Genomic DNA, 57,322 nt, shown 5'->3' with positions numbered 1-57,322 from the left:
CTAGGTCGTGTTGACAAAAGGGATTCCCAAACGGGTGGGGTTCTGATTCAAGGCTGCTCTTTGGGGAGTAGTCATGGGCCGTGGGGATTTGTCGGACGCGGAATGGGAACTGATCGGGACGCTTCTGCCATCTGAGCGCGGGCGCTGGGCGCGGCCAGCGGGCGATAACCGACGGTTTCTCAATGGGATGCTTCATGTACTGCGGGTGGGTTGCCCCTGGCGTGACATGCACGAGCGCTACGGCAAGTGGAACTCAGTCTATGTCCGGTTCCGGCGCTGGGCGGAGCAAGGCGTCTGGGATGCGCTACTGCAAACGCTGGTCGATCTGGGACTGACCGACGACTGGCAGCACATGATCGACAGCACCACCGTTCGCGGCCATGTCTCGGCAGCGGGCGGAAACGTATGGCTCGCCCCGTCGGCAAGCGGTTTGTGTCTGATGATCTGGTCAGTCTGCGAAAACGTATCCGGCCTTTCAGCATGGTGCCGTTGGCCAAGATGGAGATCCGCGCGTCCTGGTCCTCATAAAGGGGCCGGCATCGAGTGCCATTTTACGCCGTAGGGTTCCGGGACACCGGTCGACTGTCAGGCCATCTATCACTCACCTCCCGCAGACATCATCCGGCCGGTGCACGCCGCATCAGCCGATCTCGCTCACGCCGCTTGCGCGATTGGTTCGTAGGTGCGTTCGTGACGCAGCAGCGCCCAGACGATGCGCGCCATCTTGGCCGCCAGCGCCACGACGACGGTGTTGGGGTGGGAGCGCGAGAGCAAGCCCCGCAGCCAGGCGCCGAGCCGCGTATCGCTCTTGCTCATCGTCGGCAGCGACGATCGGGCGCCCTGGATCAGGTTCTTGCGCAGATAGCGGCTCCCGCGCTTGGTGATACCGAGCAGCCGCGGCTTGCCCCCGGTGGTCGCCTGCCGCGGTACCAACCCCAGCCAGGCGGCAAGATCCCGACCACGGCCGAAAGTTCTGGCGTCTCCGACTGCTGCCACCAGCGCGGTCGCGTTGAGTGCACCAATACCGGGAATCGTCAGCAGCCGCCGCATGCGCTCATCCGAACGAGCAGCCTCGGTGAACTCGGCATCGAGATCTGCAATTCGCTTATCGAGAGCAATCCAGCGCAGACGCATATCGCTGACGAGCCGGTGAATGCGAGGACCGAGCACTGGCTCATCGCCTTCCAGCATCTCACCAAGGCGGACGGCAAGCTTTGCGCGCCCTTGCGGAACGATATAGCCGCGTTCGAGGAGAAGACTTCTGATCTGGTTCATCAGCGAGGTACGGTCACCGACGAGCTGATCACGAATGCGGTGCAACGTCTGCATGTCTAGTTGCTCCTCGCTCTTCAGCTCCACAAAGCGCATCGTCGGGCGTGTCGCCGCTTCCGCGATCGCCTCGGCATCGCGATCGTCGTTCTTCTGCGCCTTGACGTAAGGACGGACATATTCCGGCGACATCAACCGCACTGCATGGCCCTGTCGTGCCAGCGCCCGGCCCATGTGATGAGCGCCGCAGCAAGCTTCCATCGCCATGACGCAGGCCGGCAGGCTCGCCGCATAGGTGATGACTGTCTCGCGCCGCATCCGTCGTCGCACAACGACCTTGCCCGTCGCATCCAGCCCGACCACGCTGCAGCTGTTCTTGCCCAGATCAATCCCGAGAACCGATATGTCCATGACCCTTGCTCCTTTCGCAAACGGCCTGCTGCCGTAAGGCAACAACGCTCAGTTAAGGGGCGAGCCATCCATAAAGGGGGGCTGCCGCGCAGGCTTTTGGTCGATCACGCGGCGGCTTTACGAGCAAGGTCCACGCCCGCTGTGACAATCAGGGACTGCCTGTCGGCTTCATCCTGACCGGCGGCGAGGCATCGGACTATAACGCCGCCGAACCCCTCATGGCCCTGCCATTGCCCAAGCCCAAGGCACTGCTCGCCGATAAAGGCTATGACGGCGACAGGTTCCGGGAGAGCCTGCTCATGCGCGGCATTCTGCCGATCATCCCGCCACGCTCCAACCGCAAGAACCCAGATCATCCAGACTATCGGCGCTACCGGGACCGCAATCGTGTCGAACGCATGTTCGGCAAACTCAAGCAACAGCGCCGCATCGCCACCCGCTACGACAAGACCGTCCTGTCGTTCGAGAGCTTCCTCAACCTTGCCGCTGCGCGCCTATGGCTGAAGTCTTTTGTCAACGCAGCCTAGCCTAAAAGGAGCCCAACCGGATCGCCCGCAACCATAGCCATTCGTCATTGCCCGTGGCTATCGGAAGATTTGCTGCGAAAGCACAAGAGTGGAGCGGGCTTTGCCCTGATTGAGCCATTTGGGCGTCGATGGTCGATGCGCCGGGCTCACAATCAGGAGTGTGTCCCATGATCAAGTCGATCCCGCTGAACAAACTCGTTCAGTCCCCCCGCAATGTCCGCCGTCACAGTGATCCAGCTGCCGATGCCGAGCTCAAAGCCAGCATCGCAGCCCATGGACTATTGCAGAATCTCATTGTCCGGCCCGGCGCCAAGGGCAAGTTTGAAGTCGAAGCTGGCGAGCGCCGCCGCCGCGCGATGCTGGCGCTCGCGGACGGAAAGCTCCTCGCCCGCGATCACGAAGTCACGTGCCTCGTGCTCGAAGACAGTGCCGAAGCTGCAGTCGAGACCAGCCTCGCGGAGAACTTCCACCGCCTCGCCATGAACCCGGCCGACGAAGCCCAGGCCTTTGCCGCGCTCGTGGCAGGCGGTGCGACGGTCGAAGATGTCGCGCGCCGCTTCGGTCTGACCGTCCGCTTTGTCGAGGGCCGCCTGCGTCTCGCGACGCTTGCGCCCGTCGTGTTCGAGGCACTAGCCTCCGGCCAAATCACCCTCGACATCGCCAAAGCCTTCGGCGCGACCTCAGACCAGGACATCCAGGCCCGGGTGTTCGAGCAGCTTTCCTCGGCCTACTATGCGCCCAATCCCGACAGCATCCGGCGCATGGTCCTCTCCGGCACAGTCCGGGGCAGCGATCCACGAGCGCGCCTTGTCGGCCGCGATGCCTACATTGCCGCCGGCGGCCGGATCGAACGCGAGCTGTTCGACAACGACGACAGCGAATCCTGGGTCGATGTTGCGCTGCTCGAAAGCCTCGCCGCGACAAAGATGGAAGAGCAGGCCAAGGCCCTCGCTGCCGAGCAAGGGCTCGCCTGGGTCAAGCCCACGCTCGATCCATATGCCAGCCACGATCTGGTCGAAGGGCTGGTCCGGCTTCCTGCCGAACCGGCGCCATTGACCGAAGCGGAAGTGGCAAGGCTCGACGAACTCGATGCCTCCTATGACGAGCACGCGGCAATCCTTGAAGACGAGGACAGTGCCGAAGAGGCTGTGGCAGCGGCCGAGGCGGCCATCGATGCCATCGAACGCGAATGCCAGGAAATCCGAGCTCGCCCGCCTGTCATCGCGGCTGACCTCAAGGCCGAAGCAGGGATGATCCTGGTGCTATCGCGCGATGGCACGCCGGTTCTCCAGCCGGTGTTCTACGGCGAGCGTCAGGCTGAACCCACCGAAGCCGACGACGGGATCGAAGTCGTTGCAGGCGAAAAAGGTTCGGACAGGCGCCGGACCACCTTGTCGAAACGTCTGGTCGACGAACTCGCGATGCAGCGCCGCGATGTTCTGGCACTTCACGTTGCATCCGATCCCGGGCTGGCGCTCGACATCATGGTCTTCACCCTCGCCGATGCCGATACCAACGACTGGCGGTCGCGCTCTTCGACCACGCTGCGCGCGCCTGTTCCAGCAGGCCCGATCATCGGATTCGAAGCCAAGGATGCGCCGGCGAGCAGCGCGCTTGCCGAGCTCAGGTCTGGTCTCGACGAAAGCTGGCGCGCCGGGCCTGATGCAACGTCCCGCTTCGATCTGTTTCGGGCGCTGCCCGATGAAAGCCGAGCCCCATGGCTGGGCTATGTCGTAGCCCGGTCGCTCGAGGCAAGCCTCAACATGACGGGCGAGCGTCAGCTGCCATTCCAGGATCACCTCGGCAGCCTGATCGGCATCGACATGGCGCAGTGGTGGCGCCCGACAGCGGCCAATTACTTCGATCGGGTGTCGAAGCAGGTGATCCTCGATGCGCTGACCGATGTCGGCGGTCTCGAACTCTCCTCGCGCTTTGCCTCGGTCAAGAAGGGCGACCTCGCGCTGAGCGCCGAACGCGTCTTTGCGGGCACCTACATCACTGAGGTCGAGGTTCGCGAGAAGGCGCTCGCCTGGGTGCCTGAGGTCATGCGCTTCTCCTCCGCTGCGCCGGACGCTGGCGAAGCTGAGATCGACTCCGCTGGAGCGGAGCAGGGCGGTGACGACGAACATCAGTCTCCCCGCGAGCTGGCCGCCTGACCTCCTCCTGACAGGCTAGGTCACTCGCAACTCGAGAAGCGGTCCTTCGGCTTATGCCGGAGGGCCGCTTCTCTTTTGGAGGCAGAGCAGAGGGGGCTCGGGAACCTGTGGCACTGACCGGCGAACCCCTCGCCGATTGTCCGGATGCCTCAATCAGGAGAACAATCGTGGCCTATCGCAAGGGGCAGGGCGGCGGCTTGTCGCCCGCCACCCGCATCACCCAGGAAATCATCGCCCGTCTGGAAGCAGGCACGAAGCCGTGGATCAAGCCATGGCGCGGTGTCCCGGTCTCCCGGCCCCTGCGGGCCTGCGGAATTCCGTACCGCGGTATGAACGTATTCTGGCTGTGGATGGTCGCCGACATGTGCGGCTACGCTTCGCCGTTCTGGATGACGTACAACCAAGCCAAGTCTCTTGGCGCTCAGGTCCGCAAGGGCGAGAAGTCGACCATCGCGATCTTCTACAAGAGCTACACCAAAGAGGTGGAAGCCCCCGATACCGGCGAAAAGACCGACGAGGCCCGCCGGGTGCTCAAAGCCTATCCAGTCTTCAATGCCGATCAGGTCGAAGGTCTGCCCGAGCGCTTTCATCCGGCCGCGACGTTGGAACTGGTCGAGCCTGAAGGGCGCGCGTCCGACCTCGACGCCTTCTTCGCTGCCATCCCCGTCAATTTGCGTCACCAGGGCTGCGAAGCCTATTACGAACCTACCGCCGATCGCGTCACGATGCCGCCGACGAGCCTGTTTTCCGGCTTTGACCACTACTATGCCACGCTCGCCCACGAGCTGTCGCACTGGACCGGCCATGTCAGCCGCCTGGGACGCGACCTCAAGAACCGCTTCGGCACGGCGGCCTATGCCGCCGAAGAACTGGTAGCCGAACTATCGAGCGCCATGCTCGGCGCTGAGCTGGGCCTGCCCGTCACACATCTCGACAGCCACGCGAGCTACATCGAGCATTGGCTCAAGCTTCTGAAGGATGACGATCGCGCCATCCTGACCGCTGCCGCCAAGGCTGAGGAGGCGTCGACCCTGCTGCTGAAGCTTGGCGGAAGGGTCATGCCCGAACAGTTTGACGACGCGTCAGACGACGCGGCGCTTGCGGCCTGAGGGAGGATGCCATGGGCCGATCAGTCAGCTATCCCAGCGGCGCAATCGTCGCCTTCACAGTGCTTGAGGTCGAAGCCGAGGACGACTGGGAATTCGAATACGATTGGCTGCGCGACGACCTGCGCGAGCGGGCCGGCCGAGCCTTCCTGTCGCTGATCCCGCATGACGGCTGGCGCGGCCGGGAGGACCGGATCCTCATGCGCAATGCCTATGCGGATTTCGGCGTATCGGTCTATGGCGGGCTGGTTGCCGTCTGGATCGTCGAACGCGATGATGGGGCCTATTGGGACGCCGATTGGCGCACGGCCCGCTCACCGCGGGCACAGCGCTGGCTGTCCCAGATCGCATCCCGTTTCGATGCCTTGTTTGGCGACTACGATTGCCTCGGGCACATGTCGAACGGCGAGGGAGTATACACCAAGCGCGCAGCTTGAGGCCTGCGAGTTGGATCGTCGCGGCGCTGGGTTGCCATCCCTGACTGAGCTTTGCCCGCCACTCATGGTCTGTCGCCATGCGAGAGAGGCCCTGGGCCAGCCGCCAGTCTTGCGCAACCCGGCTTGGGCGGGCCCGTGTTGTCCTTGGCCCTTCGGGCTCAAGGCCTGCCCGCGCCAGCCCGCCAAGCCGGGTTTCCCCTGACGGGTGCGCAAATCCTGCCTGAAGCTGGCCCTGACGGGCTCTCGCTGGCGCAGCCAAGAACGGGTGCGTCGGCCTCACGCCAGTCAGGAGGACTTCCCCATGCACACGTCATTTGCCGATCAACTCGCCGGGCTCGATCTCGCCGGCTTCTCAATTGGACCTGCACCCCTATCGACCAGCGATTTCCCGGTCCGCGAAGCGGTCGTCCAAACCCTCGCAGCGGTGTGGTCCGATCTTTTCGCGATGCTGTCCGGAACCGCTCTTGAAGCCGATGCCGAGGATCTTGGCTGGGCCTTCGTCAACATCTTTCACCGCTCGGCGGAACGCAAATCGACTTCCCTCGACCGGGCGACCGACGAGGTCCGCGCGCTGATTGCTACGGCCGATGGCTCCGAGGTTCACACACATGAACTCGAGACCCAGGTCGAGCGGGCGCAATGCGCCGAGAGCGCGATGCTGGCGCTTGAAGAGATGCGCGAGGTCGCCGCAGCCCTGTACCTCAACGAGTTCGGCTCCTCCTGGAAGCCGGTCTCCAGTTCGCGCTTCAATCACAGTGCCATGCTGACTTCCGCACTCGTCGAAGGGCGCGACTTTCTGCGTGCCCGCGCCGAAGCCAAACGCCGTGCAGCGGTGCCCGAAGGAACCCCGGTCGTGTTCGCCGGAGGGCGTACCCGTCATGCTACCGAAGACGATGCGCTGACCTTCGGCAACAATGTCTGGGCTACGCTCGACAAGGTCCGCGACCGCGTGCCGGACATGGTGCTCATTCACGGCGGCGACACCAAGGGCGTCGACCGTCTGGCATCGAGCTGGGCTGAACGTCGAGGCATCCCGCAGGTGACGTTCTCGCTCGATATGCGGCTGGGCGCCCGTGCTGGCTTCAAGCGCAACGAGCGGATGCTCTCCCTCGATCCGCGCTACGTTATCGCCTTTCCGGGCAATGGCGTGCTCGAGCGGCTCGTCATCGATGCCAAGGCTCGGCGGATCACCGTCGTAGATCGCCGCGGGCCCCTCGGCACCAATCCGAAGAACACTTCGGCTAGGAACGACTGAGACCCTGTCGGTCTTCGCGCCAGCGCCGGATCGGCGCTGGCGTCGTCCGTCAGAGGAAAGGGGCGCGCCTGTCGTTTGGAGCCAGCGAATGGTCGTTGGTTCCGTGCCACAGGAGGCGTTCCATGATCGATATCGAGGCCGTGATGGCCGACTTTGCTGTTCGCCAAGCCGAGCGGCAAATGCAGGTTGCAGAAGAGATTCAGCAGTTCAAGACCGTCATTCTCCAGCGCTTGCAGGAAGCCGGCATCGCCCGCGTCGAGATCCGCTTTGACGGTTGCAGCGACAGCGGTGCCGTCGAGGAATGTGTCTGCCTCGATGCAGCCGGTGCGGCGATCGAGTGCCCTGATGTTAAGCTGCCGGAAGGCGAAGCACATCCGGCCGATGGTTCAGGTTCCGAGCAGCTGCAGTCGCTTGGGCAAGCTCTCGAGCAGCTAACCTATCTGGCGCTCGAACGTCATCATCCTGGCTGGGAGATCAACGACGGTGCCTGCGGCGAACTGGTGATCGATGTGGCTGAAGCAACCTTCGTGCTCGACTGCAGCCTGCGCTTCACCGCGACCGATGATCACTCGACCGAGCTCTAGGAGACCTGGCATGGCTCACTGCTACTACCACGCCCTCTCGTCGGTCCGGAAATGGGGCGGTACCGTCGATGACTATCTCCCGCTGCATCAGTGGTTCGACGAGTCCAAGGCAATCCTGGCAGACCCCCGGCATCGCGCGCTGCGGCACCATGCCGAGGGGATATTCATGCTGGAGGCGATCTTCGGCGAGACCCTCGTCAATGCTGATGGCCGGACGGTTCCGGTGCGCCTGGTCGGCGAGCAGCACGTGCGCGAAGACCTGGACTGGATCCCCTCCTTTGCGGACTGGGCGCGCCTGATCACGCTGCAGGCCTGGATGCTGCGAGGCAACCCTCTGGACGGCGCTGAAGGGGTGACGATCGATATGCCTGCCCCCGGGGCGAAGCAGCTGGGTCCAGGAGCACGCCATCTGCCGGAGGCACGGTCAGTACCGTGATCTAGGAAGGTGTTCTCCGGTGGAGAGCTGGCGGGGGAGTGATCCGACCAAGACACGTAGGAAACAAGGCAGGGCAACCCTGATCAAGCATTCCGGCTCCACCCGGCTTCGATACAAACCTGTCCCTGAATCACCCCCCGTCGAGACGCGCAACCCGGATCAGGTCCGGCCGAGTTGCCGGGCTGTGCCCGGCTGCCCGCACCACCCGGACCAGTTCCGGGTTCCCCTCCGGTGCGCTTCGCCGCGGGGCGCTTCTGCTCGGGTTTGCAGCCGGGATGGACCCGGAATGCTCGATCAGGAGAAAGCCCATGACCAATCTCGTTATTCTCGTTGGCCGCATCGCTCGCGACCCCGAGACCCGCACCACCCAGGGTGGAACCAGCATCACCTCGATCTCGGTCGTGACCGACCGTCCCGCCCGCAAGGATGGCAAGACCTACAAGGACGAAAACGGCTACACCGCCAAGGACAGCGAATTCCACCGGATCACCTGCTTCAACGGCCTCGGCCAGAACGTCGCCAAGTATTGCACCAAGGGCCAACTCGTGACGGTCGAAGGGCGCATCCACTACACCCAGTGGGAGGATCAGAGCGGCACCAAGCGCTACGGTTGCGAGATCATCGCCGACAAGGTCGACTTCCTCACCAAGGGTCGCTCTGGCAGCAACGAGGGCGCGCCGGACATCGACGAGGACTGAATGGCCTCACCCTGCAACAAGGCCCCGGTGGCAGACGCCATCGGGGCCTTTTCTTTTGTACGCCGGCGATGCGGCGGCGCGGGGCATCGAACCCCTTGCCGCCGCTGGTTGGGGCTACGCAGGGGCGATCCGCTTCAGCGTTTCCTCGATCCCGAGCGCCATTGATGCGCGGACAATCTGGCGCAGCTGGGCCGGTTCGATTGTCTCGGCGCCGCACTCGATCAGAATGTGGCCGAGGACAGTCGCAGCCTCGTCGCGAAGCTTTGCTTCCTTGGCCGCCAGTTCGTCGCGCTGTTCCCGGAGCTTCTTCAAGGCATCGACCGGATTGTTCTTGCGGGGCATGTCAGTCCTTTCCGCCCCCTTGTTTTGTGGTCCCTCGATAGCTCCTTTGCCACCGCGCCCAGGGTGTAGGAAATGAGAAAAGCGGCGCCCGACTACAGCCACCCCCTGCAACCGAGAGGGTAGCGAGGCTGGCTCACGGAATGCCCAGCATGATGTCCGTCCACATGCCGCCTCAAGGACGGCAGGGCCCCACCATTTTGCCGGAGAAGGGATGAATCCCTCCCCCGACAAAATCGTTTCCCCCACCGCCGCTGACGCGGCCGCGCCGACGCGCGGTCCCTGACCCGTCATGCGCACGAACATCGCACTTCCTTCTGTCGTTCGAGACAACCTCAGGAGGATCTTTATGGCTTATTCTGCACCTTGCGCTGCTTCATCCCGCAGCTACTTCGAGGCCCTGGAACTCGCCGAACGCCGGGCACTGCACAGCTACTTCAATCAGCACATCGTGGCAGACGACGAGCTCGGATATATCGCGCTCGATGAAGGCGACTACTGCGCCCTGCCGGCACACCTGGCGACGCGTGTCGTCCACACCATTCACGGGTCGATGCTGGATGAATTCTGACGCCGAAAAGGGTGGGAGCCGAGAGCGGTTCCTGCCCTTTTATTTTGCTCGCCGTTGATTCGATCGCGCTCGGGATCAGTTACGACGAGCGGAGTGCGGGCATCGGCGCCCGCACGCGCTTTGGCTCCGCGCTATCGAGGCCATTCAATCCCTCCAGCATGTCCGGCGAAGTGACCGGATCACCCACTCGCAGCTTGGTAGACTAAGCACACCGTACGCAGTGACACTGCCGGATTTAGTATAGGCATATCAGTGTGATACGCTGAGGTTTCGGGCTGGTGTCAAACCAATTTGAACGTGATGCGTGCCTTGGATTCGCGATTTATGGGCAAATTGAGGCCGCCTAACTCTCTGACATAGCGCCAGTTTATCGCAATTGACGCGCCAATGTTCCTGATTTATTCTCATCGCTGTCTTCCGCAAGATCGAACCAGGTTCGTAAGGGTCAATTGGACCCCAGAACATGGATCGGCATCTCAGTCTTCAGACATACGTACCCCGCCCACTTGCTGACTGGATCAAGGGCAAAGCCCGGGACCAGCAGGTCTCCGTCAGCATCGTCATTCGCGATCAGCTGGTCGATGCCTGGCAGCGTGAAAACGAAGCGCGAAAGCGGCCTGGCGCCCTCGACCCGGTACGGCAAAACCTGTTCATCACGGTAGCCCTCGAAGCGCTCCTGGCCAGCCATACTGATGGCTCGTTGCGGCAGCGAACACACGAGGCCTACAATCGCAGGCTCGCCCGGCTCGGGCTCAGCGCCTCCGCACCCGAGGGAGGCAGTGATGAAGCGTAATCTCCTCAACTTCACGCGCGGCAGCCAGCTCCTCGGCCACTTCGGCTTCATGTTTGCGGCCGGACTCAAAGGGCCGCTCTTGGTGACTTTCATTGTCGCCGCCTGGCTCTCCTATTGGGAGGTGACCACGGCGCTTACCGACCACCAAATCTACCTGGCATGGATGCATCTCTATGCTTCGGGCTACGCCTTCATGGAGTTCGATCCCGGCAAGCTGGTGGAGCTGAAACTGGCCGGTGGCGGCACCCTCCGCCTGCCATTCAATGTCGTTCGCGACTTTCCTCCAATGCGTGAGGCCGTAGCTGCGCTCGGCACCGCCATTCGGCGCGGCATGGGCCTTTCTGCGCTCATCCTCGTCCCTGCCTTTATCGCCTTTTGGTGGTTCGCTGAACGGTTCGGCGGCAAATCAAAGGAGCGCAAGCACGAGCGCGGCGCGATGCTTGTCACCCTTGACGAGCTCGAGGCAGAAATCGACCGGCACAACAGCACAGAACGGGCTCACGAGCTGCAAGCCGCGCTCGGCTGGAAATGGCGGCTGGCAGCCGCTGCAGCGACCGAAGAGGCAGGCTTTTACAGCCCGGCTCATCTCGCCGGCGTGTCCTGGCCATGGCGCCTTGAGCAGAGCCATACGATGCTGATCGGCACAACCGGCACCGGCAAGACCGTGGCCCTGAGCCAGCTCCTCGCCGAGGCCCGGGCGCGTGGGCAACGCGCGGTGGTTTTCGATCTCACCGGAGCGTTCATTGAGGCCTTTTACGACCCCGAGCGCGACATCATCCTGAACCCGCTCGATGCCCGCTGTCCTACCTGGAGCGTGTTCCATGACTGCACCAGCGAGGGCGAATTCCACGCCGCCGCCGAAGCGCTCGTTCCACACGATGGTGGCGGCTCAGAGCAATTCTGGGTGCTCGCAGCCCGCATGCTCTTCGTCGAGATGTGCCTGCATCTCCAGCGCACCGGGCAGGCCACCAACCACGCGCTCGCGACCCGGCTAATGACCGCCGATCTTGCGCAGGTCCACAAGCTCATGCGCGGCACCATGGCCGACCCGCTGACCGCTCCCGAAGCGGCGCGCATGGCGGAGTCGATCCGGGCCGTGTTCAACGCCAATGCCAAGGCGCTCAAGTTGCTGCCCAACAATAGCCCGCGCTTCTCGGTGCGGGACTGGACCCGAGGCATATCCGCTCCGGGATCGATCCTGTTCCTGTCCGCGCGCTACGTCGACATGTCGATCTGTTCGCAGCTGCTCACCTTGTGGCTCGACACCGCGATGAACACGCTGATGACCATGGAGCGCACACCGGATCTCAGAATCTGGTTCCTGGTCGACGAACTGGGAGCATTGCACCGGCTGCCAGCGCTGGAAAAAGGGCTCCAGACCGCACGCAATTTCGGAGGAGCGATCGTCACGGGCGTCCATGCCTTTGCCAAGCTCAAGGAGGTCTACGGCGAGAACATGGCGATGACCTTGTCGTCGCTGGCTCGAAGCAAGCTCATCCTTGCAACCGCGGACCGGGAGACGGCGACCTGGTGTTCCGACTTTATCGGACATCGGCAGGTGCGCGACATGGAGGAAGGGTACAGCTACGGCTACAACAATGCTCGCGACGCCGTCAGCCTGACCCCCCGGCGTCAGATCGAACCACTGCTCCTTCCGGACCAGTTCATGAACCTGCCGCGGCTCTCCGGCTACCTCAAGTTCCCGGACGGATTCCCGGCCGCTCCGGTGACCCTGGTGCCGCGCCGTTTACCCCGGTTGGCAGAAGGGTTCATTGCGCGAGCATCCGAACCTGGCCCCCAGCCGACTGCCCGGGATGAGGGAGCCGCAGCGGGCACCTCTTCGCCTGCATCGCGATCCAAACCCGCCGAAGGTGCGCCGGCCGCGAATGACGATGGTGCCGGCAAGCCGGTCGCTCCCCGGCAGTTGAAGCTCGACCTGAAGGGCGTGAGGCCCACGCCCGACGAGGCAAGCCAGAAGGGCGACGAACAGCCCCGAGCCACGCTTTCCCATGAGGTGCGGGGAGCGCTTGATGAGAGCAAGGGTGAGGCAGCCACCGAAGCCACCGCGGCGGGCGGAACAGCTGCGACACTGCCTCCAGGACCGCTTCTCTCTGGCAGGAGTGAAGCTACCGACGGGGCGCAGCCATCCCCTGATGAGAAGGCACCCATACCAGGAGACAAGCCCGGTTCGGGCGATCTCAAGCCGCAGCCGATCGAGCGGCCGAACGAGCGACAACATCCTCGCGAACGGGCCGAGCGGGACTTGCTCGAAGGCGGCATCGAGAGCGGCGAACAGGACTTCTACGAACCCGATCTTTAAGGGCCGCAAAGCAAGGGGGCACCTTGCTGGAAGGATCTGGATCCATGCTTTCGGTTGCCAATGTCAGGTCAGCCTCCGGCGCGGCCAGCTACTTTGCTGCCGACAACTACTACGCGAGCGCGGACGCCGACCGATCTGGTCAATGGGTGGGATCAGGCGCCGCGGCGCTGGGCCTTTCCGGAGAAGTTGATGCCGCGGTCTTCGACAAGCTCCTCAAAGGTGAACTCCCCGACGGAACCAGGGTCGGCCACGAAAACCAGCACCGTGCCGGGACCGACCTCACTTTCTCGCTACCCAAGAGTTGGTCGGTTCTCGCGCTCGTTGGCGGCGACAAGCGGATTATCGAAGCCTATCGCGAAGCGGTAATCGAGACGCTTCGATGGGCCGAAACGAACGCGGCCGAAACGCGCCTCGTCGAAAACGGGAAGGTGCGCACGGTTCAGACCGGCAACCTCACGGTGGCGCTGTTTCAGCACGATACGAACCGGAACCAGGAGCCCAATCTCCACTTCCATGCCGTAGTCGCGAACGCCACGAAAGGTGCCGATGGCAAATGGCGAACATTGAAGAACGACCGGCTCTGGTCGCTCAACACGCTCCTCAACAGCATGACGATGGCGCGCTTCCGTCTCTCGGTTGAAAAGCTCGGCTATGCGGTAGGGCCCGTTGGTAAGCATGGCAATTTCGAGGCTGCCGGCTTTACACGCGAGCAGGTAATGGCCTTTTCCACGCGGCGCCAGGAAGTGCTCGACGCGCGGCGGGGCCCCGGGCTTGAAGCTGGCAAGATTGCTGCCCTCGACACCCGCAGCGCCAAGCAGGCCGTCGCCGACAGGGGCGCACTTTTGTCGGGCTGGCAAGGCCATGCCCAGGCCGCAGGCCTCGACCTGCCGGCGATGGTTGAACAGGCGCAGACCCTCGCAAATCCAGCATCTCGCACGCCCGCATCCGGCACCAGCCTGATCGAGCGCGGCAAGGCGTGGCTTCGGGACTTTGCCGAGCGAATCAAGGGCAATCCTGCCGATCCGCTAATCCCGGCTCACGTGCTCAAGCAGGACCGCGAAACCGTTGCCGCCGCCCAGGCAACGGCCTCTGCCGTGCGCCACCTCTCGCAGCGCGAAGCAGCCTTTCCGCGTGAGGCGCTGTACAAAGCAGCGCTGGACTTTGGGCTACCCACAACGATCGCGGCCATCGAAACGCGGGTCAATGCGCTGGTCCGTTCGGGCGATCTCGTTCCAGGGTCAGGAGAGCATAAAGGCTGGCTAACCTCCCGCGATGCCCTCGCTAGTGAGCATCGCATTCTCGCTGCGGTCGAAGCCGGGAGGGACGCTGTTGCGCCCCTTCTCCACAGCAATGACGCCGGCGCACGGGTCAAGGCTGTTGCTGCCATCAATCACGGTATCGACCTCAACGCGGGCCAGGAAGGGGCTGCGCGCCTGATCCTGGCATCGACCCACCGCACCATCGCCATCCAGGGTGTAGCAGGTGCCGGTAAGAGCAGTGTCCTGAAGCCCGTGGCGCAGATCCTCGGTGAGGAAGGCAAGGAGATAATCGGGCTCGCGGTTCAGAACACGTTGGTGCAGATGCTAGAGCGCGATACCGGCATCACCTCGATGACTTTGGCTCGGCTGCTCAAGAGCTGGGCGCCACTGCTGGAAGACCCAGGCAATGCCGGTCTTCAGGCTGAAGCGAAGGATGCGCTCTGCGACCGGGTGCTAGTCCTCGACGAAGCGTCGATGGTCTCGAACCACGACAAGGAACGCCTCGTGACACTGGCCAACCTTGCCGGCGTCCGGCGGCTTGTTCTTATTGGCGACACGCGCCAGCTCGGTGCGGTCGATGCGGGCAAACCCTTCGATCTCGTCCAGAAGGCGGGCATCGCGCGCGCAGACATGACAACCAACCTGCGCGGCCGGGACCCGCAGCTGCGTCTCGCCCAGGCCGCTGCTCAATCGGGCGACGTCCATACCGCCCTCGGTCATCTCAAAGGCTCGACGATTGAGGCAACGGGCGACAGCGCGCTGGTCGCTGCCGAGCAATGGTTAGCGCTGGCACCACAGGACCGCGATAGGACCGCGATCTATGCCTCTGGCCGGCTCTTGCGCAGCGCGGTCAATGACGCTGTGCAACGCGGGCTCAAGGCCAATGGCGAGCTCGGCAAGACCCCGCTGGACCTGACCGTGCTCTCGCGGGTCAATGCGACCAGAGAGGAACTCCGATACCTTTCGGCCTACCGCCCAGGCATGGTTCTCGACGTTCGCAGCCCAGACAAGCAGCAGGGTCTCCCGCGCGGGGAATACAAGGTCGAGAGCATCGACGACAAATCTCGCGAGGTCCGGCTCCGCGATGCCAAGGGCAGAATGCGAACTCTTCGCCCGAGCCGCATCCGCCCTGGCGAAAAGGACGATCGGCTCGCGCTGTTCGAGGAGAAGCGCCTTTCGATCCATGACGGCGATCGGATTCGCTGGACCGAGAACGATCATCGGCGGGGCCTGTTCAATGCCGACCAGGCGCGGATTGAAGCGGTCGAGGGCGCGCGGGTCACGCTGGTGACGTCATCCGGCCTGCGCCATGAACTCGAGCGAGGGGACCCGATGCTGAGGCGGCTTGACCTCGCCTACGCGCTCAATGCCCATATGGCCCAGGGTCTCACTTCGGATCGCGGGATTGCGGTGATGGATAGCCGTGAGCGCAACCTTGCCAACCAGCAGACCTTCCTCGTGACCGTGACACGCCTGCGCGATCACCTGACCCTCGTGGTCGACAGTGCGGAAAAGCTTGGGAAGGCTGTGGCCCACAACACCGGCGAAAAGACTTCGGCGTTGGAGGCAACCGAGCGGCTCCGGGAGGCAGCCGCGAAGGGTCTGGCTGCTGGCGCCTCGACCAAGGACGATCATTCGAAGAAGCCGCCCGAACTGACCAAGGAGCGCACCAAGCCCTTCGAGATCGGCATCTGACTTCTTCGCTTTAGAGCCTGGACGGCGGGGCGTTCTCCAGGCAACCTGGTGTCTATCGACTTGGGCTACGGGCAGGACTGTGAAGGGCGTTTTCGAGATCAGCGGCAATTCGCGGTACGACGACGCGATCACCGAGCGGTATCACTTTCCGAGCAATTATCTGTCGGTTGCGCGAGAGCTCGCGAGCGACTGGATTGTTTACCGCGAAACGCGGGTCTCTGGCGGGCGAATGGCCTATATCGCCGCGGCCTTCGTCGAACGCATCGATGCCGATCCGAGCGATCCCAGCCACTTCTACGCACGGGTCCGTGACTATCTCGAGTTCGATCAGCCTGTCCCCTACCGCGACGGCAGCGGCCGGTTTGCCGAGCGGTTTCTGCGCGAGATGGCAAAGCCGGGCGATGCCGGACGGAGCCTGCGCGGCAAGTCGGTCCGCAAGCTAGAGAACGAGGATTTCGTGGCCATCGTCAATGCTGGCCTTGCCGAAACTCTCGATCCCGAAAACCGGATCCGGTTGGAGCTCGATGCCCCACGCATCGATCCGGAGACCAATCTGCTCCTGCACGATCACTTCGCGGAGCGCCGGGTCGAGCAGATGCTCGTCAACCGCAAGATCCGGGACGCAAACTTCCGCAATCACGTTCTCGACGCTTACGACAATATCTGTGCGGTCACCGGGCTCAGGATCGTCAATGGCGGCGGCAAGGCAGAAGCCCAGGCAGCGCACATCTGGTCGGTCGCCGATGGCGGTCCTGACATCATCCAGAACGGGGTAGCCTTGTCAGCAACAGCTCATTGGCTGTTCGACCGCCACCTCATCACCTTCGACGACAACCTCTGCCTGCTCGTGTCACACAACAAGGTGCCGTCCGAGCTTCTGCAGCTGTTTCCGCCGGCCGGTCAGCAAATCCGGTTGCCGCGTGATCGATCACTGCATCCAAGGGCAGACTTCGTGGCCCGCCACCGAGAGCGATTTGCAGGGATCTGATCGCGGCCGATCAGACAGAACGACCGAACCAGATGACCCGACCGACCACATGGATCGACGCGCGCTCAACGTCGGTCCAGGTCGGGTAGGCGGCATTGTCGCTCGAGATCGTGATCTGCCGTCCGCCTGGCTGGATCGTCACACGTTTCACCACCAGCGCATCGTCGACGCGCAGCACATAGATGCCATCACGCAGGCGAGATCCCTGATCCGAGGAGTCGACCAGGACCTCGTCGCCGTCACGCAGCGTGGGCTCCATCGACTCCCCATGGACGTGGATGATTGACAGGCTGGGGCCTTTCGCCCGGGTCAGCTTCCCCAGCCATCGTTCGTCAAAGCCAAACCGGGTGTGGGCCGTCTCGCTTTCCGCGATCGCACCAAAGCCGGCCGAGGCATCGACGTTCAGAATTGGCACTTCGACCAGGCCATCGCGCACCGGAAGCGCTGGCCCACCGAGCACCTGCTCGTCGACCCCGAAAAACTGGGCAAGGATACGCCGGTCCTCGTCATCCAGCTTGCGCGGCGAACCACGCTTGATGAACTGCTGAATATAAGCGGGGTTGCGATTGAGCAGCCGCGAAACCGCGGAATAACCGACGTTTCTCTGCCGGATCAGGCGATCCAGCTCTTCCCTGACATTCTCCATCTGCGTCGCCTTTCAAGGGGCGGTCCAGGTGAGGTGTAGGAATTCATCCTAGACTCGATGGGATCTTCCTAATAAGAACATATCAAGAACACAAGCTTAATCTGATTCGAGGTAGGCCATGAAGCTGCTGGATCGCATCGAACGTCATCTCAAGGACACCCACATGTCGGCTACCCGCTTCGGGCGAAGGGCAGTGGGAGATCCGCGCTTTGTTCTGGACTTGCGATTGGGACGCCGGCCACGGCGGCGGACGCTCGATAGGGTTGAGGAATACCTGAAGGCATTCGATGGATAGATTTCGCTGGTCGCCCCCTACTTGCCGCAGATTTCGACGTACCCAATCAACTCTGCAGAATAGCTTCCATCACCGGTCGCCAGCCCCTTGTGCTTAAGTTCGCGTTGCAATGTGGGCTCGACCACATTTGCGAAGAGCTCAAGCCGTTCTTCAGCGGTCAGGAATGGTTGGGCTACTGGTGATTGTAGATACAAGACCGACTGCCTTTCAATAGCAGGCACCCGTGTGCCGTCTGGCTGCACCGCAATCGTCTGAACAGTAGTGCGCCGCTCGCCAGTCCCAACTGCCGACTCAACAATCCAGAATGACAGGAGTGTGTGGCTGACATCGTCACTGGACACGGAAATTCCCAATTGCTCCGGCGGCAAACCTCTCCAACGGCCCAGCTCTTCTTGTACCAACGGGTGGTCCAAACCGAGCAATTCGATGCCTTCCTGGCTCGTGGCTACATCACGATCGAGCGTGAAGCGCGCCTTGCGTAACCCATCAACGGCCGTGAGATCGTATGTCTGTTCATCCACCTTCGTGAGCCGCTGATGTCTGTCTGGAAGGGAGGAAGACATGAACTGGATGATCCTCCCCATGCCGGTCGAGACGTCAGAAAGTGGCTGATATTCGTCGAGGCTGAATCCATCCAGATCCTGGAACAGATCAAATACGACCTCCCGAGCCTCTCGAGCATTTGATAGTGCTGCCTCGAGCTCGACAGTTGTTCGCTGCAGGCTGGGGTCCGACAGGGCCTCCTGATACACACGGTCATAGTTCAATCGTTCGGAGAGTTGCCCCAAAATCTGGGCTCTTAGATCCTCGGCGACATTGCCCTGATCATCGACCTTGCCCAGTGTTCTGGCGATCTCGGTGAGCTTATCGTCCAAGAGCAGGAATATCCGCCCCTCGATCGTGTCGGAAAGAACCAGATTATAGACCTGCGCAGTATGTGCTTGGCCGTAGCGATGGATGCGCCCGATCCGCTGCTCCATATCCATCGGGTTCCAAGGGAGGTCGAAATTGAACAGGACACGGGCAAATTGGAGATTGATCCCTTCACGCCCGGCGGCAGTGCAGACCAGAACACGGGGTCCGTCCTTCATACGGAAGCGGCGCTCAGCCGCTGTCTTGGCGCCATGATCGCCACCGCGAAGCACAACGACGCCTTGGCCCGGATAGACCTGCTCGATCTCACGGGCGATCAAGTCGACAGTGCCAAGGTAGGTCGCAAAGATGACCACCTTCTCGCCAGGATTCTGGCGCCACAGCGTTCCTAGCCCATCCAACAGTTTCTGGACCTTCGTCTCGCGTGGTTGCGGGAACGCGTCGAGGAGGTCGCCGATGCGCAGCCGCTCTTCCGGCAGGTGAAGATCCACGACGGAGGAGGCGATATCCTCGACGTGTGACGCAACGAACTCGCTGCCATAAGGATCAGAAGCCATTTCTAAGGCGTCGTCGTCGAGCTTTCTCGCCAGTCGGTACTTGAGGTCGGCCATCACCCGATCGACCTCGCTGCGCCCAATCGGGTCGCGGCCCAGGTTCCACTCGAGATGGATCAGTTCGCGGGCCTCATCGTAAAGGCGCTCGCGACCCTCGATATCAAGCTCGCGGTCCCGGAGGAGGGCTTCCTTGAGGGTCAGCATCAGCAAACGTCGCTTCAGAGTCCGACGGACGGCGGCGAAGCTCGAAGCAGCGATTTTCTGGAAAATCGCCATCAAGAACCCCAGGGCTCGCCCCTGGCTTCCCTGGCGCTTGGCCAGATCGAATCCGTCCTCCAGATATTCCCGCAACTTCTCGTAAAAGCGGCGCTCTTCTTCCTGCATCAGGAAGGACTCGGTGTGGACCCAGCGCCTGGCGAACAGCGGCTCACCGTCGGGCTTGCAGGCGTCCGCCTTGGTCCGGCGGTACATCACTGTATTTAGCCGGTGCCTATGCTCGACCATCTCCTCTGGACCGCCAAACAGCGTCGGATTTAGCAGCTGGATGAGCATCCAGAATTGGAAGTGGTTGCCTTGATGCGGGGTCGCGGAGAGGAGAAGGAGGTCCCGGGTGTGGCCCTTCAGAGCCTCCGCCAGTTTGTAGTTTTCGGTCTTTCTGACTTTGCCGCCTGTTCGATAGGCCGTCAGGTGGTGGGCTTCGTCGAATACCACTAGATCCCAACGTGGGGCTTCAAGAAGGCGCTTGATCCGGTTCGGCCGCTTCAATGTGTCGATGCTGGCAATCAACAGGTCGTGCTTGGCGAATGCGTTGGTCTTGCGGTCTGTGATGTCGCCCTCAGAACCGAAAACCTCAAAGTCGAGATTAAAGATCTCGTTGAGTTCACGATGCCAATTGTTCACCAATCCGGCCGGCACCACCATCAGCGCGCGGTTGAGTTCGCCGCGGCTGGCAAGTTCTCGGAGGACCAGCGCGGTCTCAATCGTTTTGCCCAGGCCCACCTCGTCAGCAATCAGAAACCTGCGGGGTGAAGCCGTCGCAATCCGGTGTGTTAGGACCACCTGGTGCGGCAAAAGGTCGATGCGGGCCGACGTCAGCGCTGATGCGCTTTCCATCAGCGGTAGGACGTGCGCCTCGTAGGAGAGCCAAGCTTTGCGCGCCCGATCGTCGGTGCCTTCAACCGACCGAAGAATACGCTCGGTGCGAGAGAGCTCGAGCCGTACCGCAGTAACTGGCACGCGGCGTTCGCCGACACTGAAAAACGCGCGAAGGTAGCCGTCACGAGCAGGGTCAAGGACAACGCCTTGGCCAAATTCTGGATGGGTAATCCGTTCGCCGGGCTGCAATTGGGGTGCTGGAACCACGCGTTTGCCTCAGGTAATTCGCAGATGGAAAAGGCCTGCGGGCTTGGCACCTTCACGCAACAGGATTTCCTGCGGGTACTCGTTGGCTTCACCCCACAGAATTCGACCGAAGGCCAATAGGCTATCGGTATGGGGGGCAGCGCAGCGCCATTCAACGGAGTCTGTGGCAGGGTGAACTTTGATGCGTCCATGGCCGGAAGGCAGCCAGAAGATCAGCGCTGCTTCACTCTCATAATGCGCTTGAAACGAGAGGATCGCATCCTTGACTGTTTCGCCTAACCACGCCTCGGCGTCACTGGGTGCCAGCAAATCAAGGCTGCCTTCCAGACCTGCTACAACCAGGGTGTTGTTCTGGTTGCTCGGAAGGTCTTCCGGCCAATTGCCTGCCGATTGCAGGAACTGACGCAGACTCCAGACCTCGTTTGCCAAACAGATCTGATTACGCGCCTCTTCATCCCAGATCCAACTGGTGCCACGCCGCTGCCAGACGGTGTCGAGTGTATGCTTCATAGATCATACTCCTCGAACAACGAGCCCTGCTGGGGCTTAGTTGCCTGAGACGCAGCCCAGGAATTGTAGATAGTGACCGCTCGCGATGCTGCGTTGCGGTTGGCCTGGTCCGGACCATTCCGTTGCAGCCACTCCAACAGCGGCTTCAGGGCTACGTGGGGTTTGAAGTTTTCGTTTTGCAATGTGTCGGATGCTTTGATGCCGCTGCCATCAAAGCAGGAGCCGATCAGCACCAGGGCTTGATCCAAGTCTGATGTCAGGCGACGCTTGTGCTTCCCAGACCAGTCACGGGCAAAATCGAGCGGGTTGACGCGTGTGAAAACCTTGCTCTTTTCGAAGCACCAGCCACGCTGTTCGAATTCATCAGGTGTCGTGATAGAGCCTTTGAGGAATTTCTGTAGCTGATCTCGTTTCATTTCGGCGGCGGTGCCGAACGTGCGTAGGAACTGGCGCGTGATCGGCTCCGCGTTGACGGGGGGCGGTTCTTTGCCCTTGTCGGCGTCCTCATCAATGAGCTGGTTGATGCCGACCAGCGCATCCTTGACGGTGATCGGCCTCCCTTCATCGACATAGACTTTGCCATAGTGACGAGAGAAATACTCAAGCGCCTTTCCGCGGCGGATCACTTGGATGTCTGCGGCAGGCAAGCCTTCCTTGGCGTGGTTTTCCAGCATCGCCTGCAACTGGCGCACGTCGGCCATGACTTCACGCCGCATGCGACCCCAGCTCACTGGGGTCGGCTCCTCGGTGCGCTTGCGACAAACGTGGATGATGTCGTACTCAATGGTTTTCGAGCCAAACTCCCCATCGCCTTTTGTCTCATCGGACCTAATTGGGTAGGTAGCCTCGAGATAATAACCGGCGTCGAAAAGGGACTCGAGCACGGCAACCCATGGTTCATCTTCGCTGTGGTGGAAAGTGAACGCGAGAATTCCGCTTGGCTTCAGGACCCGATGTGCTTCCCGCCAGCACTGCGTGAGCAGCCGCTTGTAGAACCCGTCTGGATCTTCGGGTTCGCGGGCACGATTGGCAACTGCCTCGAGAGACTTGGGTGTGTACTCGGCATTGAAATATGCTGGATATTTATCTTTTAGAGCAAGGCGGAGCCAGACGTAGAAGAAATCAGACAGCTCTGAATAATGGAGCAAACCACCAAATGGGGGATCCGTAATGACCAGATCCAGACTCGCATCTGGCACTTGTTCCAATTCAGTTGACGAGCCACAGAATGGCGCAGCTTCGCGCACGGGATCGGACGGGTAGACTTTGACACTCTTGCCAGAAACTTCGCTGGCGAGGTCAGGATCGCGCCGCTTAAGACCCTCCGCGCTCACGGCTTCCCATGGATGCAGGGCCCATTCGCGAGCTTCTAAAATCCCCTCGGAGCTTGAGGCCCAGTTACCTCGGCCCAGTGAAGGGAATACACAGTTTTCAATAACAGTCGATTTGGGGTGGTAATTATTATTGGAAAACATCGGCTCTGGGGTGTCACGCTGGGGATTCCAAAAACTAAAAAGGCACTGGTTTCTGAGGTATTGCTGAAAAGCTCCTAAAACGTATTCTCTTGATTCCCAGCTATAAGTACCGACAGTCGCGATCGATTTCAGCAATTGGCTATGCACGAGCAGCTGACGCGGATTGAACATCGTCCACCAATGGGTAAACCCGTGATTTGGCACGCCACCCTGTAAATGGTGAGTCATGAAGCCGTAAGGCAGTTCTGACCTAGGCCAATATGCTGCCAGGTCGGCATCCTTGCGCGTATCCCACTCAGCCAACGCTGCGTCATATTGCGCTGCATGTGCGTGATCAAAAGGCGCAAAAAACCGACCACTATATGGGGCGCCATTTTGGTCACGCTTGGGGGCATAACCTTGAACGGCATAGCCGGCCATGGGCCCCGTCTTACCTGAAGCCTTAATGGTATCGAGAACGTCTTGGACTGTACCGCATGCGCCGCATGCGTAATGCGATTTCTTGGGCACCGTGCCGATATCGGGTGCGAATGTCACGTCAGTCTCGGGGCAAGTTACCTCGTCAGGGAGTTCGCCCCGCACTTCCAAAAGGCGAATTTTTGCCGCCCGCTCCTGATTCCATCTGACCGAAGACGTCACATCGTCTTTAGCTGATCCACCAAAGGGATGTCCGCTGTGATCTTGCTTGGAGCTACCGGCGAGCCATTCGGGGTGAACGAGCAGCGTCAATTCGATCTTTTTGTTTGTACCTTTGCCCAGATTAATCAGTTCGGTTGCCCCACATTCGGGGCATACCACTCCCTTTTTCCGGTCAAGAACAGAGAACGGATGCTCGGATGGCGCAACGTAGAGCGGCACGTCTGGAGCCATACGCGCTGCATTTTCTTCAACGTGGAAATCCGTGCCACACTTCCGGCAGGTATGTTCCCAGTGTTTCACGCTAATTGTCTTTACCGCCATGATCGGGCTGGTCATGATTGGCGTACGATGGCCACAGCCGGTCACCTGACACGGGCCATGCTTTGACCAGAAGGTGTAAATCACCTCCGGGCCTTCATAGCTATATTCCGGCCGCTGTTCAGGGGTCAGCGTTAGAGGATCAAAATCAGCCGGCATCACGCGCTTTGTCGGAAGGTGGGTCCACTTGCCCTTCTCACCTTCTGGTCCATCGCAATAATAGTACGGCATGATCTGAGGCTTCACTTCGGCCTCAATGTCCGCCAGCAAGCGCCTGACCTCATCGAGGTCAACATTGGCCAGCTCTTGCTTCACCACAAACCAGGCAACAGGATTCAGGTCATTCCCGATCATCTGCATGCCAAGGCGTGAGCCTTCGACCAAGGTGGTCCCACCACCCATAAAGATGTCAGCCACCTTCAGGTTTTTGAAAGCGCCTTTCTTCTGGTGATTGGCGTAATAATTGTCCCACACCAGCTTCGCAGCGTGTGAAGGGTCTTCAGGAGCTTTTGTGGCAGCCGCGATCAGCATCGAACGGAAGACGCTCGACCGACGCCGGGCCCACCATTTTGACATTTGGTAGATCGGTTTTCCCGCGTTGCCCTCAATGACAGCTACTTGATTGACCGGCAGGATCGGGAAATCGACTTCCAGACAGGTTTTTGGACGGTTGGGGTCATTGAAATCAACAGTTTCAAGTGCAACCGCCTTGCCCGTACCGACTGCCTTCGCAACTTCCTGCGCCAACAATTCTTTTTTCGATGCCATTTGGCGCAATCCTTACTTTGTAATCTCGATGAAGGGCGAGAGCACCTCAAGCAGCGAGAGGCCGCCGTGTGTCAAAGTGGGGTAGCCGCCCTGACTCTTCCACTTCCAGCGGCCCACCGCGAGAAGGTGTTCGCCGTGTGGGCTTTGGATCTGAAGCGCGACTGGAGGAACGAAGGGGCCAGTTTCGCCGCATCCCTTTGAACTTCGCCTGCTGGCAAACGTCGACTTCAGAAACTGACCAACTTCCCCCTCTGCATCAGGGAAGTAGCCGGTCGCTGCATAGCCATGGTCTGACGTGATGACCAACCGACGACCCGTGGCCAGACGTTCAACGAATGCCCAGAAATCGTCGCTGTTGAGCTGATCGGTGGCATCACGGATCAGTGTATCAAGTCCCTGGCCGGCAACAGCACCATCATGGACTTTGCTGTCCGGCCAATGGTGCCAGAAAACCCAGTTTTTTGAGCCGTCGATCAAGCCTTCACAGTCTTTCCAAGGCATGTCGACGCATTCGGTGGCGGTTGGCTGGAGCCTATGCGAAAGCCCGCCGCCGTTGTTTTGCAGCTGACTTCGGCTTCCGAACCCAAGGGCCTTCGCAAATTCATTGGTTTCGCCGGGCAGTTCGGAGGCATTCGCGGAGACCTCGTGCAGAGTGAAGCCTCGCTCTTTGGCGCCTTGGAGCAACCAGGGCAGTTCGCGAAGTGAGAGGCCATCCAATATCAGCACCGCTTTCGCGCTGTATGGCTCTGACCACCAGCGCGCGAGGCGATCTGAGTTACGCTCCACAGTAGAGCCGAAGCTTCGCCAAAGGTCCCAAGCGCTGGATGACAGGAAGTGATCGAGCACACCGATCTCCCGATCGCGCTTGATGACTTCGCTCGGTGCATTGCCAACCGCCAATGGCTTTGAGGCGATCTCGACAGTCTTATCGATGATGACGCGCCACGCATCTTTGTCGGAACCTTTGGCCAAGCTCCCGAGAACCGCTGCATCTAGCGCCATCAATCGTCCTCCTTCTCGAGGCTGATCTCGAATGTCATGCCATCGGGCAGCTTCTTAAGCAGCTCCTTGAGTTGGGCACCGTTGGCTGCCGACACTTTTATCGCCACCTCGGCAACCTTGGTGGCCGGGCCGATACCCCAACCTTCAAGTTTGCCAATCAGATTGAGCGGTGAGGTGGCGGGATTGTTGAGAGGAATTCGAGGTTTAGCGCCGGGGGTTGCCGGGGTGCCGCCGAAGACACCTCCTGGAGTTGGTTGCGTCTCACCACCTGCGCCGGTGCCGCCACCAAATGGATTGGGCGGCGTCGGTGTGGCGCCACCGAACAAACCGCCAGCATCACCACCGCCCGGTGGCGTTGGTGTAACGGGCGTACTGCCACCCGTTGTTGGCACTGCCGAAGGTGCCATGAGGAACACCTCGTCGAGCTGGCGACCGGTGTAAGATAGCTTGGGACGCAGGCGCTTCCACGCTGTGTCTTCATCTTCGCCCGGCTGTGTTTGCAGATACTCCATGCCGCGCAGATTGATGGCGATCTTGCCCTTTGCGCATAGACGAAGGATGCGTTCCTTCATGGCCGTTTCGCCGAGCCACGGGATGCAATCCTGACCTGCAGGCCGGGGTTCCTGCAATTCACGAAGCAGTTTGCCTACGGCCGAATTGTCGGCCGCAGCCTCCAGGACGAGATCTTCGAAATCTTCAGGGACGAACAGATCGTTGATCAAAGCCTCTTCAATGCCCTCAGGTATCTGGGCTCCTTGCTTTTTCAGGCTCTCGACGTTGAACGAGCATTGGCTCGGATCCGCAAAATTCCAACGATGCAGAACAGCGAAGCGATCGAAGCGCTTTTTCAGCAAGTCGCGCAGCGCGCCTTGGTATTCGGCTTGCAACTTTTTGTATTCGGGGCTCTGGCCGCTCCATTCCTGCGCCTTCATTTCGGCCCGTGCTAAAATTAGGAGGTCGCGATCCTGATAAGCGTTCAGCGAGCCGGAGCGCGGGAGCAGAAATCGGATTGTGTTGCGCCGCTTCTGCAGGTGATCCTTTAACCAACGCCCCAGCGCCGGAGCAATATTGTCGGGCTCTTCAGGAAGCACCAATATCGGTAGGCGGTCATCCCATCGATCCGGCTGCTCCGCTTCATCGAGAGTCGACCACGGATCGGTCTGCCACGACTTCGGTAGTGCGATAACGCGGAAGAGCTTGGCAACCTCGTCCGTGCCGCCAATTACATAGCGCACTTGTTTGGACAGCTGGGCTTGATCGGACCCGTCGGTGAACAGCTTGTCGTTCCGTGCACAGGCCATCAATTTGGCGCGAGGGTTCTCCTCCTCGCGGAAAACAAGTCGAGGACCGTCTTGGTGGATGTTAAAGCTGTTCTCGACGATGGTCGACAGTTCCACCTGAAACGCGTTGTCATCGACCGCCTTATCGCGCGTGATATCGACCTGCAGCGTTGAAGGCTCCGCACCGGCCAAATTGCCAACCGCAATGGATCGCAGCCACAATGCCCCGACAATCTCTTGCAGGTGGGGAGCAAGGCCGGCGTGGTTGGTGACAGCTTCAGTCACGGAAATGATGTTCTGCTGGGCCTTCGCCCGAAGGGTCCGGTGATGCTCATTGGAAACCGAATCCAGCAGAGCTCCGATGCCGGAGGCGTCGTCATCTAGGCGGAAATCTGCGGCCGTGAGAACTGGCGAAGCTTCCCCGCGGCTCTTGTAAAGATTTGCCAAAATCCGGATCATATCGCGCGTTTCTTGCGCATCGGTTGCAATCAGGACTTGCTCTTCAAGCAGCCGCAAGAGGTGGGGTGCGAATGGCCAGGCCTCAGTGAATTCATTGCGCTTGCGATCTTGTTCGGACGGAGGGACATCCTGCAACCGGAAAAATTCTACCACATGCTGTGCAACCAGCGCTTCAATCGTTCCATTTGCAATCTGCAAGCGGTTGTCGAAAAGGCGATGCAAGAGCATTCGCCGTCGATCTTGCTGGATTCGTTCGGCATTGCCTCCAGCCTTAAAGTCGATGGCTACTGGGTTAACGCGATGCACCTGCTGGTATGCGTCGCTGCCGCCGTTGCGGACGGAGATCACGAGAACCAGAAGATCAGGCCTATCCTTGGCAATCTCGGACAAAATCTGAATGAAATTGAATGCCCAATTCTTCCAGGGGTATTGCTTGGTGTTAGTGAGCCCGTCGTACCAAGTCTGGAATTCGTCCAGAAGCAGCATCGTCGGTGCGGCTTCGAGCATCTCCATAATCAGCTTGTCTGAAGGAATATCGGTCTTTGCCGCACCCATGCCTTCCCACTTGCCCTTGATGTACGTCCCATGAGGATGGCGATCAAACAGCAGATCCCACAAAAACTTGTACCGTTGGCGGTGAAGGCTTTCGCCAATCACCTGCATCCCGTTGCGCAACGCGATGTTGGCAATCTTTGGATCGCTCAGTGTGGTTGCCCACGAGTTTAGCCAGGCGCCAGTAGACGCGGCATCATTCACAGCGTGAAAAAGCGCTGCCATCAAGTGCGATTTACCAAGCCCGCGCTCACCGATAACGACTACCGGGCGCCCTTGGCCAGGCCCAACAGCTTCAATGCCCTTCAGCAAATCGTGTGTTGGATATGTGATGTTGAGGAATTCCTGCGCAGCGATTTGGGTCGCGCCAGTATTGGAATCGTTCGAGAGTTCGATCGCGGTGCCTTTGAGGCGCTTGCTCCGGAATTCTTCTCTTAGCGTCAGGCCCAACATGTTCAGTCTTTCTCCCCGTGCGGCTGGCCGCCACGATCAGTTTGCGCCTTCGCCTGGTCATTCATCCACTGAATGAGGTCAGAGCGTTGGAAGCGCCAAGATCCTCCAACCTTAAACGAAGGGATTTGCCCCTCCGTCGCGAGCCGATAAATCGTTCGTTCTGTGACCTTTAGAAACTCGGCCACTTCCCGAACGGTCAGAATTTCCTCGGGCATCTTTTAACCCCGCGCGTTACCCTAAGGTAAAATATTCAAAAATATTCAATATGGCTAGGTGTTACGCGTCAGAGGCTAACATGAGGTTGTCGGATTGGGGCATCAGGGCAGCGCTGCAAAATCGGACCTCCGGTAAGGATGCACCATGTCGGCCAAAGCCGGAGGGTTGAGGACCTCGACGCTGTCGCCCCAAGCGTAGAGATGCCAACTCATTTCGAGGTGCCCTGAAGCCGTGAAGCGCACCAGCATAGATCCATCATCTAGGCGCTCAACCGCTTGGCTCGGGTGGAACTGGAACCTTGCCGCTCGATCAGCCGCTTCGGGCGCAAACTTCCAGATTACCTCACCGTACTCGGCCTCGTGATGATATGATCCAAAGGCACGGGTCGCGTATTCTCCGAGGTCGAATTCATCTGGATAGGCGAAGACCTTCGCCTGCACCTGCGCCTCCATGATGTCTTCGACCCGGTAGTGGCGATAGCGCCCGTCACGCTTGGCCGTATCGATGCCGACGAGATAACGGCGAGAGCCCAAGAGCAGGCCGAGCGGCTCGATTGTTCGCCAACTTGGCTTCGTATCACCTCTGCCTTGGTACTGAATTCTCAGCTCGAACGGTCCCTTTATTGCCTCCGAAATAGCGAGATCGACTGCCTCGTTCAGCGATGGGCGTGGGCCAGGTCTGGCAGCAAAGCCCATGGCTTCGAGCAGAGCTTCCTCATCGGTCGCCAGACGAAGCGTACGGTCGCTGGGAATCAGAGCACGGACTTTGCGCTCAAGGCTACGCAGCTGGACAGCCTCGCCGTTCATGTCCACCCGCTCGAGTTCGCTGATCGCCGACCTGAGGCTTACAAGCTCTTCTGCTGATGGGGTGAGGAGTGGCGCGACCGCCCGAGACGGCAGGCGCCAATAGTGCCGGCCATCGTCACCCACATAGTGTTCGGTCGCAGGAAACGCCTCTTCGAGAGCCGCGATCATGCGCTGTGCCGTCCGCCGGACACCGCCGAATTCTGCTTCCACATCACTAAGACAAACCCCCTGGCGGGACGTGGCCATCATCGCGAGACGCAAGAGATCCACCGCCTTGGCAAATGACATAGAGGGCCCCCATGACAGTTTCTGTCACCCCGATGATTTAGACACAAATCACCATCAAGGGAAAGGACGATCAGATGTTTACGCACCACGCCGAAGCCCGCATGCAGCAGCGCGCGATTTCTCATCAGGCCGTCGATGCTCTGATGGCCTATGGAGAGTATCGTCGTCATCGCGGCGCCGAGATTTGCTATCTTACCCGGCACAGCCGGTCCCGGATGCTCAAGGACATAGGCAAATCGGCGTTCCTCAAGCTGGAAAAGGCGCTCGATGCTTACCTCGTGGTAGGCGACGACGGGGCACTTATTACTGCGGCACATCGTCATCATCGACTTAAATTCTGATGGTTTACTGAGCAGTCAGACTTGACCGCCAAGGTGTGCTTCGAACAGATTTGCCACTCCTAGCTTGGGGGAAGACTTTGGAACCTGGTACCCGCGTTCGGCTCAAAGGTGATCCGTCGTCCATCGGCGTGATCACGTCAAAGCCCCCATTGGAAAGGGCCGGACGCACCTTCATCGAGATCGAATTGCCTGCTGGCCGGCGAACGGTGCCGCTGATCGAGCTCGAGGAAGTGCCCGAGACTGCCGATGCTTTGACCGATTTTACAACCGGCAAGCTCTCCGGGCCCGACGACCTGCGGCGAGCGCTGACGCACATGCGCATGACCGGCAAGCTCGCTGACATCATCTACAGCATCGGCGCGACCAACACCGAATTCCATGCCTACCAGTTCAAGCCCGTCCTGAAGCTCCTCAATTCGCCGTCCCGCGGCGTGCTGATCGCCGACGAGGTGGGCCTTGGTAAGACCATCGAGGCTGGCCTTATCTGGACCGAGCTGGTCGCAAGATTTGATAGCCGCAGGTTGCTTATCGTCTGCCCCAAGCCGCTCACGGAAAAGTGGCGAGAAGAGCTCCGCTCGAAATTCAATGTCGACGCCCGCATCTGCGATGCGGCTGACCTGTTGGACCGAATCAAGGACGACCAGGTCCGGCGTGAGGGTTTCGCTGCGATCGTCTCGATCTCGGCAATCCGGCCACCCAAAAACTGGAACAATCCTGATGAACCCGCCAAGGGGCCGCGAGCAGAGCTTGCACGCTACATGGCCGATGCCGAGGAAGAACTGTTCGACCTCGCTGTGTTCGACGAGGCGCATCACCTCCGCAACACCGAAACGCTCAATCACAAGCTCGGGCAGATGGTGAGCGAGGCGTCCGACTATTCGGTCTTCCTCTCGGCTACTCCAATCAATCTGCGGGCAAACGACCTCCGCGCGATCCTCAAGCTGATCGATCCGGAAACATTCGAGCGCGAGTGGCTTTTCGACGTCCTTCAGGCCGAGAACGCTCCGATGATCGCAGCCTGGGAAGCGGCGCGCGATCCGCGGACATCGATGGGTGACCTCATCAAATTGGTGGATGAGCTGCCGGAAGGCCAGGTGCTCAAGACCGGGGGGCGCCTCAAGCGCCTACGCCATGAACTCGCGCAGGGGATGGAGGATACGCCGGCCAATCGGGTGGCAGTGGCAGCCCGCATCGAGGAAATGTCGCTGCTGGGCTCGCTTATCAACCGCACGCGCCGGCGCGATGTCGCCGAGTTTCGCGTGGAGCGCCGTCCCCAGGCGCCGCGCTGGGAAATGTCCGATACCGAGCGCAACTTCTACGATGCCGCGACGCAACGGATCGAGGAATACGCCTACACCCACGACATCAACGAGCGGTTTCTACTCGCCCAAACCCAGCGCTTTCTCGCTTCGAGCTTGCCTTCAGCCTATCGCCATTGGGGCGAGCGCAGCGGCTCACTCGATCTCGATGAGGAAGAGGATGACCGCCCGCCGTCGAAAGTTCCTGGCCCCCTGATCCAGGCTCTCGGCGAGATTTGCGACGATCCCGCCATCCTCAAGGAGCTTGAAGCCTCCGACACCAAATTTGCGCGATTGGTCGAATGGCTCGGCCGTGTCCGTGAGGCAGACGGTGATCAACGCATCATCGTCTTCTCCAGCTTCCGCCGGACAATCTCGTACCTCGCTCGTCGCCTCAAAGCCGCTGGTTTTGGCGTGATGGAACTGCACGGCGGCATCAAGGACGATCGCCAGGCGACGATTGCGCGCTTTGCCGAATCACCCGGCGGGACCATCCTGCTGACTTCGGAAGTCGGCGGTGAAGGCCTCGACCTTCAGTTCTGCCGCATCCTTTTCAACTGGGATCTCCCCTGGAACCCGATGAAGGTCGAGCAGCGCATCGGTCGTATCGATCGTATTGGCCAGCGATCCCCGTCGATCGAGATCATCAATCTGATCGCCGCCGATACAATCGAGGAGCAGGTGTACAATCGGCTCTACGAGCGCTTGGGCATCATTCGTGAAGCTCTTGGCGACTTCGAGCCGATCCTAGGCGACATCATCCGCGACATCGAACTGGTTCTCACCGATCCGGAGCTCAGCCCCGACCGGCGGGCTGCAGAGCTCGATCGTGCCACCCAGGCTGCTGAACAGCGTAAGCGCGAGAGCGACGAACTTGAACGCGAAGCACCGGGTCTGGTTGCCCATGGCGATAGCATCCTTCAGAAGATTAAGGATGCTCAGGCACCCTACAAGCGGCTGACCGGCGATGATTTGCGGGACTATGTGTCCGCTGTCTTGACACACAGCTATCCCGGCACACGGATTGAGCCGATCGCGAACCTCGACATCGACGCCTACGACATCCGCTTGTCACCGAAAGGGCAGGCCGACTTCGAACGCTACCGTTCGCAACACATCCGCCGCTACCCCACGCGCTTCAGCCGTGACGCTGCGAGCGGGGTGAAAGTCATATTCGGGAGCAATCCCGAGCCCTTGCGCTATCGTGCGCTAGAAGCAGTTCCGATGACCCATCCGTTGGCGAGGTTTTGTGCGCGGATCCTTGATGATCGACAGGCAGGGATGGCTCCGCGCCCGGCCACTGCGTTCCATATTGCAAAGCCTGCCGGACTGAAACTCAAGGCGGGCAACTATGCTGTGGCTGTCCAGCGCTGGTCGATTGACGGGCTCTTGCCGATTGATCGGTTGACCTTTCTGGGCGTGAACCTGTCGACGCAGACCATTGTCCCGGAAGACGATGCAGAACGCCTTCTCATGGAGGCGCTCGCCGCCGCGCCGTGTTTGCAAGGCCTCGATCCGGCCGAGCGCGATTCAGCCAGCGCGGTGATCTCGGATAGGCTTCTGCCGTCGCTCGAGGCCATGTGGGACGACTTTCAGCAGGCGACCGCCGCCGATCACTATGACCGCGTCGAGACGCAACGCGCGCTGATTGTCGAACATAAGGAGCGCAGGCGCCGCGAAGCCGAGAGCAGGATCCGGGATCTGCGGCTGACCGGCGGCGATGGACGCATGCGCATTGCCCTTCTTGAGCAAGGCAAGCTCAACAAGTTCCTCGCCCGAATGGACGTCAAGTTGGACGAGATCGCCGAGCGAGAAAGGCGACTGACGTTCGAGGAGCCCATCCTCGCAGGCATTGCGCTCATTAAAGTTGGGGGGCGGTGAGCATGGGAAAGAAGGGGCAGACATTCGGATCGTTTGCTGACGCAGCCGAGGCTTTGAAAAAACTCAAGTGCGCGCCCGGCGCTGCTCAGCACCGGCGGATCGACCCGCGAGCAAAGCCCAATCACTCCCATACAAACGGGTTTGCCGATGTCGAGGCAGCCATGAAGAGCAAGGCCGAAGGTCAGGTCGCAAGCGCGCCGCCGAAAGCCAAGCGTCAGGAGTTTGAGGTTCGGCCGACTGGCCGCGGACGATCCAATGTCGTTCCGGTCGAGACGGCGGCGCCTCTCCCGCATCAAATCAAGGCCGGTTTGCTACCCAAGCGGCCTCTCGAAGAACGCAAGAAACCCGAACTTTCCTCGCCCATCGCCATGCAGGGTCCGCCCGCCGCTTTGCCCCCGCCAAAGGCTGAAGCCGTCAGTGGGAAGAAGGCAGCTAACGGCAAGGCTCGATTGCCACTCCTTCCTAATCTCATCGTCGCCAAGCCAAAACGGGTCCGGCATCCGGTCGAAAGGACACCCACAGTCCCGGTAGCCCCTTCACCACCGCCGCCGCCAACGACCAAACAGCTCATTGAGCGAATTCGGGTGTTGTTTGGTGAGGCGCCGCCTCCGATCGAAGCACGGCCGCAGCGCGCGCTCCCCTGGGTTCGTACGGGCGTCGAAGAGTGCATCGCGTTCGGTGCCGAGGTCATTCGGGCAAAGCCGGAGCCTGACCATTCGGGGTACATCATTGGCTGCGACTTCGGAACGAGTTCAATCAAGCTCGCCGTTCGCCAGCCTTACCGGGCGGGCAATCCGACCGCCGCACGGCCCGCACCCAATTTGCTGCAATCGAACCGGCATCCCTATTTGTGGCAAAGCGTGATCTGGTTTTCGCCCGACACCCAAGAATTCTCCCTGCTGCCCGGTAAAGGCAAGGTGGCGCTGGAAGGCTTCAAGGCAGGCATTCTCGCCGGTGGCGGCGGCAAGCGCATTCTGCCTGACTTGGCTGTCACGCGAAACGAAGCCGCGGCAGCGTTCCTTGCGCTTCAGCTGGCGCATTGCCTTGGCTGGTATGGGAAGACCTTGCCGTTGGGGGGAGATGCAGCCAGGAACGTCCTGGCTATCAACATCGGAATTCCGGTCGCAGCCCAGGACGACACCAAAACCTACCGGGATTTCAGGCACATCGTGAGCGCCGCGCGGGCGTTGATGCCTCATGCGACCTGCCTCACCCACAGCAAGGTTCGAGAGTGCTATCAGGCCTCAACGCACGATCTGCCGGCTGGCTTTGACCTCGTGCCCGAGCTCACCGCAGCCATCTCAGGTTACGCCAATGAGCCGTTTGCTAGGGACGGCGCTCATATCCTCATCGACGTTGGCGCATCGACGCTCGACGTTGTGGCCTTCAACCTCGTCAATCGCGAGCGCGTCGCAGCCTTTGCCGCTGAGGTAAATCTGCTCGGCGCCGCAGCACTTGAAGCCGCGCGAGGCGACGGCTTCCCGGATGATCTGTTTCGGCGGGCTTGCATCGAGCAATACGATCAGGTCTTCAATTATGCGCGGCATCCCCGCGTTGCTCCGCGCAATTTCGATGCAACCCTGCGCCGCAATCCTGTGCAGCTTATGGCGATCGGTGGCGGTTGCAAGACCGCGGTGCACAAGGAATTTATTGCTCGGGTGCACCCCACACTCGGCGATCTAAAGCTCATGCACCCAAGCCCTCCCGCGCAGATGACGAGCATTAAATGCGATACCTCCCGACTGCTCCTCGCCTATGGCCTTACCTCGGACATTCCCGAGCAGCTCGAACTGCGCCGACCGTCGGAGATCCCGCTGATCAATGATCAGCAGAGCGCCCCGATCTCTTTCATCTCGAAGGATGATGTTTAAGCCCGAGGTGACAGATTTTGTCATCCCACAGTGCTAGAGTGCACGCTGGGCATTGGGAATAAGGGGGCATGACGTAGTTCAATGAGTTCTGGCAGCCGGAAGTTCGGCCTTTCCAAATCGAAGATCACCTCCTTCGAGCAGTGCCCGAAGCGATTGTGGCTGCAGACGCATCGGCCTGACCTTGCAGAGCTCGATGCAGGTGCTGAGGCGCGCTTCGCTGCTGGTCATGAAGTTGGGGACGCTGCCTGCTCACTGTGCTCCGGCGGCATTATGATCGAGGCCGAGCCGGACCTTGCCGCTGCGCTTCAGCGGACCCAGGAACTCACGTCCGCATCAGCCCAAGACCCGCTGTTCGAGGCTACCTTTGCCCACGATGGTGTGCTCGTTCGCGTCGATATCATGGAACCCGACGGGCTTGGGGGCTGGCACGTTGCCGAAGTGAAAAGCTCGACGAGCCGCAAGGACTACCATGTCGCCGATCTGGCGACCCAGCTCTGGGTGCTGCGTGAGGCTGGGGTCCAGGTGAGTTCGGCCGCCATCCGGCATCTCAACAACCAATTCTTCCTGACGGAGGAGGGAAACTACCATGGCGCATTCGTGGATACGCCATCTCTGGAGGATGCTAAGCTGATCGCCCTCAAGCGCCCAAAGTTGGTCGCTGAAATCAGGTCTGTCCTTGATGGGGAAGAGCCCGCTCGCGATCCCGGCGGTCATTGCCATGATCCGTTCCCGTGCGAATTTGTGGCCTATTGCTCGCGCGATCTGGAAACGGCGCGCTATCCAGTTTCCTCGCTGCCCCGAACGGGTCGGCAACTTGCCGCCAAGTGGGCCGAACACGGCATTGTCGAGCTTGAGGATGTCCCGCCTGGCAGTTTCACCAATGCCGTCCACGCGCGCATTCATGAAGCGACCTTGTCGGGCATCCCCTACCACGACGTCGACGGAGCGCGGCGGATCGTCGACAATTGGACATTTCCTCGAACCTATCTCGATTTCGAGACGATCGCCTTCGCCTTGCCTCGCTGGCTCGGAACGAAACCCTGGGAACAAGTCCCCTTTCAATTTTCAGCCCACATCGAAGATTGCGAAGGGCAGATCACTCATCGTGAGTTCTTGAGCCTGGATGGCAAAGATCCTCGTCGCGCCTGCGCCGAGGTACTGGTGGCCCAGATCCCCCAGGATGGGACCGTCATCGCGTACAATGCAGCCTTCGAGCGGACATGCATCCTCCGGCTGGCGGAGCGGTTTTCGGATCTCGCCGACGATCTCAAGGCGATCGTAGCGCGCATTGTTGATCTTCTGCCGGTTACCCGCGAGCACTGGTACCACCGCGATCAGGGCGGCAGTTGGTCTATCAAGGCTGTCCTGCCGACCATCAGCAATAGCGGCGACTACGCCGCGCTGGATGTCGCGGATGGTTCTGCGGCGCAGCTTGCCTACCTCGAAGCAATTGCGCCGGTCACGACCGAGGCCCGGGTGGCTGAATTAGCGCAATCGCTCAGAACTTACTGTGCAAAAGACACATTCGCCATGGTCGAAGTGGTTCGCCACCTCACAGATACAAAATAGTCTGCAACCCTTTGTCTGATCGATTCAAAGCGTTTTGAGAAAGCACTGATGCAAGAAGCCGAATTTCGAAAGTGGATGGTGGATCAAGGCCATTCCTTGTCTACGCAGAACACCCAGGCGCAAGACGCGAAGCGTCTTGAGGCGCACTATGGCGATCTCGACGAAGCCTATGACGCCGATGGCCTCGAAGGCATCAAGGCCCAACTTTCCTATTCGAAGGCCGATGAGCGTGCCGGCCGGGAAAACCCGGCTCGCTTTCCGATTGATGGCAATCTCTATGCGAATCTCTCGCATTACCGCTCGACGCTGAATTACTACATCCAGTTCCGGTCAGGGTCTGCGGGAGAAGGGTTTGACAGTGTCGATGCCGAGAAGCGGATCGCACTCTTTGACGATTCCAGGACGGTTCACTGGCCCATTCGCCAAACCAACCGGCAGTCGGGGGTCAAAGCTTTCCGGATCATGGGAGCCTCGAACAAAACTGAAGATGCCATTGAAACCGACGATGTCTTGGCGGTGGCTCGGGCTCTGTTCAAGGAACAGCGTCTGGTCCGGGTGCTGCGGTCCAACAACGGCCGGCGGCCCTATCTGGGATACGGCAAACAGAAACTGACTTCCTATGAAATCGACCCAGAGATTGCCCAAGCTCTGGGCATTCCCGCGAAGGGTTCAATTCACGGGAATGACCTGATCCTCGACGCCGCCGTGCTTGCGGACCTCAAGGCTCGTTTCCTGCGGACCTATCCCGATTTTGAACCGGAAGGATTTGCCGGTGCGACCTCGCAAGTTTTCAGCGATGTCATCAACTACAAGCGGGAGGCGGTCGCCAAGGTTGCGGCGCTCCTGCAGTCAGAGCCGCCGCTGGCGCCCGAGGCGCTGGGCGGCGCCTTGTTCGACATCCTGACGGGTATCGATCTTCCCGGTTGGCGGACCAACAACCGTCTCGCCGCCATTCGCCAGCAGCATCCGAATGTTCTCGAACTGGCAGCGGCCCAATTGGCCCGCTCAAGCGATGACCCGCCGGCGGCGGCCAAACAAATGGTCGACGCGATCTGGCCCGTCCTTCTGGAGGGCCAGGAGAAGAGCAAGCCCTACTCGGAGAGCCGCAATATCCCGTCGATGTTCCTGGCGCTGGTCAGACCGCGCGATGCCCTGGGCATCAACACCGACCCGCTCTCGAGGGCCTATAAGGCTTTGGTTCACAAGCCGCTGTTCGGCTGGAGCCCGCTGTCAGCCGAAGAATATGCCGAAGTGCTCCGCTTCGCGCACAAGCTCTACGAGGAAATGGTCGGTTGGGGATGGCAGCCCCGAGACCTGTGGGACGTCCAGAGCTTCCTCTGGGTCGTGAGCCAGGAAGACCAAGCTGCTGATGCAACGCAAGAAATTTCAGAAATGAGGCCAGCCATGCCGCCTGCAACCAACCTGATCCTTTACGGGCCTCCGGGAACGGGAAAGACCTATGCGACAGCCGCCGAGGCCGTGGAAATCTGCAACGGTCCAGGATCGGCGCAGCTTGGCCGCAAGGAACTGATGGATGTCTATCAGTCCCTGCATCGCAAGGGGCGCATCGGCTTTGTCACGTTTCACCAGTCCTTCTCCTACGAAGAGTTCGTCGAAGGACTGAGGCCCGTCACGGGCGAGGAGAGCGACGATGGTCCGGCCAGTGGAGGGTTCAGCCTGAAGCCCCACGACGGCATCTTCAAGCAGATTGCCAATCTTGCCTCTGAAAACCGTGGCCATGCAGTCGACGCCGAGAAGCCGCTGCTCGATCGAAGCCAGAAGATCTTCAAGATGTCGCTCGGGCGAAGCTGGGCAGCAGAAGATGACGCAATCTTTCAGGATGCAATCCGCGATGGGTACATTGTCCTGGGATATGGCGGCGACGTCGATTGGTCCGATCCCCGTTTCGACAAGTGGGAGGCAATCAAGGAACGGTGGCGCGAGGATCACCCCGAGGCGACCGGCAACGATCCCAACATGTCCCAGATGTACGCCTTCAGAATCAACATGGAAGTCGGCTCGCTGGTCGTTGTGTCGGACGGCAACAGGAAATTCCGGGCGATTGGCCAGGTCACCGGGGGCTATCGTTTCGTGCCCGGTCCCAACGGTGAGTACAATCATCGCCGATCGGTCAAATGGCTGTGGCACTCTGATGAGAGCCTCCCGCGCGAACGCATTTACGGGAAGATCTTCAGCCAGGTTTCCGTCTACCAGCTGAACAGCCGATACATCGACTGGGACGCGCTGGAACAGATCGTCACCTCAGGTGGCGATGCGGTGGCTACCACGGGTGTTCCCGAACCCTACGTGCTCATCATCGACGAGATCAACCGCGCGAATATTTCGAAGGTCTTCGGTGAACTCATCACCTTGCTCGAGCCGGACAAGCGGATCGGCGAGGAAAACGAGCTTCGCGTGAAATTGCCCTACTCGGGCGAGATCTTCGGCGTTCCGTCGAACCTCCACATCATCGGCACGATGAACACGGCGGATCGCTCCATCGCCTTACTCGACACCGCTCTGCGCCGGCGCTTCACCTTCCGAGAGCTCATGCCGGACACCGAGGCGCTGCCTAAGGATGTCGATGGCATTGCGCTCAGAAAGCTCCTTGCCATTCTCAACGAGCGCATCGAGTATCTCTTCGACCGGGAACACCAGATCGGGCACGCCTACTTCATGGGGTGTGCGACCCGCTCCGACGTCGATGAATGCATGCGACACAAGGTAATCCCACTCCTCGCCGAGTACTTCTACGAGGACTGGTCCAAGGTCGCCGCCGTGCTTGGCGATACGACGGGCGAGCGCTTCTTGGAACGACGGGAACTGAAGGCCCCCAACGGCCTCGACTCCGATGGCGACGCTCCAGCTCGCTGGCGCTGGCAGGTCCGGCAGCCGTTTGCAGACGACGCCTACAAGGGCTTTGCGTGATCCGGCGATCGCTCCTCGAATGGCAATCGCTCGCTTATGGCGAGGGTGAGGAATGCATCCCTGAATGGGCAGCAGACAGGCTTGTCGCCGTTGCGCGCCGCTCTCCTTTGGCCGGCAAGAATGGCAAGGGAATCCTGGAGCATGGCCGGCATTCCCTTGGGGCGCGTCAGGTCGTGGGCGTGATTGTCGCTGATGGGTGTGCGCTGGAGATCCTGCCCAAGATCGATGCGAAGCCTTCAGCGAGCGATCCCGACAATCGCGGCTACTTACGGGATCGGCTGGTGCATATGCTGGCCGTCGCGCTCGATCTGGAAATCGACAGCGGGACGTTGACGGCGCTTGGCTCTCAACGCGACACCTTGCTCGAAGTCTTGATCGGGCTGTTTTCCCGCAAGCTTGCCGACGCCCTGCGTCAGGGCATGCCGCGTCGCTACATGGCCTGCGAGGATGAATTGCCCGCGCTTCGCGGGCGACTTGATGTGGTGCGGCAGTTTACGAGTCTCGCCGCCTCGCCCCAGCGTCTCGCCTGCCGTTTCGATGAACTGTCGCCTGACACTCCGCTCAATCAGATCATGAAAGCCGCTGTCTCCCGGTTGCTGCGCGTTTCGAACAATGCGGACAACCAGCGCAGGCTGGCCGAGCTGGGCTTCGCCTATGCCGACATTGCCGATGTTCCGGTAAGCGGATTGCGCTGGGACGACGTGCATCTTGATCGGACCAACGCGCGCTGGAAGGAGCTGATCACGCTAGCTCGGCTTCTCCTGGGCGACCGGTTCCAGACGAGTTCGATGGGCCGGCAGGATGGCTTCTCGCTTCTTTTTGAGATGAACACGCTGTTCGAGGAGTATGTGGGGCGCCTGCTCAAGCGCGCGCTCTCAGGCACAGGATTTAGCGTCAGCCTTCAAGGTGGACGTCTCTTTTGTCTCGAGAATGAGACCGATGGCCGCCAGGTGTTTCAGACCAGGCCCGATATTCTGGTGAAGCGTGGCAATGAGGTCGTGCAGATCATCGATACCAAGTGGAAGCGGATTTCCTCCCGGATCGATGATCCCAAGCAGGGGGTCTCCCAGGCCGACGTCTATCAGATGATGGCCTATGGTCAGATCTACCACTGCAACTGCCTCAGTCTGCTCTATCCGCATCACTTCGCACTGGCTGACGGCCCTGGTGCTCTGGCTTCGCACCGGATCGGCGCGGATCAGGCCCGGCTCCACACGATGAGCGTCGAACTCGGCTCCCGGCAGGCCGTCATCCAACAATTACGGCAGCTCACGCTCGAGTTTGCCGAAGCTGAAGTGTGCTGAGTTTTCGGGGACTAAATCGTGCAAATTCAAAATGGAACGCCGCGCCTCAGCGCTACCGATCTGGTCGGATATCTGAACTGCCGGCACTTGACCCAGTTGGAACATGCGGCAGCGCGCGGTGAGCTTTCACGTCCGAAATTCTTCGATCCCGCGCTCGAGGCGCTCTGGGAGCGCGGCAAGCAGCACGAACTGGCCTATGTGGAGCATCTGCGCGCCCAAGGCCTATCTTCCGTTGTGATCGACGGTGTGGATATCACCGAGGAGGCCGTCGCTCAAACCATCGCCGCTATGCGGGCGGGCGTTGACGTGATCGTCCAGGGGGCGCTGCGAGGCGGATCCTGGGCCGGCCGTGCCGACATTCTGCAGCGGGTCGAGACCCCAAGCGACTTCGGCGATTGGTCCTATGAAGCCGCTGACACCAAGCTCGCCCGTGAAACGAAAGGCGGCACAGTTCTCCAGCTTTGCCTCTACTCCGAGCTCATTGGCGAAGTGCAAGGCACCATGCCGGTCTTCGCCAGCGTCATCCCGCCCTGGACCGACTTTGCACCGGAGCGGTATCGGCTCGCCGATTTCGCCGCTTATCATCGTCAGGTGAAGCAGGGATTGCTTGGAGCGATCGGAACCGACAAGCCCGGGCAGACCTACCCGGAACCGACGTCAAACTGCGATATCTGCAATTGGAGCACGCGCTGCGACAAGCAACGCCGGGATGACGATCACCTTTGCCTCGTGGCGGGCATCTCCTCGATGCAGATCGCAGAGCTCAAGGATCATGGCGTCACCACGGCAACGGCGCTGGCTGAACTGCCGCTGCCCCTGCAATGGAAGCCGGAGCGTGGCTCGAAAGAATCTCTGACCCGCGTCCGCGAGCAGGCCAGGATCCAGCTTGAAACCAGAGCCAGTGGCAAACTGCGCTACGAACTGCTGGCGCCGGTGGCAGGTTTCGGCCTCAACTGCCTGCCTGAGCCTTGCGAGGGCGATATCTTTCTCGACTTCGAGGGGGATTCCTTCGTCGGCCAGCATGGGCTGGAGTATCTCCTGGGCTTCCACTTCAGCGAGAAGGGCGAGCCACAGTACCGCGGGCTTTGGGCGCTTGATCGGGCTGGCGAGAAGGCAGCCTTCGAGACATTCATCGATTTCGTGCTCGAGCGAATGAAGCTCTTTCCGCAGCTTCATGTCTACCACTACGGCGGGTACGAACCAGGGGCGCTCAAGCGGCTGATGGGGCGATATGGCACGCGCGAAGACGATCTGGATTCGCTGCTGCGTGGCCTTGTCTTCGTCGATCTGCTGAGCGTGGTCCGCCATTCGCTGCGGGCCGGCGTAGAGAGCTATTCCATCAAGAAGCTCGAGCCGCTCTATGGCTATGTTCGGGACGCGAGCCTTCCCGATGCCAACCTAGCGCTCAACCGGCTGCAGGTGAGCCTCGAACTGAACGACGCGGCGGGAATTCTACCGGAGGATAAGCAGACCGTCGAAGCCTACAACCGCGACGACTGTGTCTCGACCGAGGCTCTGCGCGATTGGCTGGAGGCCGAACGCGCTAAGCTCATCGATCGAGGCATCGAGGTGACGAGACCGGAGCCAGGGGAAAGCGGACCGAGCGAAGGCCTTTCCGAATGGCTCGAGCGGATCACGCCGCTGATTGAGCAGCTGACTGCCGACGTGCCTGTCGATCCGGAAGAGCGCACCGCCGAGCAGCATGCGCGCTGGCTCTTGGCAAATCTTCTCGAGTGGCATCGCCGCGAGGAGAAGGCGACCTGGTGGGAATATTTCCGCCTCTGTGATCTGTCCGCAGACGAGCTTATCGATGAGCGCGCCGGTCTTGCAGGCCTCACCTTCCTGGAGACGGTTGGTGGCACAGCCAAGTGCCCGATCGACCGCTACACCTTCCCCGTGCAGGAAGCCGATATCCGCGCGGGCAAAGGGCTGCGGACGCAGGGTGGTCAGACGCTGGGCACCGTTGAGGATATCTCGAGGGAACAGCGCACCATCGACATCAAGAAGGCCTCGGCGATGGCGGACGAACATCCGGCCGCGGTCTTTGTGCATGAGCATGTCCCGTCGAAACCGATGCAGGAATCGCTGGTCCGACTGGCAACCCATGTGTGCGAGCATGGCATGGCCGAGGGAGCAGCCTACCAGGCAGCGCGCGACATGCTGATGCGCGTGGCGCCGCGCATAGCAGACAGCAGCCCAGTTCGGCTTGAAAAAGAAAAGCCGCTTGATGCCGGTGTGCGTATCGCCCCTCTGATCTCAGCAGGCGTCTTGCCGATCCAAGGTCCTCCTGGCACTGGCAAGACCCACACCGGTGGGCACATGATTTGCGAGCTTGTCCGCCAGGGCAAGAAGGTCGGGATCGTGGCCAATGGTCACGAGGTGATCCGCAATCTCATGAACAAAGTCATTGAGGTCGCTGAGGAGACCGATACCCCCCTGGTCTGCATTCAAAAGCCGAAAGGCGGGTCCAAGGAAGAAGGAACCGACCGGCTGCGGTTCGCGAAGAAGAACAATGCGGAGGTCTTCGCCGCGCTCAACGCGGATTGCAGCGTTGCAGGCGGCACAGCATGGCTGTGGTCGACCGAGGATGCCTTTGAAAGTCTCGACGTTCTCTTTGTCGACGAGGCGGCACAAATGTCGCTGGCGAATGTGCTGGCCGTTTCGCAGGCGGCAAAGACCCTGGTTCTGCTCGGAGACCCGCAGCAACTCGACCAACCCATGCAAGGCAGCCATCCGGACGGCACCGGCTGCTCTGCGCTCGACCACCTGCTTTCGGGCAAGCAAACCATCGCACCCGACGAAGGCCTGTTTCTCGACGTCACCTGGCGACTTCATCCGGATATCTGTGCGTTCACATCCGAGCTGTTCTACGAGGGCAAGCTCGGAGCGCAGGCAGAAGCGGCCGGGCAGCGGGTGAACGCGAAGGGGATCGCCCATGGCACGGGTCTGAGGTTCGTTCCCGTTGAGCATTCCGGCAATCAGAATTGCTCATCCGAAGAGGCTGACGTCATTGCCGAACTGGTCTCCGACATACTGGCACAGGGTGCGACCTGGATCGATCGCGAGGGGAATGAAAAGCCGCTCGCAATCGCAGACATACTGATCATCGCCCCGTACAATGCCCAGGTGTTCGAGATCCAACGCCGGCTACCCCAAGCGCGGGTCGGGACGGTCGACAAGTTCCAAGGCCAGGAGGCGCCAATCTCGATCTATTCGCTGGCCAGCTCCTCCCATGCCGATGCGCCGCGCGGGATGGAATTTCTGTACAGCCTCAACAGATTGAATGTTGCGACCTCGCGCGCAAAATGCGTCACGATCCTTGTCGGGTCTCCGCAAGTTTTCGAGGCCGAATGCCGCACACCTCGTCAGATGCAACTCGCGAATGCCTTCTGCCGATATCTTGAACTCAGTTCATGAAGATGCCGCCGAACATCGCTTGGCACTCATGATTTTGTGTGTCAGAATCGCTGCATTAAGCCCGGAAATCTGCAATAATGCAGCGATTTTGGAGCAGTCGGCCTGCTGAATAGGTGCCCTATGTTGAAGTCATCTGACGACCCTGTTGCGAGTGAGGACTGGAAGGGTCTCAAAGAGATCGACCGGGCCATCGCGGAAAATCGCCTGACTGCGTACACGTGGAAGAAGACCTGGGCCGATCCGTGGGGGCGCGCCGCCATGGTCACGGTCTTCACTTTGCTTACGGCGTACGTCATTTTTGTGATCATCAACGATTTGATCCTTTAAGGCCTCACCACTCTTTGACCTCGTCTGCGGCCTCTTCCGATGCTCCCTTAGCCCCTCGGGTGGTCGCATCGAGATTGCCCCTGGATTGACCGATCCGGCCACGGCCCCGTGCCTGCGCCGCGCGGACTTCTGCGCTGATCCCCGAGGTGTCAGGAGCAGTACCAAGACTGCCTGATCCACCGCCGCCACTGGGTCCACGCGAGCGGACGCTATCCTGGCTCGTAACGGCAGGACGGCTGACCGGCGCGAACTCGGGCAGCGTCAATTGCCCTTCAATGTCATCGTGCAAGCGGTCGGCATAGGTCTCGACGAACCGCGCCTGGAGCTGCTGGCCCTGTGTGCTCATCTGGAAATTGATGTCGTCGAAGCGGACTGGGCCATAGTAGTCGCGGTTCGCCTCGAGCTCCGCCATGCCCCATTCCCGGTAAGCCTGGCTGAGGTTGAGCGAACCGGCAGCGTTCGCGCCTTCGTACCAGGAGGCCTGGTTCTCGAGCCGGCTTGCCAATTCCTCGGCACGGCGCGCTTCGACCGAGTAGGTCTGCGCTTCGGTCAGCGAGTGGCTGAGACCCGCGGCGCTGGTCGAAACCTGCGAACTCGAACTCGAGCTCGTCTGGCGGAGGAATCCTTCGCGCGTGCTCGACCAATTCCGCGTGTCCGAAAGCTGCTGCAACGTCCCGGTAATCCGGTTGCGATCCTCAGAAGCGATGCCGACGTCGCTGTCGGTCCAGCTCTGGTTTCGTCCGCCGCTGGCTTTGGCACCAAGCTCAACTGGCCCAAGATTGCCTCCGACGCCAGCGCTAGCCTGGCCATTGAGGAACCACGACACGGTGATGTCGTCGGCGGCCCGGCGCGACAGCCCGAACTGCCGCTGCAGGGTCGTGGAGGCGTTGTCGACCTCGCTGAATGCCGTGCCGATGCTGTCGTTGTTGCCAGTGCCGCTCACCGTCTCGGACGACCGTCCCTGGCTGTAGGCGTTGCGGATCTCGTTGAACCGGGTGACAGCCGAGCTGGTCGATTGCTGGGCAAGGTTCGAATAGGTCTCGCTCTGCCCCCGGCTCTGGCTCGCCATGGTCGAGAGCCTGCTCGTGAAATCCTGCCCCAGCGTGGGCGTGAACGGGTACTGCGAATTCGGCACGGTCGCGAATTCCGCCTCGCCAAAGCTCGTTGTCTGGGTGCCCACATCGCTGAACCCGCGCGTCTGCGGTGCGCCATAGGAAATGCTCGGATTAAGTGCCCCTTGGGCAAACTGGCGTGAGAAGACCGTGGAATTGTCGAGATTGCTGTTGCCGAGCGAAACATTGCCGGTGCTCGCCTCGCGCGCCGCTTCCTCGGCCGCATTCTGCGAGGGGTTGAGGTAGGAGGTCGCCTGCCCGGAAATCGCGAGCGCGCCCTTGGCGACGCCGCCCGCCAGGAACGGAACCGAGGCCACGAGATAGCCGGCCAGAAGCCCGATATCGCGGTTGACGTCAGTCATGCCTACGAAGGTCGCGAGCGAGAGCCCGGTGCCGGCTCCGGCGGCCGCCACATCACTCGCGCCCTTGAACATCAGGATCATGTGCAGGATCACGAAGAGCGGGCCCCATGCCGCGAGGTAGAAGAATCCGGTGATGTAACCGCGCAGCGCTACCGGCCCGGTCTTGGGCATCAGGAACAGCGGAAAGATCACCGGGAACATCGCGTAGAAGACGACCGTCAGCACGACATTGAGGATCGGCACCCACTTCATCGCGTTCTCCGCGATCGAGGCATAGGTCCGCTCGGTCTGGATGTCGGCGCGGGTCTGGGCGAAGACGTCGATGCTGGAGGTGCCGCTCGCGCCCGCGAACCCGTGCATGGCCTGGTTCATGGCGTTGATCGTCAGGACCTGGCGGAAGATGTCGCTCGCGTTCTTCGAAACCCCCGAGAGATATTGGTAGGCGACCGGCAGGTCGGCGAGCAGCTTGGTCTTGGCAAGCGCCGCGGTCTGGCGCGGATAGAGCTGCCGCCCGGAGCTGAGCGCCATGGAATCGATCAGCCCGGCCCACTGGTTCGATAGAGCGGTGTAGGCATCGCGGCAGGTGACAATCGACGCGGTCACGCTGTCATCGGCTTGCCGCGTCAGGAATTTCTGGGCCCGCGCCGCACTGCCGGGGGCGATCGTGGCCCAGATGTCGTCGCTCTCGGCCAGCTGCTTCATCGAGTAGCGGCCAAGCAGCAGGTCATAGAACACGCATTGCCGGACATGCTCGTCGAGATTGGCGGCAAACTCCGGGTCCGAAATGCGCAGCGAGCGCGTCGCCTCCATGAGCCGCGCGCCATAGATCATGCCGTTCTTCGAGTAGTTGAGGTCGTCCGGAAGGCCAAAGACGAGCTCGGCCGAGCGGGTCAGATAATCGCCGACCTGGCTCGTGAAACTCGCCATGAGCGCGAGGCCCAGCGGCACGTTGGCGACGTTCGCCGGGGCAAGGCTTGGGTTGACCCGATCGGTCACATGAACGTCCATGCGCGGCACCATCAGGCACATGTAGATGAGCGTCGCGCCAAGGAACCAGTTGAGCCAAGCCCGCCAGTCCTGGTTGAAGGCCAGCACGATGACCGCGAGCGCCAGCCCCATCACCATGGTCACCTGGATCAGGCTCTTGTAGCCACCCGCGCCCGTCCAGCTGGCGACGGCATTCAAGACATTGACGATGTACTCGCCGCCGCCGACCGTGAAGATCTCGATCATGACTTGTCTCGCCTTAGGGGACGATGGAACGGGACTGGAGCGCGCGCGACCAGTCGAGCGATGCCGCCATTGAGGGCGACATCGAGGCAGCCAGCATGTTCTCGATCATCGCCGTCTTCTCGATGATCTGCATGATGGCCGAGACCTTGGCCTGTCCCGTCGCCTGGCGCTGCGCGAGGCTCGAGCGAACGTCCGCGACCTGCGAACGCCAGATCGCAAGCTTGGCCTCATCGGCGGCGATGAAGCTCGCCATCGAGCGGCCGGCTTCGGACACGATCCGGTCGAGCACCGCGTAGAGCAGATCGATGCTGGTGATCTCGGCGAGCGTGTCACGATCATCGGTCGCCATGCCCCGGCCATAGGCGGCCTGGACCGTCAGGATCTTGTAAAGCGGGACCGAAGCGACCTGGAGCAGCTCCTTTTCGGCATCGCCAATCGCGGTGTCCGAGCGGATCGCAGCCACCATGCTGCCAATGAGCGCGGCCACCCGCGGCCGGATCGCCTTGGCTGAACTCAGGCTCATGTCCTGGAAGGTCGGGTTGAGGCACTGGTCGGCCTCGTCGCAGGAAAAGACCCGGACGGTCTGGCCTTGCGTCCCATCGAGCAGCGCGGTGACCAGCGTCGAGGACGCGTCGCCCGCAAACGGCACGAACTTGCCCGGCTCATCGTCCTTGGGCGGCACGTAGATGACCGTGCCGATCAGCGTCATCGCGTATTCGGCGAGCTCCCGGTCGAAGGTTCCGCCCGGATTGAAAAAGGCCGATTTCTTGAGGACGTGCCAGGTGTAGTTGCGCGCGACGGCCGGGTTGACGTCGGCATAGTCCGCCCCGGCTCCCGAATTGGTCGAGCTTCTCTGCCCGCGCGTGCCGCAGCCATGCTTGGCCGCCGCATAGTCGGTGAAGATACCCTCGCTGTTGCCGATCGCTTCGCAGATCGCCTTGTCGGCAAGGTCGCCCTTGGGCCAGATCCCGCCGACCAGCCCTTGCGCCATCTCGCAGGAGTTGATCGAAAGATTGTTCATGAGCTGCGCCTTCTGCGCGAACTCCTGCATGATCTTCGAGCACTCGGGGCAGACCGTGTCGATCGCCAGGCTGAAGGCAAAGCCTACGGCATTGTTGGCGACCGCTTTCAGCAGCGCGACCATCTCGCTCGCGTTGATGAAGCTGAAGCTGCCTGCGAAGATATCGATCCCGCCGCAGCCGGCCCGCGCGCGGGGCAGCTGGAGATTGGCGATGTTGGTGGTCTTTTGCGGGAAGCGCGTCCAGACATTGCCCAGGCTGTAATAGCCCGCTGACTGCCCCTGGAAGGCGCTCGGCCCCGTGACATTCGCCGCACCGCCCATGTCGTTCATGAAGCGGTCCATGCTGTCGCCGACATTGGCGTGGAGCGGGGTCGCAACGAGGCTCGTGGCGGCAAGCGCGAGCGCCGCCGTGCGCAGCTTAGAAATCATGGCCGGCTTCCTTTGAGGTCAGGAGAAAGATGCGGTCCTGCAGTTCGTCGGCCGAGAGGACGCCGTAGCCGATCGGGATCGCACGCCCCGCTTCGCTGTCCCACAGGACCAGCGCCGGGGTGATCTTGGGCTCCAGCCCCATACGGGGCCGCTGCCCGTTCTCGACGGTGTATTGCGGGAAATGACGTGAGGGACCGCCGTCGGTGGAAATGGCCCGGACGGTCAGGTGCCAGCGGTCGGCGACTGCCTTGACGATCGGGCTCATGACTTCGCAGGCGCCGCAGGTCTGGGCGAAAAAATAGAACAGCCCATAGCGGTCACCGAGATGCGCCATGATCGTGTCGCGCTCGGCGGCCCGGGCGTCCTGCCATTGCCGCTTGGCCAGTGTCCCGACCGGGCGCTCGAGCGTATAGTCGAGCTCGGGCTCCTGCCAGATCGCGCGCTGCCAGACGTCGGAAAACAGCGAGGCACGATCGAGCTGCTCACGCTGGTAGCGGATATAGGCGGTCACGTTCTGCGGCGTCGGCTCGATGATCGCCCGGGCCTTCAACTCGCGCAGCTCGGCCGTGACGGCTTCCAGCTGGGCCGTAGCCGACTGCGCCTGAGGGGCCGACCCTTGCTCGCGCGGTTCGGCCCGCTTGGGCCGCACGCAGTAGAACCAGTACCCGAGACGCCGCTCACCGCAGTAGAAGGCATCGGCCTCGCCGGCGGTCACGGCCTGCTGTGGGCCATGGTCCTGGGCGACGAGCGGCATTGTCGGGACGAGTAGTGCAGCCATGAGGGCGGCGGTCACAGAGGTGCGAAGCGCGCTCACGGATTGCTCCTTTCGTAATAGTCGCGGATTTTCTGCTGGATGAGCTCGGAGGTCTGCAGCTCGTCGGGGAGGCGCGCAGCGTCGGTGAACTCGGCGTAGACCTCGGAGAAATCCATGCGGGAGAGATCGAGGCGGGCGAACTCGTCGAGCGTGAAGCCCAGGCACTGTTCGGACTTTGGTTTGGCCCAGGGCTTGGGCAGCTGCGCGCGGCCTTGCTCCTGCAGGATGCGGGTCAGCTTGGATTCAAAGCAGCAGTAGACCTTTTTCTTGGTCAGGCAGACGCCGAGGAAGCTCGATGAGCAATAGGTGCCGACATAGGCGCACAGGCCCTGCGCATCGCGCTCGTGGAGGAGGATTTCCTCGCGGCTGCAGCCGAGCGCAACCAGCAGCTGGACGCCGGGGATGAGCGGGAAGCCCTTGCCCTTGCAGCAGTTGAGCACGCCGAAGACCTTGGACGAGCAGGTCTCGCGCTCGCCCTTGAACAGGGTCATGGTCTCAGGATCGAATTCTCGCCGCGCCTGGTCCATCGCATTCAAGGCGACCACGGCATCCTTGAATTCGTCGTTGGCCTCGCGGGTGATGGTCTCGCACGAGCCGTCGATGCAGTAGACGTCGCCGTCGCAGACATATTGCTGGCCCGAAGTCTCACTCGGCGGCACCGGGCACTCGTAGACGCGCTCGGCAGTCGAGCAGGGACTGTCACCCGTCAGGCAATCCTCGCGCACGAAGCGGCAGCTGCCGTTCGCCTCGAGCTCGCTGCAATCATTGCCGGCGACCCTGGCCGAGCAGGTGTAATTGCGCTGCCAGGCCCAGCAGAGCTGGGTCACCGACACTCCGTCGACGATCCGGGTGACGGGATCGCTGTCGGTGCAGACCTCGCTGTCGAGCGAGCAGTTGGCATCGCCCACAAGACCCGAGCACTGGCTCTCGTTGCGCTGGGTCGTCACCACGGTTTCGGTGTTCGTGGTGTAGGGTGTCGCGCCCTCGACCGGCGCGGTGCAGCCCACCAGGTCGACGTGCAGGTCGCCATAAGAGCAGCCCCAGTAGATCCCGAGATAGGGATCGCACAGATTGATCGGCCAGGATTGGGTGACGGTGCACTGCGGCGCCGGATAATGGTTGCAAGCGTAGATGCTGGCGGGATCGACCCCGCTGCCGCCGACGCAGTAATAGCCATAGATTTGTCGCGGGGCCGCGCTGGCCTCCAGCGTGATCGGACAGGATGCGGACTTCTGCTCGGCCGTATAGCCGGTGTTGCAGGTCGCCATGTAAGTCCCGACAGAGCCGGTACCCGGCGGCAGCGGCACGCAATTGCCCTTCGAGCCGGAAACCGACATGCCGCTGGTGTAGTCGAGCGGGGTCTCGCTGATCTCGCCCGACCGCGCGAGGATGCTCTTGATTTCCTGGGGCGAGAAGCGCGCCCGATTGTTCATCGAGTCTTCGATCGTGCGGACGGCCGTGTTGCTGGTGGCTGCACTGCGCGCCGCGCCCTCGATCCGGTCCGGATTGACGGCCAGATCTTCGAGGCTCTGCGTTGCGGCGGGGTTGAAGCCGGGCACGCGCGAGGCATCGGGTGCAGTCGTCGCTGCACTCTTCACCTGGTCGATCACAGAATTGCCGAACGCCTTGCCGTCGGCCTTCGCGTCCGCGGTCGTCTGCCCTGAATTCGATTGGGCTGTGGCAGATTGCGCTGTGCCTGCGCATAGGAGCCCGGCGCAGAGCAGCGTCAGGATCTTTCTCATCGATCCTCTCCTTCCTCGAGCCGGGCAAGATGAAGGCGCGCCAGCGCGGCGCCGGGGCCGGCACCGTCTTTGAAGGTTTCGAGAACCTGTCCGACCGACACATTGCCGGTCAGCCGGTCGTGAGGCGGCGGGACGTCCTGGCAATCAAAGCCATCGCAGGGAGAAAAATCGCTCCCCACCATGACAAAGCTTGGCGCTGCCTCGATGTGGAAGGCGCGGAACAGGCGCGGGTCGATCCCGAGCGCCTGCGGAGCATCTTCGCCTTGCCAGATCTCGGTCAGGAGCGCCTTGAACCGCGCGGAATCGCCGGATGGAAAGCCCCGCAGCACAGTGACGCCGCCGGCGCGGCCCATGTCGCGCACCAATGCTTTCAAGGCCTCCGGCGGCATCGACAGGCTGGCAAAGGCGATGAAGCGCGGGCTCTCGCCAAGCGGCGCTTTTTCCGCCTCGGCCCGTTCGCGAACCATCGCATCGAAATCGAGGACGTCCGTGCTTTTCGACGTAGGTGGCAGGCTGTCGGCATAGCGCGCGCCAGCGGATTGGGCCTGGTCCTGGGTTTGGAGTGCGTCATCGTGCACCGCTTCGGCCCGCTCGCGGACTGTCGCCGCCAGGGCGGCCGCGTCCTCGGCATGCTCGGCCGAGCGGGCACGAATGGCATCGAGGTCGATGCCGTCGGGTGCGCTCTGGGCGAGCGCGAGCCCCGCGAGAGGGAGAGCCAGTCCCAGCGGGATAAGGAGAAGTTTCCGGTTCATAGCGCGCAGCAGTTCCGCTTGCGCCAGACGAGGTAGCCCATGTCCTCGCCGATCGCGGGGATGACCTGTCCGGCCGATTGAAAGGTGGTGGCGGCACCGATCGGGGGGCAGGCATAGCGCCCCTTGGTCGCCGGGTTCGGATTGGTGGCCTGGAAGCGGTATTGCTGCTTGCGCATCACCGGCATCAGGTACTTGCCGCAGAGCCCCTTGCTGCCCATCGTGCCCCAGGCAACGAGCTCGCGGTGGAGCTTGTAGGCAAAGCGCGAGAGCACGAGCCGCGATGCCTGGACATGCCCGATCGAGGCCGAAACATTGCCGTTCATCGGGTACATCGAGCCCTGGCAGCCAGCGCACCAGAACATCTCGTCGACCGGCAGGTGGACCGTCGAGGACACGCAATCGGCGGCGCAGGCGGCGAGCGCGAGCGGGTTGGCGAAGAGGACCGCCTCGGGATTGATGATCGCGGTGAGTTCGCTGTCCTGCCAGAGCGGATCGATCTCGGAGATGTAGAGGATGTCGATCGAGCCGGATTCCAGGCACAGGAAATCGGTGACGATCTCCATCCAGTAGATTAGCGGATAGGCATACCAGTGGACGTGCCAGCTCGAGTAGTTCTGGCTTGCCCCGCCGATCGCCGATGGCCCCTTGATCGAGCGAAAGCCGATATCGAAGCCGGGATCGAGCTTCATCCCGCCCAGATTGACGAAGCACCAGGGCTTCATGCTGACGTCGGCGAGCCGGACCGGCTCCCAGAACCCCATGGCGATGCCGGGCCGCAAACCGCATAGGCACAGCGGCAGGGTCGGGTTGGAAGGATCGGGACGGTTCGACGGCCAGATCTTGAGGCCCCCGACCGAGATCGGAAACAGGCAGGACCAGCAGATGTCGGTGATCGGGTTGACGAAGCTGCCGGTGCAGCGGCCGGGGCCCGCATCTGCACTGGCTGGACTGGCCAGCATCAGGCCCAGCGCTCCGAGCGCAGCCGCTACCAGACGACGAAGATGTGTCATGGGCGGGCTCCTTGACGGGGTGGAAGGACGATCTCGCTGACTTCGAGCGCGCGGCCTTGCTGGCGCACCCGCGCCGGCACCGCCCCGATCCCGAAGTGGCGGATGAGTTTGCCGCCCTGGTCGAAGTAAAAGCGCCGCTGGCGCGCCTTCATCAGCTCGAGCGGCGCGCCTTTGGTGAGGATGAGCTTCGCAGCCCTAGACTGGTTCAGCGCCCAGGCGAGCTGCTCGGGATCATCGCCGTCGAAGAACAGGAGCTCGGCGCGCAGGGGCACGCTGTCGAGCGGGTTCACTCGCGTGCCGCGGGCATGAATGAGCTCACCCTTGGGCCCTCGAATATCGGTCTCGAGCGTGATCGTCGGATCAAAGCTCCAGCGGCGGGTGGCGCTCGCGCGGACAAGCCCGTCGACGGGCTCAGGCCGATTGACCCGGGCCGCCGTGCGCCGTTGCAGTTCCTGGTTGAGCCGCTTGGTCTCGCCCGACTTTTCCATGGCGGTCAGCCGCGTATGGATCTGCTCGAGGAGATCGCGCTCGATCACCGGGAAAACCGCGCCTTGCTGGCCATAGTCACGGGCCTCGGCCGCAGTCGCGCAGGCAAGGCAGAGCGGAAGGAGAAGCGCGCGCCTCACAGGATCGCCCTCCCGCTGCCAAGAATGTGGCCGCGGCAGGCAAAGCCCACTTCGGCGTAGCGGCTGTCGAAGCCGCGCGGGTGGTCGCTCCCGACGTAGTAGCATTTGCGCGGGATGACGCCTTCGGGTCCGGGGCTGAGCTTGAGCCCGAGCCGGGTTTTCGTCAGACGCGCGCCGACCTTGCGCCCGTTGACCAGGACCTCGGCGCCCTCGTGGCTTACCACGTCGCCCGGCAGGCCGAGCACGCGCTTGCCGAAAAGATGCGGACCTTTCCCGAAATGCCTCTCCAGCAGCGGCGAGGCTGGCGGCTCGAAGAAGATCAGGCTGCCGCGCGAAATCGGCGCCGACTTGTCGAGCCAGAAGGCCCAGTTGGGCAGGCTCGGGCTCGCATTGATGAGAAACGCATGATCTTCGCCGAAAGCGGCAATCGGCGCCCAGGCAAACGGCAAGGCGACAATCCCGGTCAGGAGCAACGGACGCCGGACCCGGCGCAGCGTGCGGGCGACAAGATCCGTCATGGCCGCTTCTCCCGCCCAAGCTTGGCCGCAACGCGCTGCTCGAGTTCAGCCGTGGCATCGGGGACATCGCCGGCCAGCACCGCTTCGGCGACCAGCACCACCCGGCCATTGCGGCCCATCTCGCGAACCGCAGCCTCGGCGGCCTGGAGGTAGGCCAGCGTCCTTGCCTGACCATCCTCGGGCGCCTTGCCGCTGCGCGCTTCGGCATCGACGAAGCGCGCGATCGTTTCAGACAGGCGCACGGTGACGATCTGCTCGCGGGGGCGCGCCACTTCGCGGCTGACCCACGCGCCCCACAGAAGGAGGCAGACCGCGAGGAGAACCGCGCCCAGACGGATCGCCAGCGTGCGATTAAAAGATTGTAATAGGGTCGTGTCAGCCATTGTCGGTCTCCCGGGGAGCGGCCGGCGCGAGCGCAGTTTCGAGGCGGTTCAGGAACCGCGGCGCGCGTGCCAGCAGCACGCCGAGCGAGGTCGCGAGAAACACGCCCAGGAGGTCCTGCGAGAAGGCGATCCGCCGGATCGCGCTCGCTTCGCGGTAATGGTCGGCAAGGTTGGCGAGCTGCGTGAACAGGAGCCCCAGGTCCCAGCCCGCGAGGAACAGGAAAGCAAAAAGCGGCAGTCCGAGCACGATGAGCAGGCTCGAGACGGCAAAACGCGAGGCCTCAATAAGGACGAAGCATGTCCCCTGCAGAAACGGCAGCAAGCGCTGCGGCGGCGACCACACGCCGATGTGGTCGAAGGGCGTCTGGTGAAAGGCCATCAGCGCTCTCCCCACGGCAGGCCCGCCACCTTGCGGATGGCATCGGCGAGCGGCATGCCGCGGGCCTCAAGCGCCTGGATCGCGGCGTAGGTGTCAGGGTCGGACGAGAAGATCGTCGCCGAGAGCGGATCGAGAACCAGACGGCCAATCGCCTCGGTTTCCGGACCCTTGATGAAGATCTCGGAATATTCCGCGCCCGAACGCTTCAGGGACCGGATCAGGGTCTCGGTGCGATCGTCCATGTCGAGCCGGGCGCTTTGCCGGAAATCGGCAATCGTCTCGGCCTTCTGCTGGAGGATCAGCATCCAGTCGCTGTTCTCGAGTGCGGCGCGGGCGCCGTCCGACTTGTAGTAGTCGTTGAGCGACTGGGTGGCAGTCGCGAGCGCGCCGCCATATTTGCGTGCGGTGCGGGCATAGGTCTCGACGAACTCGCCCATCGAGCCGCCCCGCAGCATCGACCAGGCCTCGTCGATCAACAGCAGCTTGCGCGTTGCTCGCGACGTGCGCGTCATGGCCTGGCCGGTCATGAACATGATCGCCGAGAGGACGACGCTTCTGAGCTCCTCCCGGCTCGCAAGGTCGCTCATCTCGAAGACGGTGAAATCATCGTCGAGCGCGAAGCTGGCCTGCCCTGAAAAGAACCCGCCGTAGCTGCCGCCGCGGCAATAGGGCGCGATGGCAGTCGCCAGGTTTGCCCCAAGCTCGCCGCCGCCCGCGCCAAGGGCGGCCGCGATATCGTCGATGCTGCCGCCGCTGCCGAGCGTGTCCCAGACTGTCGTCACCGCCCGGTCGATGAGGCCGCGCTCGGTATCGCTCGGCTTGTCATCGTGCCGCGCCATCTGGCCGATGATCGCCTTGATCATCGCAAAGCAGTCGAGCCGGTAGTCTTCATCGCTCGCCGCCCGGGCATCATCTACCATCGAGAAGGGGTTGAGCGAGAAGCCGGCTGCCAGGGTGAACTCGACGAAGCGGCCGCCCTGGAGCTTGACCGAGTGCTCGAACGAGCGGCCATCGTCGATCACGACAACCTTGGCGCCCGCGCCGCGCAAGGCCGCGCACAGTTCCTGGAGCAGCACCGATTTGCCCGACCCCGACTTGCCGCAGATCGCGATGTTGTGGTTGCCGGCCCCGTTCTCGAACGGCGACCACCAGAAGGGCTGGCCCCGGCGGCCGACGAGCAGGAGATGCGGCACGGCGCGGCCGAGATATTCGCCCTGCATCGGCGCGATATTGGCCGCCGTGGTCGAAAGCATCGTGCGCATGCGCTTCAGCCGCAGCATGTCGTCCGCCAGCCCGTCGGCGAGGCTCAAGGGGAAGGCTGCGACCAGGCCCTGGAGCTGGAGAAAGCGCTCGTCGGCGAGATCCCAGCCCGCCGCCTTGAAGATCGCCTTGATCACCCGCTCATGCGCATCACCTTGGCCGAGCGGCGAATAGCTCGTGAGCCCGTAGAACAGCTTCACCAGCTTCTTGCCGGCCTGCAGCTCGTTTTGGACATGCCGCCACTCGGCCGACTGGTCGGCAAGCTTGGGCAGGAAACGCGCGCTTTTGGTTTGGCTGAGGCTCGTGGTGCGCATGAACTTGTAGCCCGCGCGCGCCGAGGCAGCCTCCTGGTCGGGATAGACTAAGCACAGCATGGTTGCGGTCGGACAAGGAAACCGCAGCTTGTCGGTGAACATGTCGCCGATGAGGCGCGCGCATTCCCAGGGCGCCCAGCGTTCGGGGAACGCGCGCACGGCAAAGTGGCGCAGATCGAAGCTGTCGGGCAGGCATTCACCGACTTCGGGATGGCCAGCGCGGTCGCGGCCAATCTCGCGGAACCGTTCGGTTCGCAGCACCATGCGGTCATCCTCGACCTCTAGCTCGATGTCGCTGCGGATCGCCTGGACGTCGATCTGCTCAAGCGGATTCCAGCTTTCGCGCTCGGGTTCGCGGGCCGTGGTTGGCGACGTCAGCTCGTCGATCAGCCCGATCAGCGCCGAAGGCCGCAGCGCATGGGCTTCCAAACCCAGCGAATGGATGAGCCCCAGGAGCCCCTCGCGGCATTCGGCGAGTTCGGCATCGGTGACATGCGCGCTTTCGGGCACGCCCAAAGAGACGATCAGACGGCTGCTGCGGACATGGAAGGGCGCGTGCGCCGAACCGCTCTCCCAGACCAGATCGTAGAACCGGGCGATCCGCTCGCGCGCGATCGCCTCGTAAATCCCGCCTTGCTCGTAGCGGGGCGCGAACCACGGCGAGACTTGCCTGAAGATGCGCGGGCTCGCGAAATTGAGCACTTGCAGGCAGGCCCCCTGGGGCAGCCCTTCGGAGAAGAACTGACCCAGGATTTCGCCGGTGCGCTCATCGGCGCCGATGAGCGGCGTCACCTCAAGGATGAAGCCCTTGGAGCGGGCATTGCGGTAGAGCCCGGCGCTCTCGTCGAAGACCCGGTAAGGGAGCCAGTCCGAAAGCATGTCGAGGGCGAAGCGCGTGCGCGGCTTTTCGGCCGAGGCCGTGTCGGCGAACAGCGAGCCCATCAGCGCGTCGCGCGCGCTGGCAAGCGAGAAAGTCATGGCTTTTGACCTTCCTGAGGAGCGGGCTCCTTCTTTGGGGCGTCAGGGTGGGGGACCCGGGCCGGGAGGGAGGCAGTCCCGGGTCCCCCGGCCGGCGCGTGCTGCAAGGGGGC

General features: G+C 61.7%; 41 protein-coding genes and 2 pseudogenes. 21 read left to right on the top strand and 22 right to left on the bottom strand.

Annotation, left to right across the window (positions count from 1 at the left end):
• Positions 1-73: 73 nt before the first annotated feature.
• Positions 74-397 (top strand): annotated as a pseudogene (locus BHQ40_RS26710) (IS5 family transposase); the annotation flags it as partial.
• 257 nt (positions 398-654) lie between these two features.
• Here BHQ40_RS26710 and BHQ40_RS12745 read toward each other — a convergent pair.
• Entirely contained in the window at positions 655-1,680 is a 1,026-nt protein-coding gene (locus BHQ40_RS12745; RefSeq protein ID WP_070156256.1) for an IS110 family RNA-guided transposase, read from the bottom strand.
• Between the two features lie 74 nt (positions 1,681-1,754).
• Between BHQ40_RS12745 and BHQ40_RS12740 the strand changes: the two are divergent.
• From BHQ40_RS12740 to BHQ40_RS12705, 8 genes and pseudogenes are all read left to right on the top strand, one after another.
• Positions 1,755-2,207, top strand: a pseudogene (locus BHQ40_RS12740) (IS5 family transposase); the annotation flags it as partial.
• 167 nt (positions 2,208-2,374) lie between these two features.
• Positions 2,375-4,363: a ParB/RepB/Spo0J family partition protein gene (locus BHQ40_RS12735; protein ID WP_070156254.1), complete on the top strand. Its 1,989-nt coding sequence runs from the start codon at positions 2,375-2,377 to the stop codon at positions 4,361-4,363.
• 167 nt (positions 4,364-4,530) lie between these two features.
• On the top strand, positions 4,531-5,472 hold the full coding sequence (locus tag BHQ40_RS12730; RefSeq protein WP_070156253.1) for an ArdC family protein: 942 nt from the start codon (positions 4,531-4,533) through the stop codon (positions 5,470-5,472).
• A gap of 11 nt (positions 5,473-5,483) precedes the next feature.
• On the top strand, positions 5,484-5,906 hold the full coding sequence (locus tag BHQ40_RS12725) for a hypothetical protein (protein ID WP_070156252.1): 423 nt from the start codon (positions 5,484-5,486) through the stop codon (positions 5,904-5,906).
• Between the two features lie 301 nt (positions 5,907-6,207).
• A complete protein-coding gene (locus tag BHQ40_RS12720) occupies positions 6,208-7,161 on the top strand; it encodes a DUF2493 domain-containing protein (protein ID WP_070156251.1) in 954 nt (317 codons plus the stop codon).
• Between the two features lie 122 nt (positions 7,162-7,283).
• Positions 7,284-7,745 (top strand): DUF6878 family protein, encoded by a 462-nt coding sequence (locus BHQ40_RS12715; RefSeq protein ID WP_070156250.1) that lies wholly within the window; start codon positions 7,284-7,286, stop codon positions 7,743-7,745.
• Positions 7,746-7,755: 10 nt separating this feature from the next.
• Positions 7,756-8,181, top strand: coding sequence for a DUF6915 family protein (locus BHQ40_RS12710; protein WP_253183350.1), 426 nt, complete (start codon positions 7,756-7,758; stop codon positions 8,179-8,181).
• 308 nt (positions 8,182-8,489) lie between these two features.
• The gene (locus BHQ40_RS12705) at positions 8,490-8,879 is read left to right on the top strand and encodes a single-stranded DNA-binding protein (protein ID WP_007688363.1); all 390 of its coding nucleotides are present in this window, start codon (positions 8,490-8,492) and stop codon (positions 8,877-8,879) included.
• Positions 8,880-8,993: 114 nt separating this feature from the next.
• On the opposite strand, the gene BHQ40_RS12700 is transcribed toward BHQ40_RS12705, so the two are convergent.
• Positions 8,994-9,221, bottom strand: coding sequence for a DUF6437 family protein (locus BHQ40_RS12700; protein WP_070156249.1), 228 nt, complete (start codon positions 9,219-9,221; stop codon positions 8,994-8,996).
• A gap of 346 nt (positions 9,222-9,567) precedes the next feature.
• On the opposite strand from BHQ40_RS12700, the gene BHQ40_RS12695 reads away from it, so the two are divergent.
• Complete coding sequence (locus BHQ40_RS12695) at positions 9,568-9,789, top strand: hypothetical protein (RefSeq protein WP_070156248.1); 222 nt, start codon at positions 9,568-9,570, stop codon at positions 9,787-9,789.
• 445 nt (positions 9,790-10,234) lie between these two features.
• On the opposite strand, the gene BHQ40_RS26185 is transcribed toward BHQ40_RS12695, so the two are convergent.
• On the bottom strand, positions 10,235-10,477 hold the full coding sequence (locus BHQ40_RS26185; RefSeq protein WP_070156247.1) for a hypothetical protein: 243 nt from the start codon (positions 10,475-10,477) through the stop codon (positions 10,235-10,237).
• 94 nt (positions 10,478-10,571) lie between these two features.
• Here BHQ40_RS26185 and BHQ40_RS12685 point away from each other — a divergent pair, with 94 nt between their 5' ends.
• From BHQ40_RS12685 to BHQ40_RS12675, 3 genes are all read left to right on the top strand, one after another.
• A complete protein-coding gene (locus tag BHQ40_RS12685; protein ID WP_070156246.1) occupies positions 10,572-12,902 on the top strand; it encodes a type IV secretion system DNA-binding domain-containing protein in 2,331 nt (776 codons plus the stop codon).
• Between the two features lie 44 nt (positions 12,903-12,946).
• Positions 12,947-15,856: a MobF family relaxase gene (gene mobF, locus BHQ40_RS12680; protein ID WP_070156245.1), complete on the top strand. Its 2,910-nt coding sequence runs from the start codon at positions 12,947-12,949 to the stop codon at positions 15,854-15,856.
• 79 nt (positions 15,857-15,935) lie between these two features.
• On the top strand, positions 15,936-16,844 hold the full coding sequence (locus BHQ40_RS12675; RefSeq protein WP_070156244.1) for an HNH endonuclease: 909 nt from the start codon (positions 15,936-15,938) through the stop codon (positions 16,842-16,844).
• A gap of 10 nt (positions 16,845-16,854) precedes the next feature.
• Here the strand turns inward: BHQ40_RS12675 and BHQ40_RS12670 are convergent, their stop codons facing one another.
• From BHQ40_RS12670 to BHQ40_RS12635, 8 genes are all read right to left on the bottom strand, one after another.
• A complete protein-coding gene (locus BHQ40_RS12670) occupies positions 16,855-17,490 on the bottom strand; it encodes a S24 family peptidase (protein ID WP_070156243.1) in 636 nt (211 codons plus the stop codon).
• Positions 17,491-17,802: 312 nt separating this feature from the next.
• Entirely contained in the window at positions 17,803-20,574 is a 2,772-nt protein-coding gene (locus tag BHQ40_RS12665) for a DEAD/DEAH box helicase (protein ID WP_070156242.1), read from the bottom strand.
• 9 nt (positions 20,575-20,583) lie between these two features.
• Positions 20,584-21,084 (bottom strand): hypothetical protein, encoded by a 501-nt coding sequence (locus BHQ40_RS12660; protein WP_070156241.1) that lies wholly within the window; start codon positions 21,082-21,084, stop codon positions 20,584-20,586.
• Positions 21,081-24,284 carry a site-specific DNA-methyltransferase gene (locus BHQ40_RS26705; protein ID WP_070156240.1) on the bottom strand — a complete coding sequence of 1,068 codons (3,204 nt, stop codon included), beginning with the start codon at positions 24,282-24,284 and terminating at the stop codon, positions 21,081-21,083. The genes BHQ40_RS12660 and BHQ40_RS26705 overlap by 4 nt, the downstream gene beginning before the upstream one ends.
• 12 nt (positions 24,285-24,296) lie before the next feature.
• Positions 24,297-25,286: a hypothetical protein gene (locus BHQ40_RS12650; protein WP_070156239.1), complete on the bottom strand. Its 990-nt coding sequence runs from the start codon at positions 25,284-25,286 to the stop codon at positions 24,297-24,299.
• Complete coding sequence (locus tag BHQ40_RS12645; RefSeq protein WP_070156238.1) at positions 25,286-28,030, bottom strand: DUF499 family protein; 2,745 nt, start codon at positions 28,028-28,030, stop codon at positions 25,286-25,288. Before BHQ40_RS12645 ends, BHQ40_RS12650 begins: the two co-directional genes overlap by 1 nt.
• Positions 28,031-28,032: 2 nt before the next feature.
• On the bottom strand, positions 28,033-28,245 hold the full coding sequence (locus BHQ40_RS12640) for a helix-turn-helix domain-containing protein (RefSeq protein ID WP_070156237.1): 213 nt from the start codon (positions 28,243-28,245) through the stop codon (positions 28,033-28,035).
• A gap of 102 nt (positions 28,246-28,347) precedes the next feature.
• Positions 28,348-29,340: a helix-turn-helix transcriptional regulator gene (locus BHQ40_RS12635; protein ID WP_070156236.1), complete on the bottom strand. Its 993-nt coding sequence runs from the start codon at positions 29,338-29,340 to the stop codon at positions 28,348-28,350.
• Between the two features lie 74 nt (positions 29,341-29,414).
• Here BHQ40_RS12635 and BHQ40_RS12630 point away from each other — a divergent pair, with 74 nt between their 5' ends.
• The 8 genes from BHQ40_RS12630 (at position 29,415) to BHQ40_RS12595 (ending at position 44,276) form a co-directional block, all read left to right on the top strand.
• Positions 29,415-29,681, top strand: a complete 267-nt coding sequence (locus BHQ40_RS12630) for a DUF4258 domain-containing protein (RefSeq protein WP_070156235.1) — start codon at positions 29,415-29,417, stop codon at positions 29,679-29,681.
• A 77-nt stretch (positions 29,682-29,758) separates the two neighbouring features.
• Complete coding sequence (locus tag BHQ40_RS12625; protein WP_070156234.1) at positions 29,759-32,860, top strand: helicase-related protein; 3,102 nt, start codon at positions 29,759-29,761, stop codon at positions 32,858-32,860.
• 2 nt (positions 32,861-32,862) lie between these two features.
• Entirely contained in the window at positions 32,863-34,731 is a 1,869-nt protein-coding gene (locus BHQ40_RS12620; RefSeq protein WP_070156233.1) for a hypothetical protein, read from the top strand.
• A gap of 81 nt (positions 34,732-34,812) precedes the next feature.
• Positions 34,813-36,300, top strand: a complete 1,488-nt coding sequence (locus BHQ40_RS12615; RefSeq protein ID WP_070156232.1) for a DUF2779 domain-containing protein — start codon at positions 34,813-34,815, stop codon at positions 36,298-36,300.
• Between the two features lie 48 nt (positions 36,301-36,348).
• Positions 36,349-39,228 carry a DUF8426 domain-containing protein gene (locus BHQ40_RS12610; RefSeq protein ID WP_070156231.1) on the top strand — a complete coding sequence of 960 codons (2,880 nt, stop codon included), beginning with the start codon at positions 36,349-36,351 and terminating at the stop codon, positions 39,226-39,228.
• A complete protein-coding gene (locus tag BHQ40_RS12605; protein ID WP_070156230.1) occupies positions 39,225-40,532 on the top strand; it encodes an McrC family protein in 1,308 nt (435 codons plus the stop codon). The genes BHQ40_RS12610 and BHQ40_RS12605 overlap by 4 nt, the downstream gene beginning before the upstream one ends.
• 18 nt (positions 40,533-40,550) lie before the next feature.
• Positions 40,551-43,949 carry a TM0106 family RecB-like putative nuclease gene (locus BHQ40_RS12600; RefSeq protein WP_070156229.1) on the top strand — a complete coding sequence of 1,133 codons (3,399 nt, stop codon included), beginning with the start codon at positions 40,551-40,553 and terminating at the stop codon, positions 43,947-43,949.
• Positions 43,950-44,069: 120 nt separating this feature from the next.
• Positions 44,070-44,276, top strand: a complete 207-nt coding sequence (locus tag BHQ40_RS12595; RefSeq protein WP_070156228.1) for a hypothetical protein — start codon at positions 44,070-44,072, stop codon at positions 44,274-44,276.
• A 4-nt stretch (positions 44,277-44,280) separates the two neighbouring features.
• Here BHQ40_RS12595 and BHQ40_RS12590 read toward each other — a convergent pair whose 3' ends face one another.
• The 11 genes from BHQ40_RS12590 to traC are packed head-to-tail and all read right to left on the bottom strand — an operon-like array spanning position 44,281 to position 57,209.
• Positions 44,281-46,983: a conjugal transfer protein TraG N-terminal domain-containing protein gene (locus BHQ40_RS12590; RefSeq protein ID WP_070156227.1), complete on the bottom strand. Its 2,703-nt coding sequence runs from the start codon at positions 46,981-46,983 to the stop codon at positions 44,281-44,283.
• A gap of 13 nt (positions 46,984-46,996) precedes the next feature.
• Positions 46,997-48,433: a conjugal transfer protein TraH gene (locus tag BHQ40_RS12585; protein ID WP_070156226.1), complete on the bottom strand. Its 1,437-nt coding sequence runs from the start codon at positions 48,431-48,433 to the stop codon at positions 46,997-46,999.
• Positions 48,423-49,187, bottom strand: a complete 765-nt coding sequence (locus BHQ40_RS12580) for a conjugal transfer protein TraF (RefSeq protein ID WP_253183352.1) — start codon at positions 49,185-49,187, stop codon at positions 48,423-48,425. Before BHQ40_RS12580 ends, BHQ40_RS12585 begins: the two co-directional genes overlap by 11 nt.
• A gap of 56 nt (positions 49,188-49,243) precedes the next feature.
• Entirely contained in the window at positions 49,244-50,989 is a 1,746-nt protein-coding gene (locus BHQ40_RS12575) for a conjugal transfer protein TraN (RefSeq protein WP_070156225.1), read from the bottom strand.
• Complete coding sequence (gene trbC / locus BHQ40_RS12570; RefSeq protein WP_070156224.1) at positions 50,986-51,741, bottom strand: type-F conjugative transfer system pilin assembly protein TrbC; 756 nt, start codon at positions 51,739-51,741, stop codon at positions 50,986-50,988. The genes BHQ40_RS12575 and trbC overlap by 4 nt, the downstream gene beginning before the upstream one ends.
• The gene (traU, locus tag BHQ40_RS12565) at positions 51,738-52,751 is read right to left on the bottom strand and encodes a conjugal transfer pilus assembly protein TraU (RefSeq protein ID WP_070156223.1); all 1,014 of its coding nucleotides are present in this window, start codon (positions 52,749-52,751) and stop codon (positions 51,738-51,740) included. The genes trbC and traU overlap by 4 nt, the downstream gene beginning before the upstream one ends.
• Positions 52,748-53,377, bottom strand: a complete 630-nt coding sequence (gene traW, locus BHQ40_RS12560) for a type-F conjugative transfer system protein TraW (RefSeq protein ID WP_070156222.1) — start codon at positions 53,375-53,377, stop codon at positions 52,748-52,750. Before traW ends, traU begins: the two co-directional genes overlap by 4 nt.
• Positions 53,374-53,895, bottom strand: a complete 522-nt coding sequence (locus BHQ40_RS12555) for a S26 family signal peptidase (RefSeq protein ID WP_070156221.1) — start codon at positions 53,893-53,895, stop codon at positions 53,374-53,376. Before BHQ40_RS12555 ends, traW begins: the two co-directional genes overlap by 4 nt.
• The gene (locus tag BHQ40_RS12550; protein WP_070156220.1) at positions 53,892-54,278 is read right to left on the bottom strand and encodes a TrbI F-type domain-containing protein; all 387 of its coding nucleotides are present in this window, start codon (positions 54,276-54,278) and stop codon (positions 53,892-53,894) included. The genes BHQ40_RS12555 and BHQ40_RS12550 overlap by 4 nt, the downstream gene beginning before the upstream one ends.
• The gene (locus tag BHQ40_RS12545; RefSeq protein WP_070156219.1) at positions 54,271-54,657 is read right to left on the bottom strand and encodes a hypothetical protein; all 387 of its coding nucleotides are present in this window, start codon (positions 54,655-54,657) and stop codon (positions 54,271-54,273) included. The genes BHQ40_RS12550 and BHQ40_RS12545 overlap by 8 nt, the downstream gene beginning before the upstream one ends.
• The gene (traC, locus tag BHQ40_RS12540; RefSeq protein ID WP_070156218.1) at positions 54,657-57,209 is read right to left on the bottom strand and encodes a type IV secretion system protein TraC; all 2,553 of its coding nucleotides are present in this window, start codon (positions 57,207-57,209) and stop codon (positions 54,657-54,659) included. Before traC ends, BHQ40_RS12545 begins: the two co-directional genes overlap by 1 nt.
• Positions 57,210-57,322: the final 113 nt, after the last annotated feature.

It is taken from the genome of Sphingobium phenoxybenzoativorans, from assembly GCF_001757355.1.
GTDB classification, from domain to species: domain Bacteria; phylum Pseudomonadota; class Alphaproteobacteria; order Sphingomonadales; family Sphingomonadaceae; genus Sphingobium; species Sphingobium phenoxybenzoativorans.
The sequence above is the reverse complement of the archived record's forward strand: the minus strand, read 5'-3'. Positions and strand labels throughout refer to the sequence as shown.

Bases quoted from the DNA above. Each gene is read 5' to 3' on its own strand.
- BHQ40_RS12745 (WP_070156256.1), bottom strand. From the start codon at position 1,680: ATGGACATATCGGTTCTCGGGATTGATCTGGGCAAGAACAGCTGCAGC.
- BHQ40_RS12735 (WP_070156254.1), top strand. From the start codon at position 2,375: ATGATCAAGTCGATCCCGCTGAACAAACTCGTTCAGTCCCCCCGCAAT.
- BHQ40_RS12725 (WP_070156252.1), top strand. From the start codon at position 5,484: ATGGGCCGATCAGTCAGCTATCCCAGCGGCGCAATCGTCGCCTTCACA.
- BHQ40_RS12720 (WP_070156251.1), top strand. From the start codon at position 6,208: ATGCACACGTCATTTGCCGATCAACTCGCCGGGCTCGATCTCGCCGGC.
- BHQ40_RS12715 (WP_070156250.1), top strand. From the start codon at position 7,284: ATGATCGATATCGAGGCCGTGATGGCCGACTTTGCTGTTCGCCAAGCC.
- BHQ40_RS12710 (WP_253183350.1), top strand. From the start codon at position 7,756: ATGGCTCACTGCTACTACCACGCCCTCTCGTCGGTCCGGAAATGGGGC.
- BHQ40_RS12705 (WP_007688363.1), top strand. From the start codon at position 8,490: ATGACCAATCTCGTTATTCTCGTTGGCCGCATCGCTCGCGACCCCGAG.
- BHQ40_RS12700 (WP_070156249.1), bottom strand. From the start codon at position 9,221: ATGCCCCGCAAGAACAATCCGGTCGATGCCTTGAAGAAGCTCCGGGAA.
- BHQ40_RS12695 (WP_070156248.1), top strand. From the start codon at position 9,568: ATGGCTTATTCTGCACCTTGCGCTGCTTCATCCCGCAGCTACTTCGAG.
- BHQ40_RS26185 (WP_070156247.1), bottom strand. From the start codon at position 10,477: ATGGCTGGCCAGGAGCGCTTCGAGGGCTACCGTGATGAACAGGTTTTG.
- BHQ40_RS12685 (WP_070156246.1), top strand. From the start codon at position 10,572: ATGAAGCGTAATCTCCTCAACTTCACGCGCGGCAGCCAGCTCCTCGGC.
- mobF (WP_070156245.1), top strand. From the start codon at position 12,947: ATGCTTTCGGTTGCCAATGTCAGGTCAGCCTCCGGCGCGGCCAGCTAC.
- BHQ40_RS12670 (WP_070156243.1), bottom strand. From the start codon at position 17,490: ATGGAGAATGTCAGGGAAGAGCTGGATCGCCTGATCCGGCAGAGAAAC.
- BHQ40_RS12660 (WP_070156241.1), bottom strand. From the start codon at position 21,084: ATGAAGCATACACTCGACACCGTCTGGCAGCGGCGTGGCACCAGTTGG.
- BHQ40_RS26705 (WP_070156240.1), bottom strand. From the start codon at position 24,284: ATGGCATCGAAAAAAGAATTGTTGGCGCAGGAAGTTGCGAAGGCAGTC.
- BHQ40_RS12650 (WP_070156239.1), bottom strand. From the start codon at position 25,286: ATGGCGCTAGATGCAGCGGTTCTCGGGAGCTTGGCCAAAGGTTCCGAC.
- BHQ40_RS12645 (WP_070156238.1), bottom strand. From the start codon at position 28,030: ATGTTGGGCCTGACGCTAAGAGAAGAATTCCGGAGCAAGCGCCTCAAA.
- BHQ40_RS12640 (WP_070156237.1), bottom strand. From the start codon at position 28,245: ATGCCCGAGGAAATTCTGACCGTTCGGGAAGTGGCCGAGTTTCTAAAG.
- BHQ40_RS12635 (WP_070156236.1), bottom strand. From the start codon at position 29,340: ATGTCATTTGCCAAGGCGGTGGATCTCTTGCGTCTCGCGATGATGGCC.
- BHQ40_RS12630 (WP_070156235.1), top strand. From the start codon at position 29,415: ATGTTTACGCACCACGCCGAAGCCCGCATGCAGCAGCGCGCGATTTCT.
- BHQ40_RS12620 (WP_070156233.1), top strand. From the start codon at position 32,863: ATGGGAAAGAAGGGGCAGACATTCGGATCGTTTGCTGACGCAGCCGAG.
- BHQ40_RS12615 (WP_070156232.1), top strand. From the start codon at position 34,813: ATGAGTTCTGGCAGCCGGAAGTTCGGCCTTTCCAAATCGAAGATCACC.
- BHQ40_RS12610 (WP_070156231.1), top strand. From the start codon at position 36,349: ATGCAAGAAGCCGAATTTCGAAAGTGGATGGTGGATCAAGGCCATTCC.
- BHQ40_RS12595 (WP_070156228.1), top strand. From the start codon at position 44,070: ATGTTGAAGTCATCTGACGACCCTGTTGCGAGTGAGGACTGGAAGGGT.
- BHQ40_RS12590 (WP_070156227.1), bottom strand. From the start codon at position 46,983: ATGATCGAGATCTTCACGGTCGGCGGCGGCGAGTACATCGTCAATGTC.
- BHQ40_RS12585 (WP_070156226.1), bottom strand. From the start codon at position 48,433: ATGATTTCTAAGCTGCGCACGGCGGCGCTCGCGCTTGCCGCCACGAGC.
- BHQ40_RS12580 (WP_253183352.1), bottom strand. From the start codon at position 49,187: ATGCCGCTCGTCGCCCAGGACCATGGCCCACAGCAGGCCGTGACCGCC.
- BHQ40_RS12575 (WP_070156225.1), bottom strand. From the start codon at position 50,989: ATGAGAAAGATCCTGACGCTGCTCTGCGCCGGGCTCCTATGCGCAGGC.
- trbC (WP_070156224.1), bottom strand. From the start codon at position 51,741: ATGAACCGGAAACTTCTCCTTATCCCGCTGGGACTGGCTCTCCCTCTC.
- traU (WP_070156223.1), bottom strand. From the start codon at position 52,751: ATGACACATCTTCGTCGTCTGGTAGCGGCTGCGCTCGGAGCGCTGGGC.
- BHQ40_RS12555 (WP_070156221.1), bottom strand. From the start codon at position 53,895: ATGACGGATCTTGTCGCCCGCACGCTGCGCCGGGTCCGGCGTCCGTTG.
- BHQ40_RS12550 (WP_070156220.1), bottom strand. From the start codon at position 54,278: ATGGCTGACACGACCCTATTACAATCTTTTAATCGCACGCTGGCGATC.
- BHQ40_RS12545 (WP_070156219.1), bottom strand. From the start codon at position 54,657: ATGGCCTTTCACCAGACGCCCTTCGACCACATCGGCGTGTGGTCGCCG.
- traC (WP_070156218.1), bottom strand. From the start codon at position 57,209: ATGACTTTCTCGCTTGCCAGCGCGCGCGACGCGCTGATGGGCTCGCTG.